The sequence below is a fragment of the Pirellulales bacterium genome (assembly GCA_035939775.1).
Classification (GTDB): domain Bacteria; phylum Planctomycetota; class Planctomycetia; order Pirellulales; family DATAWG01; genus DASZFO01.
The window spans coordinates 1-42641 of the sequence record DASZFO010000148.1 but is presented as its reverse complement, the minus strand read 5'-3'; the positions used below and the strand labels follow the sequence as shown (position 1 = coordinate 42641).

Annotated in this window: 38 protein-coding genes; 24 read left to right on the top strand and 14 right to left on the bottom strand. The window is 61.6% G+C overall.

All coding sequences use genetic code 11. From position 1 onward, the window contains the following. From VGY55_09915 to VGY55_09900, 4 genes are all read left to right on the top strand, one after another. On the top strand, positions 1–481 hold a 481-nt coding region (locus tag VGY55_09915), incomplete at its 5' end, for a hypothetical protein (GenBank protein HEV2970296.1). Between the two features lie 48 nt (positions 482–529). Then, complete coding sequence (rpsT, locus tag VGY55_09910; GenBank protein HEV2970295.1) at positions 530–802, top strand: 30S ribosomal protein S20; 273 nt, start codon at positions 530–532, stop codon at positions 800–802. 84 nt (positions 803–886) lie between these two features. Continuing rightward, on the top strand, positions 887–1765 hold the full coding sequence (metF, locus tag VGY55_09905) for a methylenetetrahydrofolate reductase [NAD(P)H] (protein HEV2970294.1): 879 nt from the start codon (positions 887–889) through the stop codon (positions 1763–1765). Positions 1766–1890: 125 nt separating this feature from the next. Then, a complete protein-coding gene (locus VGY55_09900) occupies positions 1891–2439 on the top strand; it encodes a hypothetical protein (GenBank protein HEV2970293.1) in 549 nt (182 codons plus the stop codon). Positions 2440–2595: 156 nt separating this feature from the next. Here VGY55_09900 and VGY55_09895 read toward each other — a convergent pair whose 3' ends face one another. Further along, entirely contained in the window at positions 2596–3792 is a 1197-nt protein-coding gene (locus VGY55_09895; GenBank protein HEV2970292.1) for a M20 family metallopeptidase, read from the bottom strand. A 428-nt stretch (positions 3793–4220) separates the two neighbouring features. Here VGY55_09895 and ndhC point away from each other — a divergent pair, with 428 nt between their 5' ends. From ndhC to VGY55_09810, 17 genes are all read left to right on the top strand, one after another. Further along, a complete protein-coding gene (gene ndhC, locus VGY55_09890; protein ID HEV2970291.1) occupies positions 4221–4658 on the top strand; it encodes an NADH-quinone oxidoreductase subunit A in 438 nt (145 codons plus the stop codon). After that, positions 4649–5215, top strand: a complete 567-nt coding sequence (nuoB, locus tag VGY55_09885; GenBank protein HEV2970290.1) for an NADH-quinone oxidoreductase subunit NuoB — start codon at positions 4649–4651, stop codon at positions 5213–5215. The genes ndhC and nuoB overlap by 10 nt, the downstream gene beginning before the upstream one ends. 99 nt (positions 5216–5314) lie before the next feature. Then, the gene (locus tag VGY55_09880) at positions 5315–5812 is read left to right on the top strand and encodes an NADH-quinone oxidoreductase subunit C (GenBank protein ID HEV2970289.1); all 498 of its coding nucleotides are present in this window, start codon (positions 5315–5317) and stop codon (positions 5810–5812) included. A gap of 9 nt (positions 5813–5821) precedes the next feature. Next, a complete protein-coding gene (nuoD, locus tag VGY55_09875; GenBank protein ID HEV2970288.1) occupies positions 5822–7048 on the top strand; it encodes an NADH dehydrogenase (quinone) subunit D in 1227 nt (408 codons plus the stop codon). 6 nt (positions 7049–7054) lie between these two features. Then, positions 7055–7558, top strand: a complete 504-nt coding sequence (locus tag VGY55_09870; GenBank protein HEV2970287.1) for an NAD(P)H-dependent oxidoreductase subunit E — start codon at positions 7055–7057, stop codon at positions 7556–7558. A 27-nt stretch (positions 7559–7585) separates the two neighbouring features. Then, the gene (nuoF, locus tag VGY55_09865; protein HEV2970286.1) at positions 7586–8941 is read left to right on the top strand and encodes an NADH-quinone oxidoreductase subunit NuoF; all 1356 of its coding nucleotides are present in this window, start codon (positions 7586–7588) and stop codon (positions 8939–8941) included. A 248-nt stretch (positions 8942–9189) separates the two neighbouring features. Next, positions 9190–10806 (top strand): 2Fe-2S iron-sulfur cluster-binding protein, encoded by a 1617-nt coding sequence (locus VGY55_09860; GenBank protein HEV2970285.1) that lies wholly within the window; start codon positions 9190–9192, stop codon positions 10804–10806. A 211-nt stretch (positions 10807–11017) separates the two neighbouring features. After that, positions 11018–12256 carry an NADH-quinone oxidoreductase subunit NuoH gene (gene nuoH / locus VGY55_09855; GenBank protein ID HEV2970284.1) on the top strand — a complete coding sequence of 413 codons (1239 nt, stop codon included), beginning with the start codon at positions 11018–11020 and terminating at the stop codon, positions 12254–12256. Continuing rightward, positions 12257–12790: an NADH-quinone oxidoreductase subunit I gene (locus VGY55_09850; GenBank protein HEV2970283.1), complete on the top strand. Its 534-nt coding sequence runs from the start codon at positions 12257–12259 to the stop codon at positions 12788–12790. It abuts the gene before it with no gap. 208 nt (positions 12791–12998) lie between these two features. Then, the gene (locus VGY55_09845) at positions 12999–13790 is read left to right on the top strand and encodes an NADH-quinone oxidoreductase subunit J (GenBank protein HEV2970282.1); all 792 of its coding nucleotides are present in this window, start codon (positions 12999–13001) and stop codon (positions 13788–13790) included. After that, on the top strand, positions 13783–14226 hold the full coding sequence (gene nuoK / locus VGY55_09840) for an NADH-quinone oxidoreductase subunit NuoK (protein ID HEV2970281.1): 444 nt from the start codon (positions 13783–13785) through the stop codon (positions 14224–14226). Before VGY55_09845 ends, nuoK begins: the two co-directional genes overlap by 8 nt. A 4-nt stretch (positions 14227–14230) precedes the next feature. Beyond that, the gene (gene nuoL, locus VGY55_09835; GenBank protein ID HEV2970280.1) at positions 14231–16441 is read left to right on the top strand and encodes an NADH-quinone oxidoreductase subunit L; all 2211 of its coding nucleotides are present in this window, start codon (positions 14231–14233) and stop codon (positions 16439–16441) included. Further along, on the top strand, positions 16438–18195 hold the full coding sequence (locus VGY55_09830) for an NADH-quinone oxidoreductase subunit M (protein HEV2970279.1): 1758 nt from the start codon (positions 16438–16440) through the stop codon (positions 18193–18195). The genes nuoL and VGY55_09830 overlap by 4 nt, the downstream gene beginning before the upstream one ends. Further along, positions 18192–19835 carry an NADH-quinone oxidoreductase subunit N gene (locus VGY55_09825; GenBank protein ID HEV2970278.1) on the top strand — a complete coding sequence of 548 codons (1644 nt, stop codon included), beginning with the start codon at positions 18192–18194 and terminating at the stop codon, positions 19833–19835. The genes VGY55_09830 and VGY55_09825 overlap by 4 nt, the downstream gene beginning before the upstream one ends. A gap of 195 nt (positions 19836–20030) precedes the next feature. Further along, positions 20031–21413, top strand: coding sequence for a sigma 54-interacting transcriptional regulator (locus tag VGY55_09820; protein ID HEV2970277.1), 1383 nt, complete (start codon positions 20031–20033; stop codon positions 21411–21413). A gap of 2 nt (positions 21414–21415) precedes the next feature. Then, a complete protein-coding gene (locus VGY55_09815) occupies positions 21416–22003 on the top strand; it encodes a hypothetical protein (protein ID HEV2970276.1) in 588 nt (195 codons plus the stop codon). Between the two features lie 147 nt (positions 22004–22150). Then, positions 22151–23230, top strand: coding sequence for an Mrp/NBP35 family ATP-binding protein (locus VGY55_09810; protein ID HEV2970275.1), 1080 nt, complete (start codon positions 22151–22153; stop codon positions 23228–23230). A 721-nt stretch (positions 23231–23951) separates the two neighbouring features. Here the strand turns inward: VGY55_09810 and VGY55_09805 are convergent. From VGY55_09805 to VGY55_09790, 4 genes are all read right to left on the bottom strand, one after another. Beyond that, positions 23952–24755 (bottom strand): hypothetical protein, encoded by an 804-nt coding sequence (locus VGY55_09805; protein HEV2970274.1) that lies wholly within the window; start codon positions 24753–24755, stop codon positions 23952–23954. Further along, a complete protein-coding gene (locus VGY55_09800) occupies positions 24742–25350 on the bottom strand; it encodes a site-2 protease family protein (protein ID HEV2970273.1) in 609 nt (202 codons plus the stop codon). The genes VGY55_09805 and VGY55_09800 overlap by 14 nt, the downstream gene beginning before the upstream one ends. 224 nt (positions 25351–25574) lie before the next feature. Continuing rightward, positions 25575–26897, bottom strand: a complete 1323-nt coding sequence (gene lpxB, locus VGY55_09795) for a lipid-A-disaccharide synthase (protein ID HEV2970272.1) — start codon at positions 26895–26897, stop codon at positions 25575–25577. A gap of 112 nt (positions 26898–27009) precedes the next feature. Then, a complete protein-coding gene (locus VGY55_09790; GenBank protein HEV2970271.1) occupies positions 27010–27747 on the bottom strand; it encodes a glycosyltransferase family 2 protein in 738 nt (245 codons plus the stop codon). A gap of 572 nt (positions 27748–28319) precedes the next feature. On the opposite strand from VGY55_09790, the gene VGY55_09785 reads away from it, so the two are divergent. Continuing rightward, positions 28320–29582 carry a PQQ-binding-like beta-propeller repeat protein gene (locus VGY55_09785; protein ID HEV2970270.1) on the top strand — a complete coding sequence of 421 codons (1263 nt, stop codon included), beginning with the start codon at positions 28320–28322 and terminating at the stop codon, positions 29580–29582. Between the two features lie 421 nt (positions 29583–30003). Here the strand turns inward: VGY55_09785 and VGY55_09780 are convergent, their stop codons facing one another. Both VGY55_09780 and VGY55_09775 read right to left on the bottom strand, forming a co-directional pair. Beyond that, a complete protein-coding gene (locus VGY55_09780) occupies positions 30004–30285 on the bottom strand; it encodes a hypothetical protein (protein ID HEV2970269.1) in 282 nt (93 codons plus the stop codon). A 78-nt stretch (positions 30286–30363) separates the two neighbouring features. Beyond that, on the bottom strand, positions 30364–31347 hold the full coding sequence (locus tag VGY55_09775) for a zinc-dependent alcohol dehydrogenase family protein (protein HEV2970268.1): 984 nt from the start codon (positions 31345–31347) through the stop codon (positions 30364–30366). A gap of 208 nt (positions 31348–31555) precedes the next feature. Between VGY55_09775 and VGY55_09770 the strand changes: the two genes are divergently transcribed. Continuing rightward, on the top strand, positions 31556–31867 hold the full coding sequence (locus VGY55_09770) for a hypothetical protein (protein HEV2970267.1): 312 nt from the start codon (positions 31556–31558) through the stop codon (positions 31865–31867). Here VGY55_09770 and phoU read toward each other — a convergent pair whose 3' ends face one another. The 6 genes from phoU to VGY55_09740 all read right to left on the bottom strand — a co-directional run bounded on the left by phoU (position 31868) and on the right by VGY55_09740 (position 40834). Continuing rightward, a complete protein-coding gene (phoU, locus tag VGY55_09765) occupies positions 31868–32527 on the bottom strand; it encodes a phosphate signaling complex protein PhoU (GenBank protein HEV2970266.1) in 660 nt (219 codons plus the stop codon). A gap of 134 nt (positions 32528–32661) precedes the next feature. Then, a complete protein-coding gene (gene pstB, locus VGY55_09760) occupies positions 32662–33585 on the bottom strand; it encodes a phosphate ABC transporter ATP-binding protein PstB (GenBank protein HEV2970265.1) in 924 nt (307 codons plus the stop codon). 34 nt (positions 33586–33619) lie between these two features. Beyond that, the gene (locus VGY55_09755; protein ID HEV2970264.1) at positions 33620–35626 is read right to left on the bottom strand and encodes an ABC transporter permease subunit; all 2007 of its coding nucleotides are present in this window, start codon (positions 35624–35626) and stop codon (positions 33620–33622) included. Then, the gene (locus VGY55_09750; GenBank protein HEV2970263.1) at positions 35616–38225 is read right to left on the bottom strand and encodes an ABC transporter permease subunit; all 2610 of its coding nucleotides are present in this window, start codon (positions 38223–38225) and stop codon (positions 35616–35618) included. The genes VGY55_09755 and VGY55_09750 overlap by 11 nt, the downstream gene beginning before the upstream one ends. 122 nt (positions 38226–38347) lie before the next feature. Further along, entirely contained in the window at positions 38348–39397 is a 1050-nt protein-coding gene (locus tag VGY55_09745; GenBank protein ID HEV2970262.1) for a PstS family phosphate ABC transporter substrate-binding protein, read from the bottom strand. A gap of 165 nt (positions 39398–39562) precedes the next feature. Continuing rightward, complete coding sequence (locus VGY55_09740) at positions 39563–40834, bottom strand: beta-ketoacyl-[acyl-carrier-protein] synthase family protein (GenBank protein ID HEV2970261.1); 1272 nt, start codon at positions 40832–40834, stop codon at positions 39563–39565. A gap of 82 nt (positions 40835–40916) precedes the next feature. On the opposite strand from VGY55_09740, the gene VGY55_09735 reads away from it, so the two are divergent. Further along, positions 40917–42053 (top strand): fatty acid desaturase, encoded by a 1137-nt coding sequence (locus VGY55_09735; protein ID HEV2970260.1) that lies wholly within the window; start codon positions 40917–40919, stop codon positions 42051–42053. A gap of 112 nt (positions 42054–42165) precedes the next feature. Here VGY55_09735 and VGY55_09730 read toward each other — a convergent pair. After that, a partial coding sequence (locus VGY55_09730; GenBank protein ID HEV2970259.1) for a DUF1559 domain-containing protein occupies positions 42166–42641 on the bottom strand: 476 nt, incomplete at its 5' end.

Sequence of the window (42641 nt, the reverse complement as noted above, 5' to 3'; positions counted from 1 at the left end):
CGACGAGAACCGCGAGCGCGCCCGGCAGATGGCCGCGGAAATGAACAAGGTCGAGTTGGAGGTTTTTCGTGCCCGCAGCGAACGCTATCCAGGCAACACCACGTGGAAATTCGAGTATGCCCTGCGGCTGCGGCGCGCGGGTAAGATTCGCGAGGCAATTCCAGCCTTCCAGGAGGCTCGCGGTGATTCCAAGCGGAAGGCTGCCGTGCATATCGAGCTGGGCAAATGTTTTGAGGCGATCGCGCAAGTCAAGTTGGCGATCGACAACTTTGCCCAGGCCATCGAGCATATGGGAGACCGGGACAAAGAGCCGCGAAAGCAGGCCCTGTATCGTATCGGGGTTTTAGCGATGGACAAGTTGAATCCTCCCGACCTCGATCGGGCAGAAAAGTACTTGACGGAGCTGGCCGGCCTCGATTTTGGATTCAAAGACGTCTCGGAACGGCTTGACAAAATCAACAAGATGCGCGATGGTGGTTGATTCGCACACGAACCCTTTTTCGACTCTAGCCCCGATGGCCGTGAATCCATGCCTAATATTGCCGGCGCCAAAAAGCGTTTGCGTCAGAGTTTGGTCCGCCGCGCCCGGAATCGGGCCACGAAGTCGGAATTGAAGACCCGGATTCGCAAGGTGCTCGAGCTGGCGACGGCCGGCGATATCGAGAAGAGTGAGACCGAGTTCCGCCTGACTACCAAGAAGCTCGATCAGGCCGCTGCGGCCCGGGTCATCCATGCGAATCGCGCCAGTCGGGTCAAATCCCGAATCTCCGCCCGGCTCAAAGCGGCGAAAGGGAAGAAGTAAGCGCGCGGCGCAACGTCGCAGGCACACTCCGTGTGCCGTCCGCCGCATTCGGTCGCGGCACGCGGAGTGTGCCGACTACAAAATATGCGAGTCTCTGAAGCTTACGGCCCCGGCAAGCTCGGATTGTCGTTCGAGTTGTTTCCGCCTAAGACCGAGGCGGGCGATGTGGCGCTGTTCCGCCATCTCGATGAGCTGATGGTCTTTCGCCCCAGCTTCGTCACCTGCACTTACGGTGCGGGAGGCTCGACCCGCAAGAAGACACTCGACATCGTCGCCGAAGTCCTGCGGCGCTATGGCTGCACCGTCGCTTCGCACCTCACCTGCGTCGGCTCGACCGTTGCTGAGCTTCGCGATTACCTCGGGCAGGCGAGCCAGCGGATGATCGAGAACATCGTCGCCCTGCGCGGCGATCCGCCGAAAGGAGACAGCTCGTTCCGGCCTGTCGCCGGCGGGTTGCGCTACGGTAATGAATTGGTCGCGCTGATTCGCGGCGAGTTCCCGCAGTTCGGCATCGCCGTGGCCGGCTATCCGGAGACACACCAAGAGGCGCCGAACCCCGAGATTGATCTGGAGAATCTCAAGCGGAAAGTCGATGCCGGGGGAGACGTGGTCATCACACAATTGTTCTACGACAACGCCGATCTATTCCGCTTCCGCGATCGCTGCCGGAACTCAGGGATCGGCGTGCCGATCGTCCCGGGCATCCTGCCGGTTACTAATCTCAGCCAAATCCAGCGGATCACCGCGCTCTGCAAGGCGCGGCTGCCGGACAAATTCGTTGCGGCGCTCGAACGCGAGGGGGACAGCGACGAGTGGCAATTCGAGGTCGGGGTCGAGTTCGCGACCCGGCAGGTTCAGGAATTGCTTGACGGCGGCGTGCCGGGAATTCATTTCTACGTGCTGAACAAATCCCCGGCCGCGGTGCGCGTTTTGCAGGGCGTGAATTGGGGCGCGAAAGTGTAGAATTGATCGCGGAACAAGTCCGGCTTTGAAAACCACAAAGGGCACCAAGGACACGAAGAGTTATATCTATCAGTTGCGCTTCGTGTCCTTCGTGGTAAATCCGATCCGGTCAAAAGGGATGATCAATGCAGGCGCCCATTTCATCAACGGTTCATCGGCCGATGAAATGGCCGCAGTTTCGGCTGCGGACCTTGATGTTGGGGGTCACCGGCTGTTGCGTGCTGTTTGGACTCATGCGCGAAATCGGCCCGCTAGCTTCGGTCGGGCTATGCTTCTTCTTGTTGCTCGTGTTCCTGCATGGGGCGGGCAACGCGATTGGCACATCGCTGCGCGACGAAGCGAGCCGCGATAACGAGACGAGCGAAGTGTCGCCGCGGCCCGCTGCCCCCGCCGCTCTTCAAATCGCGAATTCGCCGAGCCGCCTTCGCGAGCGGACGCCGCTGGGGTGGTCGGTGTTCGTACTGACGGCGCTTGGAGCGGCGCTCGGCGGATCGCTCAGCAGTCTGGCCTATGCCTATTGGACCGACGTAAACTCCGCGGGGCTGATCGTGGGGGCCGTCTCGTCGGCGATCCTCGGCGGATTCTTCGGGTTCCTTTCGAGCAGCTTCTTGAAGATGATCTTCCGCGCCTGGCGGCAGGCTGCTGAGATTCCAAATCTGAAATCTCAAATCTGAAGTCGAAGCCCGGAGGTCAATCGTTAGCCGGTTCGCTTGCGAACCGAAGCGCGCATCGGTCGACGGCCGTTGGAGTTCAGCCTTTAGGCGTAGACGGCAGGCTAAAGCCTGAACTCCAACACTCGGAAATCGAAACCTGTGCCTTGAGTCCCACGGCTATCGGCGCGCGAAGCGATAAAGAATCTCACTCGCTTGCGCGACTTCATCGAGCGGCACCCATTCGTCGGCCGTGTGCGCTTGGTCGATCGAGCCGGGCCCGAATACGACCGTCGGCACGCCGGCCCGAGCGATTGCCGCGGCGTCGGTCCCGAAGGGCACGCCGGTTTTCGTCGCGCTGCCGATCACTCCGCGAACGGCTTCAGCCAGGCGCTCGGCGAGCGGCCCATTCGCTGCATCGGAAAGCCCAGGACTTTGCATCAATGGCGGGTCATGCTCGATGTGGCGTCTGGAATCCTTATCGCCGATTGTCGCGGATAGGTAGTCGATCACCTGCTGATACGCTCGGGCCGGGTCTTCGCCGGGGAGCAGCCGGCGATCGATTTCGATCGTGCATTGGTCGGGGATCGTGTTGACGCTAATTCCTCCGGCGATCGTTCCCAAGCTGAGCGTCGGCCGGCCGCAGAGCGGATGCGCGGCAGAGCCGCCGAGCACCTCTCGATGATAGCGCTCGAGCGCCGCCACGATCGGCGCCATCCGATAAATGGCGTTGTCTCCGGCTTCGGGCTGCGAGCTGTGCGCCGCGCGCCCGTTCGTGCGGCAACGCCAGCGGACGACGCCCTTGTGCGCGACGACGATGCCCAGCCGCGTCGGCTCGGCCACGATCGCCGCGTCCGGCGCGCGTGGGACGAGCGACGACCGTTCGCCCGACCACAGGCGGCAAAGCCCGCTCGCGCCCGTGAAGCCATGCTCCTCGTTCACCGTGCAGGCGAGCACGACGGTGGCGCGGCCCGGTGGGCGTTCCTCCGCCAATCGCGCGATGGCGCCGAGCATGGCCGCCATGCCCCCTTTCACATCGCACGAGCCGCGGCCATAGAGTCGGCCGTCGCGGGTGGCCGGCGTCCACGGTTCGATGGTCATTCCCTCGACGGGAACCGTGTCTTGATGCACCTCGAAGAGCAGCAGCGGCCCGCCATGCTCCGGCGGTACGTCGCCATCGACCCTCGCCAGAATGTTGTCGCGCAGCGGAGCGATCGTTTGCCGCTCGATGGGCAGCGCCAGCCGCTGGAACAACCGCTCGAGATGATCGGTGAGCCGATGCTCGAAATACTCAGGCCCACTAACGGACCGGCCCATCGGATTGACGCTCGGGATGGCGACTAAGTCACGGAGCGTGCTGACCAGATCGAGAGTCATGCGGAAATCGAAGCACTGCGGATTCCAAGCCGGGGCGACGGCATACGAAACGTGCTTTCCAAGGTGGTGGCCATCGCGGTCGTTTAACCGAGAGCTAACGGCGACCGAATCCGATTGTATGCCTTCCGCAGCGACATTTCTTCAGATTTTTGCATATCCTGCTCACCCCCTTTCCGTGGTATTGTGAGTGACTCCCTGCATGATGATACTCAGCCGCGGATCGAGGGCTTGCCCTTGCTTCCTGCCCTTCGTAGGTTCCTGCCCCACCTGCGAAGGGTTCTTTTTTTTACGCTGAAATGAAGCGTCTCTGCATTCGCAGCGGGCGGCTTGACGATTGATTCGCCGAGTCGGTAGGATTCTTACGGCTACTTTGTGACAAGATTCACAAAGTCACTGGGCCGGCGCAACCTACAGATTTGAAGTCGGTTATGGCAACGATCCTGCCTGTCATCTTGTTCGTTGTGCTGGCAACGCTTCTCTCCGTTGCTCTGTTAATGCCGGCCAAATTGCTAGCTCCGCGGCGGCGGACGGCCGTCAAGCAAATGCCGTATGAAAGCGGCATGGACCCGATCCACGACACGCGGCGGCGGTTCGACGTTCGGTTCCACTTAGTGGCGATCGCTTTCCTGGTATTTGACGTCGAACTGCTGTTCCTTTACCCCTGGGCGGTCGCCAGTCGGCCGCACGGCGAAGACCCCGGAATTGCCGCTGCCGCCGGCCAGTCGCTGGTGGGAATCGATTCGGCCGTCGCTCACGGATTGGTGCAAAGCCGCGGGCTGGTGTTTGGCGAGGCGATGGTGTTTATCGGCTTGCTGGCGCTGGGCTTCGTCTATGTTTGGCGAAAAGGGGTATTTCGATGGCGGTAGAAGTGCCCGAAAACGTGATGTTGAGCCAACTCGACGCGTTGGCGAGTTGGTGCCGCAAGAACAGCCTTTGGCCGATGCCCTTTGCCACGGCCTGCTGCGGGATCGAGTTGATGGCCACCGGGGCGAGCAAGCACGATATCGCCCGTTTCGGGGCCGAGGTGTTTCGCTTCAGCCCGCGGCAGTGCGATTTGATGATCGTCGCCGGGCGCGTAGTGATGAAGATGCTGCCGGTGTTGCAGCGGATTTGGCAGCAGATGCACGAGCCGAAGTGGTGCATTTCGATGGGGGCCTGCGCGTCGACCGGAGGCGTGTTCGACACGTACTGCGTCGTGCAGGGCATCGATCGATTCATTCCGGTTGATATCTATGTGCCGGGCTGCCCTCCGCGGCCGGAACAATTGATCCAGTCGATCATCGATTTACAAGACAAGATTCAACGGGAAGGGACGCGGCGGGGGACGGAATTCGACTCAGCCAAGCGGCAGCAGCCGAAACGAGCGCTGGTGGAGATCAACGGGCTGCCGCAGATCGACGGCGCGCGGAGCCCGATCTTGTAGCGGAATTCGCCAGAATTCCGATGCCGATGCAAACGTGATGCGGCTGAATTCTGGCGAATTCAGCTACGAGGAAAAAGTCCCTCGGACCAAGGATGTCAGATGACCGATCCCGCCACGATCGCCGCGCTGTCGGCCCGTTTTCCAGAAGTGAAGACGAGCGAGTTTCGTGGCGAACTGCGCGCCGTCGTTCAGCCAGGCGCGGTTTACGCCGTGCTGGAGTTCCTCAACCGTGAGCGGCGATTTGATTTCTTGGTCGATATCACCTGCGTCGATTATCTGCACTATCGCGGGGCGAGCGATCGATTCGGGCTTGTCTACCTACTGGCGGGCACGGAATCGAACGAGCGAATCACAGTTCGCACTTTCTTGAACGAGCCGGACCTCACCGTTCCCTCGGCCGTGCCGCTTTGGGAAGGCGCGAATTGGATGGAGCGCGAGGTGTATGACATGTTCGGCATCACCTTCGCCGGACATCCCGACCTGCGGCGGATTCTGCTTCCAGAAGAATTCACGGCCTTCCCGCTCCGAAAGGATTACCCATTGCAAGGCCGCGGCGAGCGGCACAACTTCCCCGTGCTCACGCGGGAGAACGCATAGCCAACGCGAATGGCCATTGCACCAACCAACCCCGAAATGCTTCAGGACGAGTCGAAAGACTATGTCTGGACGCTCAATTTCGGCCCGCAGCATCCGGCCACGCACACGACGCTGCGGCTGGTGCTCAAGCTCGACGGTGAGCGCGTGATCGACGCCCTGCCCGACATCGGCTATCTCCATTCCGGATTCGAGAAGCTCGGCGAGAGCCTCGATTATAACCAATACGTCACCGTCACCGACCGGATGAACTACATCTCGCCGATGTCGAACAACGTGGCCTGGCACGGGGCGGTCGAGAAGCTGCTGGGAATCGAGCTGCCGAAACGTGCGCAGTACATCCGCGTGATCATCGCCGAGCTGTCGCGAATCAGCGATCATCTGCTCTGCAATGGAGCGGCGGGGCTCGACACCGGGGCGTTTACTTACTTCATGTATGCTTTCTACCAGCGCGAGGTGCTCTACGACATTTTCGAGACCCTCTGCGGCGCGCGGTTCACCAACAGCTACACTCGCGTCGGCGGATTGATGTACGACATGACGCCGCTGGTGGTCGAGAAGGTGAGGGCGTTCGTCAAGAACTTCCCCAAGACGCTCGACGACATGGAGCGGCTCTTGAACCGCAATCGGATCTTCATCGATCGCACCAAGGGAGTCGGCGTGCTCTCGAAGGACCAAGCGATCAATCGCAGCGCCAGCGGGCCGGTCGCTCGCGCCAGCGGAGTGACTCGCGATCTCCGCAAGGACGAGCCGCAGCCGCAACTGCCGTATGCCGATTTCGATTTCCAGATCTGTTGCGCGAAGGCGGGAGATTGCTACGCCCGCTATCTTGTTCGCATGGGCGAGATGCGGGAGAGCCTGCGGATCGTGGCGCAGGCGATCGAGAACCTGCCGTCGGGGCCGATCAACGTGGCGATCGGCGAGCGGACGGCGCTGCCGAACAAGCGCATGGTCTATTCGACGATCGAAGGGACGATCTCGCACTTCGAGCTGGAGATGAGCAACCGCGGGTTCAATGTGCCGCACGACGAGTGCTATTCGGCGATCGAGGCCCCCAACGGCGAGCTGGGCTTTTATCTCGTGGGAAACGGCACCGACGTGGCTTGGCGAGCCCGCTGCCGCCCGCCTTCGTTCATCCACTTTGCCTTGTTCCCGGATTTGATCCGCGGCCACACGCTGAGCGACATCGTAGCCGTGCTGGGGAGCCTGAACATCATCGCGGCGGAATTGGACCGCTAAAAGAGCATGGCCACCGCCGAACGTATCTTGACCGACGAAATGGTTGCCGCCATCAAGGCGTATTTTCCGCGCTATCCGACTCGGCAAGCGGTCACCCTGCCAGCGCTACACATTGTGAACGAGCGTTTGCGGTACGTGCCGTTGGCGGCCGTCGAGGAGATTGCCGAGTTGCTCGAACTGGCGCCCGCCGAAGTACAAGACACGCTCTCGTTCTACGGGCTCTTCAAGCAGGACCGCCCGCACGGCAAGACCCGGGCCTGGATTTGCCGCTCGGTGAGCTGCGCATTGCGCGGCGGTGAAGAGATTCTGGAACATCTTTGCCACAAGGCGGGTGTTCAACCGGGACAAACAACGGCCGATGGCAAGCTGACGCTCGAATTCGCCGAGTGTCTCGGAGCCTGCGAATTCGCCCCCTGCATGTTGGCCAATCAGACATTGCACAAAGACCTGACACCCGAAAAAGCCGACGCATTCCTCGAGCAATGCCGCGGCACGAACGGACAACCGTAGTAGGTGCGCTCCGCGTGCCCAAACCCGATGCCCACTTTCGAACCCGTCCTCCTCGCCAACGTCGGAAAGCCGAACAGCCATACGCTGGCCGCGTATGAAGCTGCCGGCGGCTACGCGGCGCTGCGCAAGGTGCTGACGGAGATGACGCCTCCGGCGACGACCGAGCTGGTCAAGCAGAGCAATCTCCGCGGTCGCGGCGGGGCCGGGTTTCCCACCGGGCTGAAATGGACCTTCCTGCCCAAGGACCATCCCGGCCCGATCTATATGTGCATCAACGCGGATGAGAGCGAGCCGGGCACGTTCAACAACCGCATCCTAATGGAAGACGACCCGCATCAGGTGCTCGAAGGAACCATCATCTCCTGCTACGCCACGCGGGCCACCACTGCGTATATCTACCTTCGCTTCGAGTATCCGCTCAGCTACGAGCGCCTGCAGGCCGCGATCGACGAATGTTATGCCGCCGGCTACTTGGGAAAGAACATTCTCGGCACCCAATTCTCGCTCGATATCTACCTCCATCGCGGCGCGGCCGCTTATATCTGCGGCGAGGAGACGGGCCTGATCGAGAGCCTCGAGGGTAAACGGGCGTGGCCGCGGATCAAGCCGCCGTTTCCGGCCGTCGAAGGGCTATTCCGCAAGCCGACGGTCGTGAACAACATCGAGACGGTCGCTTGCGTCACGCACATCGCCCGCCGCGGGGCGGAGTGGTTCAAGTCGATCGGAGTGCCGGCGGATCCGAAGAACCCGCGCGATCCGGGGAGCTACGGGCCCAAGCTTTATTGCCTGAGCGGTCACGTGAACAAGCCCGGCTGCTACGAGGCCCCGCTGGGGATCACCTGCCGGCAGTTGATCGACGAATACGGCGGCGGCGTTTGGAAAGGGCGGAAGGCGAAGGCCGCGATCCCCGGCGGGATCAGCATGGGCCTGTTGTCGGCCGACGAACTCGACACGCCGCTCGATTTCGCCGGGCCGGGCAAGGTCGGCTGCCTCGGCCTGGGGACCGCCGCGGTCGTCGTGCTCGACGAGACCGTCTCGATCGTCGATTTTCTGCACAACAGTTGCCGCTTCTTCCAGCACGAAAGCTGCGGCCAATGCACTCCATGCCGCGAAGGAACGGCTTGGGCGCTGCGGATGCTCGAACGCATCAAGGCCGGCCGCGGCCGGCTCCGCGACCTCGACCTGCTGCTGGAAATCGCCGATTCGATCGGCATCATCCCCGGCACGACGATCTGCGGGCTGGCGGACGGCGCGGCCTGGCCGATGAAGAACGCGATCCGGAAATTCCGCGGCGAGTTCGAAGATTACATCAAACGCACCAACCCCACGGGATACAACGTCACCGACGCGGTTAATGCCCTGCCGATCCTTGCGGCCCATTGACGAGGTCGACCGCAGATGGACGCTGATTAACGCGGATTGGCGCAGATTGCGGAGGTTTCTTATGCGGAGGCCAGAAATGCAGGAGAGGGATTTCAACTTCGAATCAGTCTGGCCGCGATACGCGCTCGGAATCGTTGGATTTTTGGTTTCCTTTTCCACTCAGAATCAATCGTCGTCATCCGCGATGATCTGCGTTCATCTGCGTCCATCTGCGGTCGCCCCCGGCATACCGATCGAGTAGGAATTACATGGGAATCGTGCTAATCGACGGCAAAGAAGTCGAAGTCGGCGACAACGAGCGCTTGAATGGCATTCAGGCGGCTCGCCGGGCCGGCGTCGAGATACCGTATTACTGTTGGCATCCGGGGCTGACCGTGGTCGCAAGCTGCCGAATGTGCCTCGTCGAAACCGGCAGCCGCCATCCGGAAACTGGCGCGATCACGATGATCCCCAAGCTCGTCCCCGCCTGCCAAACGCCCGCCAAGGCCGGAATCGTGTTCGTCACCAATAGCGAAGCGGTCAAGCAGAGCCGCGCTCGGGTGGAAGAAGACTTGCTGATCGATCACCCGATCGATTGCCCGATCTGCGACAAGGCCGGCGAATGCCTGCTGCAAGACTATCACTTCAAGCATGGCCAGAACCAGCGCCGGGCCGACATCCGCCCCTTCAGCAGCCGCCGCCGCGAGTTGGGCGAGACAGTGACGCTGTTCGTCGATCGCTGCGTGATGTGCAGCCGTTGCGTGCGCTTCACGCGCGAGATCAGCGGCACGAAAGAGCTTTTGGTCATCAACCGCGGCAGCCACGAAGAGATCGACGTCTTCCCAGGCCATCCGCTGGCGAACAAGATGTCGGGCAATGTGGTCGATCTCTGCCCGGTCGGAGCGCTGGGAGACAAGGATTTCCTCTACACGCAGCGGGTCTGGTTCATGCAGAGCCATCCGGGCGTTTGCGCCGGCTGTTCGACCGGCTGCTCGATTCTGGTCGACGAGAATCAAGACACGGTTTATCGCCTCCGCCCTCGCGAGAATCCATTCATCAACAAATGGTGGATGTGCGACGAAGGGCGCTACGGCTACCATCACGTTCACCACCCGGAGCGGCTGGTCGAGGCCCGTCGGCACGAGGCGACCGGTTATGTGAATGTCGATTGGTCGGTGATTCCGGCTGAATTGGACGCTCGCTTGACGAAGGCGGGGCGGTTGGCGGCGGTGATTTCGCCGCACCAGACGGTCGAGGAAGCGTATCTATTGGCGAAGCTGGTGCGCCAATACGATCCGGAAGCCCCACTCGCGCTCGGGCCGGTGCCGATGGCCGGCGAGGATGAACGGTTCGCCAGCGGTTTCACGATCCATGCCGAGAAATGCCCGAATCGCCGCGGCGTCGAGGCCGTGCTCAAAGACTTTTCCGGCGCTGTGATGACGTTCGACGAAATGCTCGACCAACTCGACGCGGAAAAGATTCAGGCCGTGTGGGTCGCCGGCGGGTATCGCGAACCTTGGATCGACGATGCGACGGCCGAGCGGCTCGCCGGCGAGCGATTGTTGATCGTTCAGGACTTGTTCGATTCGCCGCTCTGGCAGCGGGCGACTTATCAACTGCCGGGCGCCTCGTTCGCCGAGCGGTCCGGTTCGTATGTGAATTTCGCCGACCGGCTGCAATCATTCGAATGGGCGATCCGGCCGCCGGCCGGCGTTTGGATCGAGGGGCATTTGTATTGGCGGATGCTTGGAATGCGCGGCTTGTACAATCCGCGCACGGTGCTAAGCGAAATCGCCGCCAACATCGGCTATTTTGCCGCCGCTGGGGACGAAGTCCCGCCGGTCGGAGTCGATTTGAAAGTCAGTTTGTTGGCAAGCGCCACATAACGGGCGTCCAAGCGTTCGACAAATCAAAATCAGAGGTCAAGTTTTTATGTAGCCCAGGCATTTATGCCTGGGCCGCCGGGCCACCGAAAACCTTGCCCCTTCAGGGGCTAAAGCCGCACGAATTGAAAGCCCGTGAACGGGGCTGAAAAAAGATTGTTTGATTCGACAACCCAGGCGTGAACGCCTGGGCTACGTAAAAGGCTCGATGTTCATGCTCACCGCCACTTTCTTCGCCGCCCTGATCAAGATTGCCCTGCTCATCGGCGGGCTGATGACTGCTGCGGCGTATCTCGTGCTCGTCGAGCGCTGGATGGCGGCTTGGATTCAGGATCGCCGCGGGCCGAACCGCGTCGGCATACCGCTCACGAAAATCCGCCTGTTCGGTCTCGGTCAGCCGCTGGCCGACGGTCTGAAATTCATCTTCAAGGAAGACTATACGCCGGGGCAAGTCGATAGGGCCCTGTACGCGCTCGCACCGGTGATCATCATGTCGGCAGCGCTGGCGATCTTCGCGGTGATCCCGTTTGGCAGCGTGTTGCCGCCGCTGGGGATTCAAGGCTTGCCCGATCCAGTGCCGCTGGTGGTCGCGCCGAACATCGACGTCGGCCTGATCTACGTGTTCGGTTTGTCGAGCATCGCTGTATATGGCGTCATTCTTGGGGGCTGGGCGAGCAACAACAAATACAGCTTCCTCGGCGGCTTGCGGTCGAGCGCCCAGTTGATCGCCTACGAAATCCCACTCGGGCTGGGCATTCTCGGCGTGGTGCTCGCGAGCGGCACGCTCAGGCTGGACCGGATTATTTCCGATCAAGCGACGACCGGTGTATGGAATGCGTTCGTGCAGCCATTGGGTCTGATCGTGTTCATGGTCGCCTCGTTTGCCGAGGCCGCCCGTTTGCCGTTCGATCTGCCCGAGGCAGAGCAGGAACTGATCGGCGGCTATCACACCGAGTATTCCGGTATGAAACTGCTGCTGTTTTTGATCGCCGAGTTTTTGCACATGCTTACGGCGGCATTTCTGATCGTGATCCTCTTCCTCGGTGGCTGGCATTTTTGGGGCCTGACCGGCTCGGCCAACGACGTGACATGGCCGATCGCCATCCTGCGGATCATCGTGCTGGGGGTAAAGGTGCTCGGAGTGATCCTGTTTTTCATGGTGGTCCGCTGGAGCTGGCCGCGGTTTCGCTTCGATCAGTTGATGGCGCTGGCCTGGAAGGTGATGCTGCCGTTGGGACTGGTGAACCTGGTGACGATTGCCGTGCTTCTGGAGTACCGCGGGCCGCTGGCTCGAGCGATCGGCACCGACAGCATGTGGGTCCCGGCGGCGATCAGTTGGATCGTGATGGTCCTGGCTTGGGCGCTAGCCGGACTTACGGCGCCGCTTGCGACCGATAACCGCCCGCGAAGCGAAATCAGCCCCTGGGACAGCGAGTTTGAGTTGAGAGACTAAATGAAACCTGACGACACGAGCATCCGTTGGATCGAAGACCCGCAGCTCGGCCTTTCCGGCCGGATGTATCTGCCCTTGTTCGTCGGAGGGCTAGGCACGACGATCAAGCACCTATTCAGCCCCAAGGTGACGCAGAGCTTTCCCGAGGAGCGCCCCAAGATTGGCAACCCGCTAATCTATCGCGGTGTGCATCGGCTCAACAAGGATTCGCAAGGGCGGGTGAAGTGCGTGGCCTGCTTTCTCTGCGCCACGGCCTGCCCGGCCCATTGCATCGACATCGTCGGCGTGGAAAGCCCCTGGCCCGATCGAGAAAAATACCCCGAGAGCTTCTCGATCGACGAGCTGCGCTGCATCTACTGCGGGATGTGCGAAGAGGCCTGTCCGGTCGATGCGATCGAGCTGACCAGTTTCATGGACCTGACCGGCCGCAGCCGCGAGGAAATGATCTTCGACAAGGAAAAACTGTTGAGCGTGTTCGACCAAACCAAAGACCACGAGCCGATGCAATCGGCCAAGCTTGGCGGGACGTTGTAGATGAAATCACATTAGCTTTCCGATCAAGCGTTGGAGTTCAGGCTTTAGCCTGCGGGCAGCAGCCTGAAAGCTGAACTCCAACATATCCAATTCCAAAGCCATGGCACATCGGTTCGCCCTTCGGTCTGAGCCTCAGGGTCGAAGACAAGCGAACCGGCTAACGTCTGACCTCTGACCTCTGGCCTCCGACCTCTGACCTCTGTCTCTCATGGATCACAACCAAGCCATCATCGCCGCGGCGGCTGCGACCGGTGCAATCGGCGTCTGGCTGATGCTGCCGCGCGGCACGGCCCCCGGCCGGATGCTCGGGGTACTACTCGGTCTGGTGAGCTTAGGATTGTTTGGCTCGCTGCTCTGGCGGCTGCCGGGTTGGAGCAGTAACGCTCTGTTTTGGACCCTGGCGGCAGTGACATTGGTCTCGGCTGGCGCGGCTGTGACATTCCGCAGCCCCGTGTATTGCGCCGTCTGGTTCGCTCTCTCGCTCTTGGGCACCGCCGGATTGTTTCTGTTTCAAGGGGCCCAGTTCCTCGCGGTGGCGACGATCGTCGTCTATGCGGGGGCGATCTTGGTGACGTTTCTGTTCGTCTTGATGCTGGCCCAAGCGAGCGGCCGGGCGTTTTACGACCGCATCTCCTGGGAGCCGCTCTTGGCATCCGCCACGGGCGCCGTGCTCGTCGGCGTTCTGACGATGGCATTTGTCGGCTCGGCGCTCGACAAAGTGCCGGTCAAATCGCCCGCCGAATTGCCCCAGAACATCTTGTCCGACGAGCACGTCGCCCATCTCGGAGCGGAATTGTTCAGCCGCTATCTGATCCCGGTCGAAGTGGCGGGCACGCTGCTGCTCGTCGCGCTCGTCGGCGCCGTGGCGATGGTGGGGCACCAGAGAGCGAGCGAAAGTACGAAGTACGAAGTACGAACTATGAAGCAGGACGGGCTCGGTTCGTTTAGCCGCGAGCCCCAGGCGAGCGCGGCCCGCGCCAAGGAGCCAACGCATGGATGAATCCGCGCTGTTGTTCAACTCGCTCTTGGTCGGCGCGCTGCTATTCGGCATCGGGCTGGTGGGCTTTTTGAGCCGGCGGAATATGATCGTCATGTTCCTGGCGGCCGAGATGATGCTGCAGGGCGTCTCGGTGAGCCTGATCGCCTGGGGACGGTTCCACAACGATTGGGGAGGCCAGATCCTAGTGATCTTCAGCCTCACGGTCGCCGCCTGCGAGGCGGCCATCGCGTTGGCGCTAGTGCTGATGCTCTATCATCGCAACGGCAAGCTGGACATCGATGCCTGGCACGATCTGCGAGAGAGCAATCTGCCTCCCTATACCGACGCGGAGCTGCCGGAGTTCCGCGAAACGCCGAAAGCCTGGCCGCATCTGACGCCCGCCGGCGTCGAGCCTCCGACCTTGCCCGATGAAGAGCTGCATCGAGAGCACGTTTGAGTAAATGAACGACATGATGCAAAGCCTCCTGATCCTGATTCCGCTCTTGCCGCTGGCGGCGGCGGTGATTGTCGGCTGCTTCGGCTGGCTGCTAAAGGCTCGCAGCCATCTGCCGGTCGTCGCCGCGCTGGCAATCTCGTTCCTATTGAGCCTCGCGCTCTTAAGGGAAGTCAGTTCCGGTGTCGATGATGCGTCGAAGAGCGCGGCCAAGAGTGAGGTCGGCTTCGAGCGAACGTTCACGCTTTGGCAATGGGCCAACATCGCCGAGGCCTATCCTTCCCGCTCGGTGCATCCCGCGAGTGTCGAAGCCAATTCGATCGAGACCAGGCCGATAGTCGCTCCCGGCATTTCTCCCAGCAAGAGCCGCGATTTCAAAATCGAGGTGACGCTACGGGCCGATCCGCTCACCGCCATCATGCTCGCCATGGTCACGTTCATCTCCACGCTCGTCGCCATCTATTCGATCGGCTACATGCACGGCGATCCGGGCTATTGGCGATTCTTCAGCTTCATCGGCCTGTTCGTCTTTTCGATGACGATGCTCGTCTCCGTGAGCAACTTTGCCTTGCTCTATGTGTTCTGGGAGGCGGTCGGGCTGTGCAGCTATTTGCTGGTCGGTTTTTGGTATCAGAAGCCCGAGGCGGTCGCGGCGGGCAAGAAAGCATTCTTGGTCAACCGCGTCGGCGACTTCGGCTTTGCGCTCGGGCTGTTCTTGATCTGGACGACATACGGCACGCTCGATTTTCACGACACTCTGCTGCCCAGCGCTCAGGGGACGGCGGCGGCGAGCCAAGGAACTGCCGCCGTCGAGACGATCGGCGTCCTCGGGCAAACTCGCCTTACCGCCGGCGCCGGCGATGGCTACGTCGGCGGCAAGGTTGGCGCGGCAATCTGCCTGTTGCTGCTGCTCGGCGCTTGCGGCAAGAGCGCCCAATTCCCGTTACACATCTGGCTCCCCGACGCGATGGAAGGCCCGACACCCGTGAGTGCGCTCATTCACGCGGCAACGATGGTCACCGCGGGGGTTTACATGGTCACTCGCTGCACGCCGCTGTTCGTCGCCGCGCCGCAGGCGCAGCACGTCGTGGCGATCGTCGGCTGCTTCACGGCCCTCCTGGCTGGGCTGATCGCGGTGACGCAAACCGATCTCAAGCGCGTGCTCGCCTATTCGACGATCAGCCAACTCGGCTACATGTTTCTCGGCCTCGGCATCGGCGTGCTGCCGGGAATCGTATTCGGCATGTTTCATCTGTTCACCCACGCGTTCTTCAAGGCCCTGTTGTTCCTCGGAGCAGGCAGCGTGATGCACGCGATGGGGGGCGTGATCGACATGCGGCGGTTCGGCGGCCTGCGGCGGCTGATGCCGATTACCTTCTGGACGTTTGTGGTCGGCTCGCTCGCACTCGCCGGCGTGTGGCCGTTTGCTGGCTTTTGGAGCAAAGATGGAATCCTGGCCACGCTTTACGAACGGTCGCAGCACGGATCGCAAAGCGTGCTCGGGATCGCTGGCCTCACTGCGGCGCAATTCCACTTGGCGTTGTTCTGGATCGCGATGTTCACGGCGCTCCTCACGGCCTTTTACACATTCCGGGCGCTGTTCCTCACTTTCCTTGGACCGGAGAAGATTCCTGACGAGGCAAGGCATCACGCCCATGAATCTCCGCCTGCGATGACGATTCCGCTTGTCGTGCTCGCGGTTTGCGCTACCGTGGTCGGCTTCTTGCTGCTCGGTTGGTTCAGCAGTCTGATCGCGGAGACACCCTCGCTGGCCTGGTACTTCGTGCCGCGGCCGGATTCCACCGAGGCAGCCTTGGAGAATCGCGAGCGGATTCACGACTTCGTGGCGGTGGCCAGCACGCTCTTGGCGCTGGTGGGCATCGGCGGCGCGGCGTTCCTCTACTTGGGCGACCGCCGGCAGGTGACGTGGCTGGCCGGAGCGATTCGCCCGCTCTATTGGCTGTCGTATGGCAAATTCTTCTTCGACCCGATTTACGATTGGCTCGTCGTTCGGCCGCTGGCGACGCTGGCCGCCGCGAGCAACTGGTTTGACCGTTGGGTGGTCGACGGTTTGGTGGATTTCGCCGGCGCGATCCCGCCCGTGATTGGCCGCTCGCTACGATCGCTGCAAAACGGCGTCGTGCAGTTTTACGGGCTGGCAATGATTCTCGGCCTCCTGGTCCTCATCGGCGCCCTAATCGTCTGGCCCGCAAAATGAACGAATCGCTCCTTCTAACCACGATCTTCTTTCCGCTGGTCGGAGTGGCGCTGGTCGCCGTGCTTGCGCCGTGGGGTCAGGCGATCGTGCGGCAAAGCGCACTGATCACGAGCGTGGTTACGCTAGCGCTGGCGGTAGTGCTAGTGGTTCGTTATCCGCATGCCGCGGGTATTGTTGCCGGCCAGGCGCCCGTCTTCGCCAGTAGCGAACTTCCCTGGTTCGGCAACCATTCGCCGATCAACATCGAGTTCAGCGTCGGATTGGACGGGCTGAGCCTCTGGCTGTTCGGGCTGGGGGCACTGCTCACGTTCACCGCCGTGCTGATCAGTTGGGATTCGATCCGCGAGCGGCCGGCAGCGTATTACGCGATGCTCCTGCTGCTTGAGATGGGGATGCTCGGCGTGTTCGCCGCTCGCGACATCATCCTGTTTTACGTTTTCTTCGAGTTCACTTTGATTCCGCTGTTCTTCCTGATCGGGATCTGGGGGAGCGAGGAGCGGCGTCATGCGGCCTTGAAGTTCTTCCTGTTCACGTTTGCCGGGAGTGTGCTTACGTTTCTCGGCCTGCTGACGATCGTGCTCTGGCAATACTCGACCTCGCCTGAGCACGCATTGACGTTTTCGATTCCGAAGCTGACGGCCGCGCTCGCCGCCCATCCTCTGCCAAACGATGCCGAACACGCGTATCTGCAGTTGATTGTGTTTCTCGCTCTCTTCGCCGGGTTCGCGATCAAAGTGCCGTTGTTTCCGCTGCACACCTGGCTGCCGCTGGCCCACACGCAGGCCCCGGCCGCGGGAAGCGTGCTCCTGGCCGGCATCCTGCTCAAGATCGGCTGCTACGGATTCCTGCGGTTCAGCCTGCCGATGCTTCCCGAGGCCGCGGCAATCTGCATCCCCTGGCTCTTATGGCTCTCGGTGATTGGGATCGTTTACGGGGCGCTCTTGGCGCTCGCGCAAACCGACATGAAGCGGCTGGTGGCTTGCTCGAGCGTCAGCCATCTGGGCTTTTGCATGTTGGGCATCTTCGCGCTCAACTCACCCGGCGTGCAAGGGGGCGTGTTGCAGATGCTCAATCATGGCATCTCGACCGGGGCGCTGTTCGCCCTGATCGGCATGCTCTACGATCGCTATCACACGCGGCAGATTTCCGATCTGGGTGGGATCGCCCGTCGAATGCCGCGGCTGACGTTCTTCATGCTGCTGTTCACGTTTTCGAGCATCGGGCTGCCAGGGCTGAACGGCTTCTCTGGCGAGTTCCCGATTCTGTTGGGTATGTTTCAGCGCGGCTGGTCGCAATCTCCGCCCGGATTGGGCTGGCAACTGCTCGTGATCGCGGTGCTGGCCGTATCGGGCGTCGTTCTCGGAGCGTGGTACATGCTCTGGCTCGTGCAGCGTGTGTTTTTTGGATCACTGCGCGAGCCGGAGTCAGGCAGTGAACCCCTCACGCTCCGCGCGAGGGAGAATGCTCACGCGGAGCGTGAGGAGTACACTCATGCGCTTCCAGCCATAGAACACTCGGTGCGCGACATGAACCTCCGCGAGGTTCTGGCGCTTGCGCCGCTAGCCGTATTTGTGTTCTGGATTGGCATAGCGCCGGGCACGTTCCTCGGGCCGGTCGCTCCGGCGGTGCAAAATGTAACGACAACCGTCAGCGATCGCTTTGAACGGCAGTACGCGGCGAGCACCCGGCCCTCGACCTCTTCGTCGGGGCTAGCGGCGCACGTTCCCGTTCGTCCAGGAGCGCCGCAGCCATGACCGATCTGGGAACGCTTTATTTGTTGCTTCCAGAAGCGCTGCTGCTCGCCGCGGCAACGATCATTTATTTGATGGGGGCGTTCTTTCCCAAGCACTTTCGTCCAAATATGGTCGCCGGGGGCGCGATACTCATTGCCGCGGCCGTCGTCTTCTACCAGGACGGCCGCGCTCTGCCGCTCCACGGGATCGCTCCGTGGATCAGCGGGCCGATCACGCACGATGTTTTCGGCCATACGGCCCGCTGGGCCATCCTACTCTTCGGCCTGTTGTTCGTCATGCTTTCGTCGCATTCCAAGACGGTTCGCCCGGCGGCCGAATACGTCGGCTCGCTGCTGCTGATCGTCGCCGGATTGATGCTGGTGGCCGCGGGCTACGACCTGGTTGTCTTGTTTCTCGGCTTGGAATTGATCTCAATCCCAACCTACGTTGTGCTGTACCTTGGCCGGCGCGATGCGTCGGGGCAAGAGGCCACGGCGAAATACTTTTTCCTCAGCATCCTCTCGTCGGCCTTGCTGCTCTACGGCTTCAGCTTTCTCTATGGCCTAGCCGGCTCGACGCGGTTGGATCATCTTTTCGAGCGATTGAGCGAAGCGTCGCAATTGCAGGAGGGCGCGGCCTCGATGTACGGAAAGCTCGCCCCCGTGGCGATGCTGTTGGTGTTCGCCGGCCTTGGTTTCCGCATGACGGCCGTGCCGTTTCACTTCTACGCCCCCGACGTCTATCAGGGAACGAACCATCCAAACGCCGGCTTGCTCTCGACGCTTCCCAAGATCGCGGGGCTCTTGGTGCTGGTGCGGGTGGTCATGGTGTCGATGCCGGGCGGCGAGTTGCAGGGGCTCGGCTGGCGCGTGGCGCTCGTGATGGCCGTGCTGACGATGACGCTTGGCAACGTGCTGGCCCTCTGGCAGGACAACATCCGCCGGCTGCTGGCGTATTCGTCGATCGCGCATGGCGGATACATGCTGATCGGCGTGGCGGTCGGGTTTGCGACGACGGCGGCGGGAACGTCACCGGCCCGCGTCGGAATCAACGGCGTCGGGACCGCGCTCTTTTATCTGGCAGTCTACTGCCTGGCGACGATCGGGGCCTTCGCGTCGTTGAAATACCTTGGGTCGCAGGACCGGCAAGTGGATGGCGTCGACGAATTGGCCGGCCTCGGTCGTACTCGACCGCTGGCCGCGCTGGCGCTGGCGATTTCGATGTTTAGTCTGGCGGGAGTGCCGCCGCTGGCCGGCTTCTGGGGAAAGCTCACGCTCTTCACCGGAGCGCTCGAAGTCGGGGGAACTGGTGGCTCGCTGGGGATGTGGTTCGTCGCCCTGGCGATCATCGGCGTGTTGAACGCGGCGATCGCGATGGCCTATTATCTGCGGATCGTCGCCGTGATGTATTTCCGCTCGCCGGTGACGACCGCCAAAGCGGAAGGCGGGCCGGGCGCGTGGTTGGCGATGGTCGCCTGCGCGCTCTTGGTGCTGGCGGTCGGACTCGATTGGGGCCCCGCGCTCAACGCCGCAGACCAGGCCGGCCGCACGGTTCAGCAGTTTCAACCGAGAGACACCGACAAGGACGTGAGAATCCCCGTCTCGCTGTCCGGCGAGCCATTGCCGCTTGAGAAAACCGCCAGCCCGAGTCTGCCCCGGTAACTCGGGTGGCGGTCAAGACGCGTTGCGTGGAACGAGGATTTCGTTTCCCGTCCTCTAATTCGCTCGGTCTTTCGATTTTATTCCGGCGTTTCGGGCACTACCCTCCGCAATGGCCGACAAGTAGGCTGAAAGTTGACCGATTGATTGATCTTTGTTCAACGACGCGATTTCGCATTTTAGCCTGCTTGCCGCCGCATGGTTCAACTGCGCACGTTAACCGCCGAACTCGCTCGGCTGCTGGCCTCGATCGCCATACCGATCTACGTATTGGACGACGAACGGCGGATCGTCTATGCCAACCCGGCCTGCGCCACTTGGCTCGGCGTGCCCATCGAGGACCTGATCGGCCAGACGTGCGCCTTTCATTCCAGCCCGATCGGGTCGCCGTTGGATGCAAAGATCGCGGGACTCTGCCCGCCGCCGGAAGCGCTCGCCGGCGCGAGAATGCGGGCCGCCGTCTCACGCGGCGGCGGTAATGGTCAGCTAATCCATCGAAAGGCCGAGTTCATCCCGTTGTTCGATGAAAACGAGAACTGCGCCGGTGTCTTCGCGATCGCTGCGCTGAACGACATGCCGCCCGGCTCTGCGGCCTCGATCGATGCGGACGATTTAGCCGCCGAGTCCAACGCCCTGCACGAGCGGCTCGCGCAGTTTCACGACCAGTTGCGCGCTCCATGGCAAATGGATCGTTTGGTCGGCGAAAGTCCTGCAATGGCGCGAGTGCGATCGCAGGTGCGGCTGGCTTGGCGCAGTCGTGCGGCAGCGGTGGTCATCGGGCAGCAGGGGAGCGGTCGTCAGCATGTGGCCAAGGCCATCCATTACGGTCAGTCGGCTGCCGAGATCGGCGATCTGGTGCCACTGTCCTGCGCCACGCTGGGAACTGAATTGCTCCGTTCGACGCTTTCCGCGTTGCTCGGCCGACAGAAATTATCGGCCGATCGTCCTGCCGCCACGCTGTTGCTCACCGACGTGCCCGAGCTGCCGGCCGAGGCGCAGGCCAAGTTGGCCGGGCAAATCGGCGGCGATTCTCAGTTGCGAATCGTCTCGACGGCCGCGGCGCCGCTCGAGCAATATGCGTCGCGCGGCGAATTCCGCCACGACCTGGCCTGCGCCCTTTCGACGATCGAAATCCAGCTTCCGCCGCTGGCCGAGCGCCGCGAGGATTTGCCGCTGCTGGCGCAGATGTTTCTCGAAGAGTTGAACGCTCAAGGCGATCGGCAATTGCACGGCTTTTCACCCGAGGCGCTCGACCAGCTCGCCGCCTATCCTTGGCCCGGCAACATCGACGAGCTGGCGGCGATGGTCCGCGAGGCGCACGAGCGGGCCGAGGGGAATCTAGTTGGTCCGCGCGACCTGCCGCAACGGATTTTCCTGACCGCAGCCGCGAACCGCCGCCCACGACGCGATCCCCAGCCGATCAAAATCGAGGAATTCCTGGGGAGCATCGAGTTGGAGTTGATCCAGCGGGCGCTGCGGCTTTGCAAAGGAAATAAGACCAAAGCGGCGCGCCTGCTCGGGCTCACCCGCCCGCGGCTCTATCGCCGAATGGTGCAATTGGGCCTTGAGGAGGAGGATTGAATTTGCCTGCCGGCCAATTAATTGTGCTGGAGCGCGACGGGCACTGGGCCGCCGCATTGCGTCAAGAGCTGGGCCGCGAATCGCGGCCTCTTCTCCCTCTCTCTCCGGGAGAGGGCCGCGGTGAGGGTGAGGCAGAGTCGATCGCCACTTCCCCTCAACCTAACCCTCTCCCAAAGGGAGAGGGGACGGTCAAATGGCGCCGGCGATCATCTGGCAGTCCGGTACCGGTCCGCATCATCGAGGTTCGTTCCTGGGGGGAATGTCGGGAACGATTGGCTCAGTGTCCGACGGCCGTGATTGCAGCGGAGTTGACCGAGGCGGGTGCGGGAGAGATGCTCGCTGCGTTATCGCGATTCGATCGAGAATTTCCTCAAGCGGCGCTCGTAGCGCTGGCCGATCGACGCCTGGCCGGCTATCGCGACTTGATCCGCGAGGCGGGGGCAGTACACTTCATCATCTCCCCGCGGCGGCTCGGCGAAGTGGCGGACATCGTGGATCGCCGCTTGAAACGTTTCCGAGCCGCGGAGACGGTCGAGACACCGACCGACGAAATTCACGCGAATTTACCTTGGTCGGAAGCTATGGAATAAACTGCCAAGACGCCAAGGACGCCAAGACAAAAGGCATCGGAATCGGCGACGCCGGCGAAGCATGGCTGTAGCTTATGGATTCTTCTTAGCGTTCTTGGCGTTCTTGGCGGTTAAGTCTCTGACTGAACTCATAAGTGAGAATACGACATGGACGAACACCAATTAAGCGAAGCCGCGGTCCGAGCCGCGCTCAATGACTTTCCTGATCCCGAGACGGGCCGCGGCATCGTCGAGATGGATCAAGTGCGCGATGTGCGATTGGCCGGCGATTGCTTGTCGCTCACACTCGCGCTCACGACCCACTCCGCTCCGCTGTGGAAGACGACTCAAGCGGACTTGGTCGAGCTGCTGCGGAGCCGCTTCCCGCAATTGAATACGGTCGAAGTCAACTTGGCGGTTCACGACCGCCCGCCGCAGAAGCTCGGCCAGATCGGGCTCACTGCCAAGAGTGTGATCGCCGTTGGGTCTGGCAAGGGAGGCGTGGGCAAGAGCACGATCGCTTCCTGCTTGGCGCTCGGCCTGAAGCGCGCCGGCGCGACAGTCGGCCTGATGGATGCCGATGTCTACGGCCCCAGCATCCCACATCTTTTGGGCGTCAATCGCAAGCCAGAGGTGAGCGAACAGCGGATCCTGCCGATCGAGGTGGATGGGCTGCGCGTGATGTCGATGGGCTTTCTGATGCCGCCCGGCGAGGCCGTGATCTGGCGCGGGCCGATGTTGCACGGCGCGATCACGCAGTTTCTCCGCGACACGCTCTGGGGCGACCTCGATTACCTCGTGATCGACATGCCGCCGGGCACGGGCGACATTGCGCTCACGCTTTCGCAACTGCTGCCGCTCACCGGCGCGGTGGTCGTTTGCACGCCGCAGGACGTCGCGCTTTTGGATGCCGTGAAGGCGATCGCCATGTTCCGCAAGGTGAATATCCCAGTCCTCGGGATGGTCGAGAACATGAGCTATTTCGTTTGCCCGAACTGCAACAAGCGTTACGACATCTTCGGCAGCGGCGGGGCGAAGCGCCGAGCGGCCGAGCTGGACATGCCCTTCTTAGGCGAGGTTCCGATCAACATTTCGATCCGCGTGTTCGGCGACGAAGGGCAGACGACCCGAAATTTCGACGACCCGGTGTCGGCGCCGTTCCTAGAGGCGATCTGCTTCCGCCTGGTCAAGAACCTGGCCGATCAGCACCGCCGTCACCCGCCAATGCCGACGCTGCCGGTGCTGTGACCCGGACGGCGAAAAACGGCCGGAAATACACGGGAATTCACGGAAATCACGGTGGAGTTCAGGCTTCTAGCTTGCAAGGCGCAGCCTGACGACTGAACTCCAACACGCGAACTTCCGCCTCGCAAACAATCAGAGCCTCGCGGGCTGTTGCCAACCCGCGAGGCTCTTTCTCGTCGTATCATGAAGAGCGCGGCGCGCCAGAGCGCGTCACCGCGCGAAGCATGTCGCGCGATATTCATCGCGCGAGCCAGCGTCGTGAGAGCCAGCGTCGTCTGAGACGCCGCTCCCTGGCGGCCTACTTCTTCTTCTTCTTGGCCGACTTCTTCGCTGACTTCTTCGCGCCCGCCTTCTTCTTGGCGGCCTTCTTCTTCTTGGCCACAGCACGTCCTCCGTACAAAAGGTTCCGGTGCAACTTGGCTCGCCCTCTCTTCCCAACGCGGGAAGATTGAAGCGAAGCGGTCACACCACAAAACAAAAAACAGTTCCCATCCTAGGAAGCCGTTCGATCGATCGCACTTCCGCGATCCACTCGAGCGACGAATTCCTCTGATGCACGGGACACATGAAACGTAGTTGTACGAATTCCTTCAGAATGTGCAACACGACTTTGATAAATCTTTCAAAAGTTTTTCGCGCGAGTCAAGAGAGCGCGGCGAACTAAGGATGCGCGATGACGAATGAAGAAATCATTTCCGCGCTTCGCGCCGCGCATCTTGCATTCTCAATAGAGCGCGATCGTGGTGCCGTCGCGCAATCGTCCCGACGGTTGCGGCGCGCGGCGCGCGACGCCGAACAGCCGGCGCGCTTCCGGCGCGCGCGACCGCAGATATAGCCAGCGAGTGAGCGATCCGCGAGCAAAAGCCGCTGCCGCAGGCGCATCGCACCATCCGGAAAGAATCTCGCGCCACGCCGATTTCCAGAATCGCAGACGAATGTGGATCGGATCGAATCCATACCATGCGCCGCGCAGCGCGACCGTCGGAATCCGCCGCGCTCGGGCCAGGTCGATGAGGCCCGCGTTCAATTCTCCGGCGCGCAAGAGAACTTCATCGAGCCCAGCGCGACACTTGGGAAAGTTGACTGTCCTCATCAAAAGAAAGCGCCGCTTCGAGAGCCTGGCGATGCTCTCCAGCGGCAGCAGCGTGACAATCGTTCTGGCCTCCGAAAGCGCCAGCCGATCGAAGCTCGCGCCGACCCAGTCGAGGATCGATCCGACCGATGCCCCGTAGAGCAGATCGTTACCGATGTCGGTGACAAGCGCGGCCGTTGGCGCCGGTGGCAGGGAGGACAGGGCGTTCCACAGCCCGCATTGCAAAATCCCCGGCAATTCCCGGCCCAAAACACGGCTGGCCATGCCGTAGGAGCGGCCGTGACCAAGCGCCGCGAGCACCTCAAGCTGACCGCCCAAGATTCCCTGGGCCGTCTCGATTACCGTCGAGATGCCGCGGGTCAGGTTGCTCGCTCCCAACAGGACGACGCGCCGCGGCGCCAAGCTCTGCCCGTTCTTCCGCTCACCATCTGCCATATCCGCCGCCGCGACTCGAGTGGGCCTGAAGCGTTTGAAAACTTGTGAACGCCAGGTAGCCAAACATGGCCGCCAGATAGAAGTCGTGCATTCGGGCTACCGCGTAAATCGCCACCGCCGTCGCCGTGACGATCGAGACCCAGAGAGATTTGACCAACGCATCTGGCACGCGCACGGAGTCCAGCAGGGCATACAGGAATTGGCCGCCGTCCAAAGGATAAACCGGCAGCAGGTTGATCAGACCCCAAGCGATGTTCACAAACAGCAGGAAATCGACCAGCAAGTCCAAATTGACGTTCTTAAATCCTTCCCGCTCGATTTGAAACCCAAACGGGCCTCCCGAGCGAAACGTCAATGGATGTCCGGCGGCCCGCAGCGCAATGACCACGGCCGCCGCCAAACAGAATCCAGCCAGCGGTCCGGCGAATGATATCAGCATCTGCTTCCGCGGATCGCGATGAGTCGCCTGATAAATCGCAAGTCCGCCGAATGTGTAAAGCAGGATTGATGGCCACCAGCCGAATTGGCGGATCATCAAGGCGTGTCCCATCTCGTGGACGAGAATCGAGACGAATACCACCGGAACCCAAATCACCAATTGTGGCGGAGCGTGTGGCCCCAAAAGAAGTGAGACCAGCCAGAAAAGTGGATGCACACGCACGGGGATCCGAAATAACGAGAAGTTCAGATCCCACGCGGTTGGAGGCACGTTGCCAATCAGCACGGACAAACTCCAAACTCAAATACGAGGAGACTACAAGGATTCATCGGTAGCATACGTTGAGCGTCGATCCGTGGCCAGTGGCTAGGGACCGCTTGCTACGGGCGTTGCGTCGCAGCTTCCGTTGGCTCAACCGCGCCGCCGCTCGACGCAACCGCCATGCCGGGGATGAAGTGCGGCCGCGGGATCGGCGCCGCGCGCTTGGCCAACTCGCCCAAAATATAGTCGGCGGCGATCCGCGATGCGCCGCCGTGGCCGATGCGGGCCTTCAGCTTCGCCAACTCGGCGACCAGGCCCTCGCGCGTCTCCTCCACCACCAGCCAGCGAATCACGTGGGCCGCGATCTCCAGCGTCTTGTCGCTCGACGTTAGATATTCGGGAAACAGCACGCGGTCGCGCTGCTCCAGGAACGACTCGCGTTCGCGGTCCGATCCGGCCGGCTTGCGGGTCTCCTGCCGGGCCGCGCCGCGCTCGACGAAGATATCGTTCGCCGAGAGTAGATTCACGAGCGTGATGTATTTCACCCGCCGAAACCGGGCCTGTATGAAATTGGCGAACCGATTGATCCAATACAAAATCACCGTCGGTTTCTTCTGATACAAGAGTTCCAGCGACACCGAGCCGCTCACGGCCATGCAGCATTCGGCCAGATGGATCAGTTCCGGGGTCTTGCGCACGAACACCTCGATCGCCAGCCCGGTCTCCTTGATTCGTTCGCGGGCGAATTGGGCTTGATGCGGCTTATATGCGGCGACGGCGAAACGCACGTTCGGCACCCGCGCCTTCACGACCGCCGCCGCCCGCAGAAACCAATCGAGATTCTGCGTGACCTCCTGAGTGCGCGAGCCGGGCAGGATCGTCACCAGCGGCCGATCGTCGCGCCGCATTCGGGCTAGAAAGTCCTGGTCGAGCTGCTGCTGTCGCACTTCGTCGAAATACGGATGTCCGACGAAGATTGCGTTGCAGCCGCGCTCTTTGAACCAGGCTTCCTCAAACGGCAGGCTGCACAGCACGTGGTCCACCAGCCGCCGCATCTTCTTCACGCGCCACTGCGCCCAAGCCCAAATTTGCGGCGGGGCGTAGTAGAAGACCGGGATGCCGTGGGCCTTCGCCCGCCGCGCGATCCACCAATTGAAGCCCGGATAGTCGATCAGCACGACGGCGTCGGGGTGATGGTGGCGGAAATAGCGATCGGCTCGGCTGGCCAGCGCAAGAAACTTGTGGATGTTCAACAGCACGCGAAGCAACCACATCACGGCCAGCGCGGTTAGATCGGCGTGCAACTCGCAGCCGGCCGCCGCCATGAGCGGCCCGCCATAGCCGACGCACTCGATGTCCGGCCGGCGAGCACGAAGCTGACGAATCAAGTTCGCGCCATGCAGATCGCCGCTCGGCTCCCCCGCGGAAAAGAATATCTTCATGCGAGCGGACGTTGTTTCGACAGGATTAACAGGATTTGCAGGAATGATCTTCTTTGGTCGCGTGCTTGTCGTATCGGCTTGATTGGAAATCCTGTCGATCCGGTTAATCCTGTCAAAACTTCTTGTTCACCGCCGCCATCTCGAGTTCGTGATGGACAATCGTCGCCGGTCGGATTTCTTGCGCCGTGTCGTTGCGCCAGCGGCGGCAGGTCCACCAGGCGGTGAGCAGATCGAACGGATTCGCGCGCGGATCGTGCAAGCAGGTTCGACTCGGGTTTTCATCCACATACATGTCGCCGACGCGAAAGCCGCGCCGCGCCACCAGCCAAGGTAGATAGCGCCGCATCCCGCGAGCCAGATGAATCCCTTCGACGGCCTCGCGCCGCGCTGCCCAAAACAGGCAATCCGGATGGCGGACTTCGAGACCCAAGAGCATCCAGCGTGGAATCCGCCCGACGCGGTGCCAGAATTTCCGCCAGGCCCCGAGCCGCATTCGGCCGAACACCAAATCGAGCCGCGACAGCCGCGCGACCAGGTGCGGAACTTGATCGACCGAGTAGTGGTCTCCCGCCTCGATGGCGATCAAGATCTCGCCGCGTGCGGAGGCAATGCCGGCGGAGAGCGCCGTGCTCGTGCCGGCCGGCTCCGCAAGCCGCAGGAGCCTCAACGCCGGTTCGCAGCTCAGCAATTCGTTAAGCACGTCGAGAGTCGCGGGCGCCGAACCGTCGTCGACGCACAGAATCTCGTAGGGAAGTGACAAGCGATCTAGTTCCGCTCGAAGCCGCGGCACTTGACTGCGAAGCTGCTCGCCGCAATCGCGTTGGGGAATAATAACGGAGTAACGGACCATCGTCGCATCCTTGCGACCGAGGATTTGGCATTGGGGGCGCCGGAAGTATGGCAAACCCCGGCAAATGAGCAAAGGTCAGTTGGAATAAAAAAAGGGCCCGGTGAGCCGACAAGCAGCCGACCGGGCCCTTTAGCCGTGAAAAGCAAGCTCTCCCGAGGCGGGCAGTGGTCGCCATACTGCGGCGACAAGGCTGATAAAGTTCACGGTGCTCGACGTTGCGATTGCGGTCTTGGCCGCGAGCGGCGTGCGGGCGTCGCTCGCGGCCAACTGGGTCGAACTTGAGCGATGGCCCTATAGAGCAGCGCGCGTGCCAATCCCGGCTGCTCGACTCGATTTCTGGAGCGATGGCGGAGAAATCACGGAAAAACTAGGGTTGGCACCGCGGCTGATCCGCGAGCGGAATCGATCCAATCGACACCGAATTGTAAGACTTACAACGTGCGAGTCTGGCAATCGCCGACCGTACGAATTGTGTTGCCCGCGCGATTTACGGGGTCTCTGTCAGGTAGCACAGCGGTTTGATTTCGAGCATGGCTTTGGGCTATGATCCAGTGCTGAGGAGATTCGATAGCATGCTTAACGCGCGTCAGTCACTCGGTATTCTCGGTTGGTTCGTTGGCGCGCTTATCTGTTATGGCCGGCTACAAGCTGAGGAAAACTGGCCCCAATTTCGCGGCCCGGACGGCCAGGGGCACAGCGCCGCGGCGCGAGTGCCGCTCACTTGGAGCGAAACCGAGCATATTCGCTGGAAGACGCCGATCCACGATCGCGGCTGGTCGAGCCCCGTGGTCTGGGGCGACCAGATTTGGCTCACCACGGCCACTGCCGACGGGAAGAAGTTGTTTGCCATCTGCGTCGATCTGGCCACCGGACACATCATTCGCGATCTGGAACTCTTCGATGTCGATAGCCCGGCCGACACCCGCCAATACAACAGCTACGCCTCGCCGACTCCGGTGATCGAGCCGGGGCGGGTCTACATCCATTTCGGCAGTTACGGCACGGCCTGCCTCGACACGCAGAGCGGCGACGTGCTTTGGCAACGCCGCGATTTGCCCTGCAATCATTTCCGCGGCCCCGGCTCGTCGCCGATCCTGTTCGAAAATCTGCTGATCCTGGATTTCGACGGATTTGACTATCAATATCTGATCGCTCTCGACAAGCAAACCGGCCGGACCGTGTGGAAGACCGACCGCAGCGTGGACTACGGCACGACCGACGGCGATATGAAGAAGTCGTTTTCGACGCCGCTGGTGATCGAAGCGGCGGGGCGATTGGAGTTGATCAGCGCTTGCTCGAAGGCGGCTCTGGCCTACGATCCGCGGACCGGCAAGGAACTCTGGCGAATCCGGCACACCGGGTACTCGTCCGCCGCGCGCCCCGTGTTTGGCGACGGGCTGCTGTTCATCAACACCGGCTTCGGCAAGGCCAATCTGCTGGCAGTGCGGCCGGAAGGGGACGGCGATCTCACGGACACGAACATCGCCTGGAAGCTGACGAAAAGCGTCGGATCGAAGCCGTCGCCGCTGCTCGTCGAAGGTTTGATCTATTTGGTCCACGACGCCGGCGTGGCTTCCTGCATCGATGCCCAGACCGGCAAAGAGGTCTGGAGCAAGCGCCTCGGAGGCGACTTCTCGGCCTCGCCAATCTACGCGGCGGGGCGCCTCTACTTTTGCGACGAGGGCGGAAAGACGACGGTCGTCGCGGCTGGTCACAAGTATGAAGAGTTAGCCGCCAACACGCTCGGCGACGGCTGCAAAGCCTCGCCGGCCGCCGTCGGCCAATCACTCATCCTGCGGACGAAGACGACCTTGTATCGGATTGAAGAGCATTAGCACGAAGGAGGTTGCGGTCGTGAGATCTTCTCAACCCGAGCTTCTTGCTCGCCGCAACTCGAGTTGGTCTTCGGAATTCATCCGGAGAACTTCGATGGTTGTTCGACCAACAGCGGTCTTGCCGACGACTCGTACGCGTCGCCATCCGAAATGATCGCGCCACCGATCGCGACGAGGATGAAACAGCGATGTTACCTGCTTTGTCTCGGGGTCAATGCCCGCAATATTCGCCCCTTCGCCAAATTGCAGTCGATGCAAGCCAGCGCCAAGTTGTCGGTATTATCGTCGCCGCCGTGCTTGCGCGGAATGATGTGTTCAATCTGTAACGGCGCCAGCGGGGTCTCGTCCTGACGCAGCCGACAATATTCGCAACGATTCCGCGCTCGCGCACTAACACGATTTCGAGTCGCGCGGTCCATCACTAATTCGGTTGGCCGGCGAGGATTCTTCGGGCCTTCGCTTGCAGGACGGCAACAAATTTATTGGCCCGCACATAGGCTTCGTATTCGGCCTGCTCCAACGCGGTGAGGTCGCCCTCGTTGCTCTTGGCAGCCAATTCCTCGATCCGCAGGCGGAGCGCTTCGTCGCCGCGATATTGGATGAGCGCGCGGGCCTGGTCAGCGGTTAGGATTCTCAGAATCGGATCGGTGACGCGATCAAATGCGGCAACGTCGTAGTTCGTAGTGTCCACGGACTGTACCATTTCTTCAATTACCTCGAATGTCTGCCACCAGCCAAAGCATAGCATCCCTGGCCTGAGGTTGCCTACGTTACAATTGAATTACACTTCTAAAACCGCCGCTCCTCGAATCTCGGCGCAGCGCAGCCGGCGGAGGGCTTCGTTGGCTTCGGTGAGCGGGAAGGTTTGGACTTCGGTGCGGACGGGGATCTGCGGGGCGATGGCTAGAAACTCTTCGGCGTCACGGCGAGTGAGGTTCGCGACCGAGCGCACCGTTCGCTCGCCCCACAGCAGCCGATAGGGGAAGCTCGGGATGTCGCTCATGTGGATGCCGGCGCAAACGAGGACGCCCCCCTTGGCCAACGCTTGCAGAGCCTGCGGCACGAGCGATCCGACCGGGGCGAAGATGATCGCGGCGTCCAAGGCCTCAGGTGGAGCTGCGGTCGAATCGCCTGCCCACACGGCGCCGAGTCCGCGCGCGAACCGCTGGCCCGCTTCGTCTCCCGGCCGCGTGAAGGCAAACACTTGCCGCCTTTGATGTCGCGCCACTTGAGTGATGATGTGAGCCGCCGCGCCGAAGCCGTAAATGCCCAACCGCCGCGCGTCGCCCGCCATCACGAGCGAGCGATACCCGATCAGCCCGGCGCACATCAGGGGCGCCGCCGCGGCATCGGAATAGCCGGCGGGGATCGGAAAGCAGCAGCGCTCGTCGGCGAGCGCGAATTCCGCGTAGCCGCCGTCGAGCGTGTAGCCGGTGAAGCGAGCGAAGTCGCAAAGATTTTCCCGCCCCGACAGGCAGTAGGGACATTTGCCGCACGTGAACCCGAGCCACGGCACGCCGACTCGATCGCCGATCGCGAATCGCTCGACGCGCTCGCCGAGCCGCGCGACGACGCCGACGATCTCATGCCCCGGCACCAGCGGCAGCTTCGGGTCTGGCAGCTCGCCGTCCACGACATGCAGATCGGTGCGGCAAACACCGCAGGCCCGAACCTGCACCAGAAGCTGACCCGCGCCCGGCCGAGGCTCGGGCAACTCCGTCTCGATCAGCGGCGAACCAGCCGCGGAAAGCGCCATCGCGCGCATAAACTTTGGTTCCGAAATCTGTCGGATCAGGCGATACCGTCATTATTAGCCACTGATTGGCACGGATGAACGCGGATTCGGAGAATAAAGCAGTTGTCGGTCGAAGTGGTGCGACAGCGGCATGAGCTTTGCAGCGCAGTGCGCCCTGAAACCAAGCCCAGGTCGCAAGTTTGTGACAATTCCCGGAGCTTTGGGAGGAGGAATTCGTATGAAGACGCTCATCGCACCCATCGCGATTCTTTTGGCGCTCACGGTGACGATCCGGATGACTCGCGCGGCGCCCGCCGACGACCCGAACGTGAAGGAGGGCGCGATCGTGTCGGTCGACGCGCGCAAGCTCGTCTTGTTGGACGCCGGCGGTATGAAATCGAACCTGAACCTCGCCGATTCGGTTCAAGTGACCATCAACGGCAAGCCGTCGAAGCTGATGGACTTGAAGACGGGGACTCAGGTCCGGGTGAGGATGAACGTCGAGGGAGACGCCGTCTCGATCGCGACGATCGACTCGAAGATTAAGTAGTCATTCGCTCGCCTGATGGCGAACGATTTCCCCTTCGACCATGTAGATCACGTCCTCGGCGACGTTCGTGGCCATATCGGCCAGGCGCTCGAGGTGCTTCGAGACCGAATTGAGCTTGAGAAGGTATTCAGTTCGCTCGGGGATGCGGCGAATGCCTTGAAGCACCTGTTGGCGAATTCGCTGCCGAGACGCATCGACCATGTCGTCCTCGATCCGGACCTGCCGGGCCAAATTGGCGTCGGCGTTGACCAGGGCGTCGAGGCTTTGCTTGACCATGTGTTGCGCCTGCGTGGCCATGCCGCGGAAGTCGATCGGCACGTCGACCGGGTCCGCCTTCGCGATATAAGCCACGCGCTTGGCGATATTCTTTGCCAAGTCACCCATCCGCTCGAGATCGTTATTGATCTTGAGCGTGGCCACCACGAACCGCAGATCGGCGGCAACCGGCTGATACAGCGCGAGAATTTTTAGGCATTCTTCCTCGACCTCAACTTCCATCCGATCGACGACCGCGTCGTTGGCGATGATTTTCTCGGCCAGCGCCGCATCGCGGTTGATCAAGGCCGAGATCGCGTTGGCGATCGCTTCCTCGACGAGCGTGCCGACATAAAGAATCTTCTGCTTGAGATTATCGATCTGACGCAGGATGTGCTTGGTCATAACAAATAGAAAGTACGATGTGCGAAGTACAAAGTACGAACAAGAGAGCATCCGGAAAGACCGAAGCGAACTTGAAAAAGCGCCTTGCTCGGCTGGCTGCCACGATTCGCACTTCGTATTTTGTATTTCCGGCGTCAGCCGAATCTTCCGGTCACGTAGTCTTCAGTTTCCCTAAGAACGGGTTTCGTGAAAATGTCGGTCGTGGGGCCGTATTCGATTAAATGCCCCAGGTACATGAACGCAGTATAATCACTGGCCCGCGAGGCCTGCTGCATATTGTGGGTTACAATCAATACGGAGTACGAACCGCGAAGTTCGTGAATCAGGTCTTCCACCTTGCCGGTGGCGATTGGATCGAGGGCCGAGCAGGGCTCATCCAAGAGCAGCACTTCCGGTTCGGCGGCAATCGCCCGAGCGATACAGAGCCGCTGTTGCTGCCCTCCCGACAGGCCGAGCGCGCTCTCGTGCAGCCGGTCCTTCACTTCGTCCCAGAGGGCGGCGCCGCGGAGGCTCCGCTCGCAAACTTCATCCAACAGGCCGCGATCGCGAATCCCGTCGATCCGCAGGGCATAGACGACGTTTTCGTAGATGCTCATCGGGAAGGGATTCGGCTTCTGGAATACCATTCCCATCCGCTTGCGCAGCTCGATCACGTCGACGGCCGTGCGGTAGATCGAGTCGCCGTTGAGCTGCATGTCGCCTTCGATCCGCACGTTGCTCAAGAGGTCGTTGAGCCGATTGACCGAGCGCAATAGTGTCGATTTGCCGCAACCGCTGGGTCCGATCAGGGCGGTCACTTTGTTCAACGGGACGGAGAAAGTGACATCGTGCAAGGCCTGCTTCTGGCCGTACCAGAGGCAGAAGTTTTCGATCTTGACGACCGGGACCTCCTTGGCAAGCGACGGATGGACTTCCGCCGGAAATCGCTCGCCACGGGTGATCGCGGAGAGCCGGTCTCCCGCAGCGTGCGAATTCGCGGCAGGGCGGGCGCCCGGAGCAGTGACGGTCGCGCCGCTCGGCGCCCCAACCGTTGGAGAAGCTGAATTGAAAGATGTCATAGAAATCTCGGTGCCCGACGCGATGTCGTTCGTTCTAGAATTGAGCATTGATGAATTTCCGCCGCAACCGCTTGCGCAACCAGATTGCCGCCAGGTTCGCGAACGCGACGATCGCGATCAACAAAAGCGTGGTCGTGAATAGCATCGGTCGGGCGGCCTCGCTATCGGGACTCTGAAAGCCCACATCATAAATCATATACGCCAAGTGCATGAAGCTGCGATCGGGATGCACATACGGGAAGACGGAGTCGAGCGGCAGTTCGGGCGTGTATTTCTTGACCCCCACCAGCATCAGCGGCGCGACCTCGCCCGCCCCACGAGCCATCGCCAGGATCATCCCGGTGAGTATTCCGGGGAGTGCGCGCGGCAAGACGATCCGTCGGATGGTCTGCCATTTGCTTCCTCCGCAGGCATAGGAGCCTTCTCGCATCGAATTGGGCACCGCGGCCAGCGCCTCTTCCGTCGCCACGATCACCACGGGAGCGGTGAGCAAAGCTAGCGTCAGCGAGGCCCACAGCAGGCCCCCTTTGTTGAACGTCGGATCGTTGTCCGCCAGGCTCGCCCGGAAAAACCCATGAAAGAACGGCGTCTTGGCGACTAGCAGCACGGCCACGCCGAGCGAAACGAGCCAGAGCGTCATCGACAGTCGTCTGAGGCTTAAGCTGCGTTGCGATGCGAGCGCGCCGATTCGTGGCGTGCCGGCGACGCCGATAAAGAATGCCGCGACGCCAAGCAGCCCCACGGCCGCCAGTGCGGCAAACCAAATCAATGGGGGCCAGGGATTATCCGGCCCGCCGTCGATATACTTTCCCATTCCATAGCAGAAGAACCCCAACCCAAACGCTCCGAACACGACGCTCGGCACGCCGGCGAGATTATTGATGGCGATCCGCACGGCGCTGGTGATCGGCCCCGCCTTGGCATATTCGCGCAAGTATAGCGCGGCGAGCACTCCGAACGGCACGACGATGATCGTCATGATGAGCGTCATCGCCATCGTGCCCCAGATGGCCGGGAAATAGCCGCCGGCCGTGTTGGAATCGCGCGGGTCGTCGAGGAGGAATTCCCTCCATCGGGAGAAGTAGATGCCGACCTTGTCGCCGAAACCGAGTTGATTGGCCGGATAGGCGCGCACGATCATATCCGCCGGGATGTCCATCGCCGCGGCTTGAACCGGCTTGAGGCGAAGCTGATAGCGGGCGTTTTCAGCATGCAGCTTGTCGATTTCCGCTTGGATCGATTTGCTCTGCTCTCGCGCTGACTTGGCGATGCGCTCGACCTCTTCGCCCGCCGCTTTGTACTGCGGAGAATCTTCGCCATAATCGAGCCCCGCCTGAATTCTGGCCAACCGAGCCCGTTTCTCCTCGCGATGGATGGCACCCAGCTCATGCTTATCGAGCGAGAGGGCTTCGCTCCAACGGCGGCGAACGTCGGGCTGGATTTCGTCGAATTTTTTCCAGGCCTCGTCGGGCGTGTCGACGACGACTTTCCCGTCGATCAAGAGCGCCTGTAGCTCGCCGTAGAACCGGCCGTGCTCCAATCGCTCAACGACCATCGCCCACTGCGGCCGCTCCTGAGCGCTTGCGGCAAAATCATCGACCCAATGGAATGGCGCCTGGGTCAACTCAAAATTGCCGACGCGGTAGAGCCGCCTCGTCGCCTGGCCGGCGGCGCTCGCGACGGCGGCGCGAGCTTGTTCGGCTGCCTCCTTCGGCAGCGCGGCAAACACGCGATCCTCTGGGCGATAGACCTCCGACCGCGCGATCTCTCCAAGGTACACTTTGCCATCGACGGTCGTCACTCGCACGACCGGCTGCGGCCAGAAGGTGCCGATCCCTTGATACACGACCAATCCCATTAGCCCGAAGACCATGACCAGCGCGACGGCGAGCGCCCCGCCCGTGAGCCAGACCATCGGTTCGCCTCGCGCGGCGAGCGTTGTAAACGGCGAGGCTTTGGGCCGGGTCGGCTTTCGCGGGGCGCGAGCAGCCGGTTTATTGGATGGCGAAGCTTTGGCCGGCGTGGCAAGTTCAGAGGTCATACGCCCTCCTGCGGAACCGCTGCCGCACCATCTCCGCGACGGTGTTGATGACGAAAGTGATTAGAAACAACGTCAACGCCGCCAGGAATAACACCCGGGCGTGGGTCGAGCCGACCGCCGCCTCCGGCAATTGGGAGGCGATCGCCGCCGAAAGCGTCTGAAAACCGTTGAACAGATTCAGGTCGATGATCGGCGTTCCGCCTGCCGCCATCAACACGATCATCGTCTCGCCGACCGCGCGACCCAGACCAATCATCACCGCGGAGAATAGCCCGCTCATCGCCGTGGGGACGACGATCCGCACCGCGGTCTGCCACGGCGTGGCGCCCGCCCCGAGCGAGGCCGAGCGGAGATGCGCCGGCACCGACGCGAGCGCATCGTCGGCCAGCGTATAAATCAGCGGAATGATCGCAAAACCCATCGCGAAGCCGACGACCAGCGCGTTGAGCTGTTCATATCGGCCGACCAAGCTGCCGCGCGGGTCGATCTTCACAGCATCCAGGATCCACGCGACCGCTCCGACCAGTAAGACGGTCAGGCAGACGCCGATCAGGAATTTGCCTAGTTCGATGAGAGCGCAGCGCTGGCGGCCCCACGATCCCGCAAACCCTCGGAGCCAGGGATTGACGACGCGCGTCATGAACAACATGGTGGCAATCGCCCCCAGCGGCAGTAAGAGCAGCATCCAGCCCGGGATGCCGCTGCCGCGCTGATGAATGAGCCAGGCTTTGATGTCGCCATCGAACATGATCCGCTCGACCCGCGGGCCCGCCGCCCCGGCCACGGCCAATCCGACTGGGAGAGCCACGAACAGCATTGCCGGAAATCGAAGCCACGCCATCCGGATGCTCAAGTTGACGGGCAACAATTGCCACAGATAAGCGCCGAGCATCAAGGTCAGCGGCACGGTGACCAGCGCCGCGAGCGACGCCGGCACGACTTGCGAGAAGACGGGGGCGATGACCAAGCCGGCCAAGAACCCGAGCACGACGCTCGGCAGGCTGGCCATGAGTTCGATCGTGGGCTTGATCCGAGCGCGATTGTTGGGGTGCAGAAACTCGCTCGTGTAGAGTGCCGCCAGCAGGGCCAGCGGCGCGCCAAAGAGCATCGAGTAAAATGTCGCCTTGAGCGTGCCGAAGATCAGTGGCGTCAGTCCGAACTTCGGCTCCGAACCTTCCCCGCCGGAGGTTTGCCACACCTGTTTCGGATTAGGCTCCCCTTCGTACCAGACCGGCAGGAAGAGACCCGAGAGGGTCGCATCGGGATGTCCTTCGTCGAATGCCCAACTACTAATTCCGCCGGAAGCCGCGGCAATGACGCGGTCCGCTTTGGGCCCGACGCGAAGGGCATCGATGCGATTGCCGCCCTGCACGAGTTGATCGAGAACAATCTTCTGACTGGTGATGAACAACAGGCGAACTCGACCGCTCCCATAGCCGGCGGCGACCTCGCGCCCGCTCGGCGACGAGACCATCGCCGTCACCGGACTACCCTCGGCTGCGAACGCTTGCGCGTTGGCCATTTTGCGACCGTCGAGGCCAGCCGAATCTTTGCTATCGGTTACGATTACTGGAAACCAGGTTCTCACCTGTCCGAGCGAATCGCCGGCGACGATCGTAAAGCCACCCAAGAGCGGAACGAGCGAAGTGAGCTTCGCGCCGGGTTCGCTGAAGATCCGCAAATCCTCGACCAGTCGCGGTTTCTCGACGTCGCGGATTTCGTAACGCAGCAACTGACCGTTTTCCCAGGCCGCATAGACGTAATCCCCCAATCCGGAGATCACGAGATACTTAGGCGGCCCCTCGACCGATGAGGGAATCTCCAGATCTGTGCCGACGAGCTTGGCGCTCTCTTCGCCTCCGAGATTCAGACCTCCCACCGCTGGCGGCGCGGCGATCCGGAGCTTTCCATTCGACATGTACGTGCAGAAGACGCTTCCCGAAGGAGCGGCCACATGGTCGACCAACAGCACGGACCCTTTCGCGCCGCTATCCAGCGGATCCTCCAATTCGACTTTCAACTGTTGAAGACGGAACTGACCGCTCGGCGTGCGCGTGACCATTCCGTGATCCATCTCAACGGCGTGCAATTCCGTCCCCTTCCGCACGGCGTCCGATACATCCTTCGGCTCGAAGAACTTCGTCGTGAATTCGATCCGCCCCAATCGTAGCTTACCGTCGCCGAAACCGAACGCTCCTTGTTGTCCGTCGACCGCAAAGGAAGCGGCTGTCACGCCGGCTAGCCCTGACTTATCCGGAGTCAAATCCTGCAGTATCGCGCCGCTATCCATCCGAAACGCGCGGATCCGTCCGTCGGGATAGAGCGCCCAGCCGATCAGCCCGAATTCATCCACGCCGACTGCCAACGGGCGCGGGCCACGATCGAGCACGTCCGCCAGCTTTTCCGAAGCCGTGATCCTGGCGGGAGCAAAGAGTGGGATGACGACCGACACGAGATACGCGCAGACGAGCAACACGGCGATAATCGTCCCCACACCGCCGACGGTGATCAGTCCCTTGGCAACGTGGTCGCCCACGGCGACAGACCGTTTGGTCTGGCGCTTGCGCCTGACGCCCGTGAATGTTCGCTGTTCCGTCATGACAGGTTCGTCTGCCGACAAAAGTGGGTGACGGCCCTGAGACCGCCACCCACGGTGTTTGACAACTGCCCAAGCACGCTCTCATGGTGATCACGGCTGATCAACTCGCGCCGGCAACGATCTCACAACCCGACCTTCTTCAAATCCGCCGTCGCGATCTTCGGCAAGATCGGCAAGTAGCCGTTGGTGATCACTTCCTCCTGGCCGCTACGGCTCAAAAAGTATTTGATGAACTCCGCTCGCAACGGGTCGAGGTTACTCCCCGGCTTGTAGTTCACGCTGACGTACAAGAATCGGGCCAGCGGGTACTTGCCCGAGTAGGCATTAGCCGGTTCGGCGGGGATGAACGACTGGCCGGCTTTTAGCGCTAACGGGACCGCGAGAACCCCGGCCGTCTTGTAGCCGATGCCGCTATAGCCCATGCCGAATTTGTCGCTCGTCACGGCCTGAACCACGGCGGAGCTGCCCGGCTCTTCCTTTACCGTGTCCTTATAGTCTCCCTTGAAAAGCGCGTGCTCCTTGAAATAGGCGTACGTGCCGGAAGCCGAGTTGCGGCCGTAAAGATTGATGGGCTTGTCGGCCCATTCACCGGTCAGTCCCAGATCGCCCCAGGTCGTGATTTCCTTCGAGGCGCCCCCCTTGCGATTCTTCGAGAACACCGCGTCGACTTGCTGGAACGTCAGCCCTTGGATCGGATTGTCCTTATTCACATACACGGCCAGCATGTCGATCGCCGCGGGCAACACGGTCGGCTTATAGCCGAACTTAGATTCGAACAAATCAATCTCACCCTTTGCCCAATCGCGGCTCATCGGACCGAAGTTCGACGTCATTTGAATCAACGCGGGGGGCGCGGTGGCCGATCCCTTGGCCTCCACCTCCGCCTGCACGTCGGGATAAAACTTGCGGAAACCTTCGGTCCAACCCGTCGACACTTCGGCCATCGTGTCGGAGCCGACGATCTTGATCGAGCCGGATACCTCGGCCGAGGTTTTCTTATACTCGGGAATGCCCTTATCCACCGCGACTGCTAATGAGGAAGCCGTCGAAACGGTGGAAGCCGCCGCAAGACGGACCGGACCCGCGCCCTCGGCGCCGACTGCTGGCGCGCCACACGCGATGGCAATTCCCGAAACCAATAAACTCAGCTTAAACAGCGATGAATTCAACATAAGACCATGCTCCTGACCGTGGTTTCGATTGGCTTTTTTCGTACGCTTGCACCACAGTTTAAGGCTCGAATGTTAGGATTTCGTTAGGAAGCAAACAAAAGCAGGTTTAGCCCGTGGAGAATACGGTCTCCGCGCATCTCACGGAAGCATGCGCAGATGCTTCGATCAACTGTGGGCCGCTAGCAGCAGCGCAGCGGATTGGCCGGAGGGCGCTTGATTGAGGAGCAGCGCTACCGGCTTGCCGGACGGTTCCGCGGCGCCGTGGACGACGTTGACCGGGCACTCGGGATCGGGGCGCGAATAGTTGAGCGTCGCTGCGATCCGGCCTCTCTCGAAGGCCAACAAGCTGACCGCTATTTCCACCGCCCCGCTGGCAGCGCCGAGGTTGCCGAAGAAACTCTTCGGGGCGGTGACAGGAACGTTTCCCAGCACTTCGTGAATCGCCTGGGCTTCGGCCCGATCGTGCTCGATGGTTCCGTCGCCGTGCGCGTTGACGTGTCCGATCTCCGAGGGTCTGAGCCGCGCCGCATCAAGCGCGGCGACGATCGATTGTTGTATCGCGGTGCCGCGGAGCGATTGACCATCGCGAACTGGTTCAAAGCGGCTCGACGCGGCCAGGATTCGGGCGAGAGCGCGCGCTCCGCGCCGCTCGGAATGTTGCCGCGTTTCGAGAATGAAAGCGGCGGCCCCTTCGCCGTTGACCATCCCATCGCGATCGGCGTCGAACGGGCGGCAAGCACCGGCCGGATTGTCGTTGCGCCGTGAGAGCAGCGCATCGCCATGAAAGATCAGCGAAGTCGGATGCACCCGCATCGCGCTGGCCGCGCCGACGATCATCATGTCGGCTTGCCCGCGCTCGATGATCCGCATCCCCTCGGCCACCGCCAACAAGCTCGAAACCTCCGCCATTACGATCGAGTTGTTGTGCCCCCGAGCGTCGTGGGCGATCGCCACATGGCAGGCAGCCATGTTCGGTAAGTACTTTAGCAGCCAGAGTGGGTAAAGTTCGCTCATCACGCTCGGCGCCCAACGAGCGTATTCAAATTCGCCCTCAACCATCGCTCGCCGATAGACCGGCAACCATTCGGCCAACTCGGAATAGATCGTATCGGCGCCGAACACGACCCCCAGCCGCTCCGGGGCGACGATCGACGGAGAAAATCCGGCATCCGCCAGCGCCATTTCGGCGGCAGCGAAGCCCAATTGAATCTCGCGCGCCATGACCTTCAGGCTCTTCCGCGGGCGGACGAACGCCTTGGGGTCGAAACCGAGCACTTCGGCCCCGAACCTCACGCCGCAGCCGCTGGCGTCGAACGATTGATACGGCCTCACGCCGCTCCGGCCGGCTGCGAGCGAATCCCAAAACGCCTCGCGCCCAATCCCGATGGGGCTAATGATCCCCATTCCAGTTATCACCACTTCCGGGGCAGGGGACATGGGATTGGCGGCATTTTGCCGCGGAGATAAGATACTGGGTAATCGTCAAGGGATAGAGGGTTTCTCGACCGATGAGATAAGAATGCTTGAAGTCGAAGAAGAACAACAGGAGCAGACCTCCTTCTCGCTCGCCGAGACGCGGCACATCGTCCGCGACCTGTTCGCGCCGAATCCCTGGGTTTATTGGGCCGATTTCCTCATGTCGCTGGTGGTGGGAGCGGTCTGTTTCGGGCTTGTCCGCCGGGTGCCGACGTGGATGCCCGGGCCGTCCGGGCGTTTCGTGCAGCTAATGCTGTTCCTGGTTTCGAGCCTGCTTTATTATCGGGCCGCGCTATTCATCCACGAGATCGTGCACTTCCGCAGTGGATCATTCCGCGTGTTTCGGGTGGTTTGGAACCTGCTCTGCGGCATCCCGTTTTTGCTCCCCTCGTTCACTTATTACACGCACCTGGACCATCATCGTCGCAAGCATTTCGGCACCAAGCAAGACGGCGAGTACCTGCCGCTGGGGCATCAATCCACCTGGGCCATCTGGTTTTACCTGTCGCAAAGTCTGATTATCCCCGGCCTGGCCGTGGTCCGCTTCATGCTGCTCACGCCACTTACTTGGGTTTTTCCCGGAGTGCGGCGGTGGGTCCATCAGCGGGCATCGTCGCTGGTGATGGACCCGAGCTACGTGCGGCCGCTGCCATCGCGCGAGGTGCTCCGCGTCTGGCGACTCCAAGAGTTGGGCAGTTGCTTATTTTGCTGGACTGTTGCCATTTTACTCCTCCGCGGATTGCAGCCTGGAGCGGATCCGTATGTTGCCCTTCCGGTTGCTCACGGTGTGCTGCCGATCACATTTCTCGTGCAGGCCTATCTGACGGGGGTCGCGGTCGTGCTGCTCAATTCGATTCGCACGCTCGGCGCGCACCGGTTTATCAACGACGGCCGCGAGTTGACGTTTGTCGAGCAGTTGCTCGATTCGGTGAACTATCCGCGGCGGCCGCTGTTGACCGGGCTTTGGGCGCCGGTCGGGCTGCGGTTTCATGCCCTGCACCATCTGTTTCCTTCGCTCCCTTATCACAACTTGGCGGAGGCCCATCGCCGGCTGATGGTCGAGCTGCCGACCGACTCGCCTTATCGGGCGACCGAAGAATCGAGCTTATTGAGCGCTCTGCGACGGCTATGGCGCCTGTCGCGCGAAGCGGGCCGTAAGCCGGTGGTCCCGGCCGCGTGAGTCGACAAACGGCCGTGCCAGCGCGAGAGATATCGCACTCCATAGGCGATCGGCGATGACGTAGAGGGCACTGTGACGTAGAGGGCGCTGCGACGTAGAGGGCGCTGTGACGCTAGTAGCCGTTGGCGTTTAGCGCCAGCCCGTCGTTCGACAGGTTGAGCTTATCCCACAACCGCAGAGCGCCCGGTGGGCTACCGTAGGTGATGCCCACCTCAATGTAATCGTTGATCCAAGTGACGCTGCCGTCGCACATGGCGACCAGCACGCCGCCTGGATGCATGCTGCGGGCGGTTTGCTGGAAGTCCGGCCCATTGCCGCTCCAGCACGGCATTCCCATCTGCATTAAGATCTTTTGTCCCTTGCTCCCGGTGCCGGAACTGCCACCGAAAGCCGTTTGCACCTCGGTGCACGTCCGCTCGTCGTCGGCGTCGGGGTAAATGGCGTTCGGCCCATTGTCGTCCTGCACATAGCCATGGGCCCAAAGCGCGCTGGCGCCGCCGCTCATCGCCCAGGTGCCGCGAGTGTCTTGAGCGATCAAACCGGCGCGGACTTCCCCTAGCAAGATTGTCTTGCTCGCGCCGTCGTGGA

Bases quoted from the DNA above. Each gene is read 5' to 3' on its own strand.
- nuoB (HEV2970290.1), top strand. From the start codon at position 4,649: ATGGCGGTAGAAGTGCCCGAAAACGTGATGTTGAGCCAACTCGACGCG.
- pstB (HEV2970265.1), bottom strand. From the start codon at position 33,585: ATGACATCTTTCAATTCAGCTTCTCCAACGGTTGGGGCGCCGAGCGGC.
- VGY55_09825 (HEV2970278.1), top strand. From the start codon at position 18,192: ATGACCGATCTGGGAACGCTTTATTTGTTGCTTCCAGAAGCGCTGCTG.
- VGY55_09745 (HEV2970262.1), bottom strand. From the start codon at position 39,397: ATGTTGAATTCATCGCTGTTTAAGCTGAGTTTATTGGTTTCGGGAATT.
- phoU (HEV2970266.1), bottom strand. From the start codon at position 32,527: ATGACCAAGCACATCCTGCGTCAGATCGATAATCTCAAGCAGAAGATT.
- metF (HEV2970294.1), top strand. From the start codon at position 887: ATGCGAGTCTCTGAAGCTTACGGCCCCGGCAAGCTCGGATTGTCGTTC.
- VGY55_09775 (HEV2970268.1), bottom strand. From the start codon at position 31,347: ATGCGCGCGATGGCGCTTTCCGCGGCTGGTTCGCCGCTGATCGAGACG.
- VGY55_09860 (HEV2970285.1), top strand. From the start codon at position 9,190: ATGGGAATCGTGCTAATCGACGGCAAAGAAGTCGAAGTCGGCGACAAC.
- nuoK (HEV2970281.1), top strand. From the start codon at position 13,783: ATGGATGAATCCGCGCTGTTGTTCAACTCGCTCTTGGTCGGCGCGCTG.
- VGY55_09790 (HEV2970271.1), bottom strand. From the start codon at position 27,747: ATGGTCCGTTACTCCGTTATTATTCCCCAACGCGATTGCGGCGAGCAG.
- VGY55_09820 (HEV2970277.1), top strand. From the start codon at position 20,031: ATGGTTCAACTGCGCACGTTAACCGCCGAACTCGCTCGGCTGCTGGCC.
- VGY55_09755 (HEV2970264.1), bottom strand. From the start codon at position 35,626: ATGACCTCTGAACTTGCCACGCCGGCCAAAGCTTCGCCATCCAATAAA.
- VGY55_09785 (HEV2970270.1), top strand. From the start codon at position 28,320: ATGCTTAACGCGCGTCAGTCACTCGGTATTCTCGGTTGGTTCGTTGGC.
- nuoD (HEV2970288.1), top strand. From the start codon at position 5,822: ATGGCCATTGCACCAACCAACCCCGAAATGCTTCAGGACGAGTCGAAA.
- VGY55_09740 (HEV2970261.1), bottom strand. From the start codon at position 40,834: ATGTCCCCTGCCCCGGAAGTGGTGATAACTGGAATGGGGATCATTAGC.
- VGY55_09805 (HEV2970274.1), bottom strand. From the start codon at position 24,755: ATGGCAGATGGTGAGCGGAAGAACGGGCAGAGCTTGGCGCCGCGGCGC.
- nuoL (HEV2970280.1), top strand. From the start codon at position 14,231: ATGAACGACATGATGCAAAGCCTCCTGATCCTGATTCCGCTCTTGCCG.
- VGY55_09870 (HEV2970287.1), top strand. From the start codon at position 7,055: ATGGCCACCGCCGAACGTATCTTGACCGACGAAATGGTTGCCGCCATC.
- VGY55_09810 (HEV2970275.1), top strand. From the start codon at position 22,151: ATGGACGAACACCAATTAAGCGAAGCCGCGGTCCGAGCCGCGCTCAAT.
- VGY55_09750 (HEV2970263.1), bottom strand. From the start codon at position 38,225: ATGACGGAACAGCGAACATTCACGGGCGTCAGGCGCAAGCGCCAGACC.
- VGY55_09850 (HEV2970283.1), top strand. From the start codon at position 12,257: ATGAAACCTGACGACACGAGCATCCGTTGGATCGAAGACCCGCAGCTC.
- rpsT (HEV2970295.1), top strand. From the start codon at position 530: ATGCCTAATATTGCCGGCGCCAAAAAGCGTTTGCGTCAGAGTTTGGTC.
- VGY55_09830 (HEV2970279.1), top strand. From the start codon at position 16,438: ATGAACGAATCGCTCCTTCTAACCACGATCTTCTTTCCGCTGGTCGGA.
- nuoH (HEV2970284.1), top strand. From the start codon at position 11,018: ATGCTCACCGCCACTTTCTTCGCCGCCCTGATCAAGATTGCCCTGCTC.
- VGY55_09735 (HEV2970260.1), top strand. From the start codon at position 40,917: ATGCTTGAAGTCGAAGAAGAACAACAGGAGCAGACCTCCTTCTCGCTC.
- VGY55_09780 (HEV2970269.1), bottom strand. From the start codon at position 30,285: ATGGTACAGTCCGTGGACACTACGAACTACGACGTTGCCGCATTTGAT.
- VGY55_09880 (HEV2970289.1), top strand. From the start codon at position 5,315: ATGACCGATCCCGCCACGATCGCCGCGCTGTCGGCCCGTTTTCCAGAA.
- ndhC (HEV2970291.1), top strand. From the start codon at position 4,221: ATGGCAACGATCCTGCCTGTCATCTTGTTCGTTGTGCTGGCAACGCTT.
- lpxB (HEV2970272.1), bottom strand. From the start codon at position 26,897: ATGAAGATATTCTTTTCCGCGGGGGAGCCGAGCGGCGATCTGCATGGC.
- VGY55_09895 (HEV2970292.1), bottom strand. From the start codon at position 3,792: ATGACTCTCGATCTGGTCAGCACGCTCCGTGACTTAGTCGCCATCCCG.
- VGY55_09845 (HEV2970282.1), top strand. From the start codon at position 12,999: ATGGATCACAACCAAGCCATCATCGCCGCGGCGGCTGCGACCGGTGCA.
- VGY55_09900 (HEV2970293.1), top strand. From the start codon at position 1,891: ATGCAGGCGCCCATTTCATCAACGGTTCATCGGCCGATGAAATGGCCG.
- nuoF (HEV2970286.1), top strand. From the start codon at position 7,586: ATGCCCACTTTCGAACCCGTCCTCCTCGCCAACGTCGGAAAGCCGAAC.
- VGY55_09770 (HEV2970267.1), top strand. From the start codon at position 31,556: ATGAAGACGCTCATCGCACCCATCGCGATTCTTTTGGCGCTCACGGTG.